Here is a 56496-nt window from a genome sequence, read left to right as displayed (position 1 = left end):
GGCTGTCCACACATTCGATCCAGCGTGGGTATTTCCACTTGCCGATCCGGTCTTTCACATGCGCGCGCAACACGTCCTCAAGGTCATCCGGCGTCTCGCCGTGTACCACCACGAAGGCTTTGGGCTTTTCCAGACCATCGTCGTCGCGCGCCGCAACCACGGCACATTCCAGCACCGCGGGATGGCTGCTGATTGCCTGTTCCACCTCGAATGGGCTGACCCAGATGCCCGACACCTTGAACATGTCGTCTGTCCGACCGCAGTACACAAACCGCCCGTCCGTGCGGCGCTCGTATTTGTCGCCCGTGCGGGTCCAGACACCTTCGAACGTGGCCCGCGTCTTGTCACGCTGGTTCCAATAGCCACCTGCGGCAGACGCGCCGTTGACCAGCAATTCACCGACCTCATCCGTGCCAACGTCGTTGCCAGCCTCGTCCACCAGCCGCACGTCATAGCCCGGAACAGGCGTCCCGGAGGTGCCATAGACCACGTCGCCGGGCGCATTCGACAAAAAGATATGCAGCATCTCCGTCGACCCGACGCCGTCTAGAATTTCGGTTCCCATTACCTGTTGCCACCGCGCGCCGACATCTTCCGGCAGGGCCTCGCCTGCCGAGATGCAAAGACGCAGAGGCACGTCCGGGGCGCCATTTGCCTCGAGTTGCGCAACCAGCGCCGCAAAGAGCGTCGGCACACCGCAAAACAGTGTCGGGCGTTCGGTCGCCAGAATATCAATCACACCGTCCGGGGTCGGGCGGCCTGCAAAAATCACCACGGTCGCGCCGACCGACATGGGAAAGCTCATCGAGTTGCCCAGACCGTAGGCAAAGAAGAACTTGGCCGCAGAATACACAACATCGTCGCTGCGGATGCCGAGCACCTGTGCGCCATATGTGTCCGAGGTGGCACGCAATGCGGCGTGGACGTGATGAACCCCTTTGGGCGCGCCCGTCGAGCCAGAGGAATACAGCCAGAATGCCGTTTCATCGTCATGGGCATCGTGGGCCGGCAAGATCCCGGTTGCCTTGGACATCAACGCCTCAAAGCTGATCGTACCATCCGGCGCGTCGCCGATCACGATCACCGACCTCAGGAACGGTGAGTCGAGCAGCGGGGCCACCAGATCGAACAGTTCTGCCGATACAACCAGTGTCGTGGCCCGACTGTCACGCAGGATCGCGTCGTAGATCGGCGTGGCCAGCAACGTGTTCAAAGGAACAGGGATCACTCCGGCCTTGATCGCGCCCCAGAACAGGACGGGAAATTCGATCTGATCCAGAACCAGCATCGCCACGCGTTCTTCGGGGCGAATGCCATGGTTCAACAGGGCGGATGCCGCCAGGCCGGACATATCCGACAACGCGCCATAAGTGATGCTGCGGCCTTTGCCGACCTCGCGAAAGGCGACCTTGTCCGCGCGTCCTTCGTCCTTGTGGCGGTCCACGAAATATACAGCGGCATTGCTCATGCGCGACCCTCCCAAAGACACGAATGATGCTTTATCCTGCGCCCCAGGACACGCCTCCGCAATGAATTCGCCGGATTTTAGCTTTTTACTGCATATCTAGAGTGCGCAGAAACACCGACTGCGCATCTGCCAAATCTTGTGTCTCGGCCTTTGGGTTAGGGAATGAGGAACAGCGTGATGGCGGGAAACAGCACCAACAGGATCACACGCACGATATCGGACCCGACAAAAAACATGACCGCCTTATACGTCTCGGTCATTGGCGTTGTGCGATCCATGGCGTTGATGATGAACAGGTTCATACCGACTGGCGGCGTGATCAGACCAACCTCGACCACAATTAGCACCAGAATACCAAACCAGATCGCCACGTGTTCCGGCGTCATGCCAAAATCGAGGCCCTGTATAACCGGGAAAAAGATCGGCACGGTCAGCAGGATCATCGACAGGCTGTCCATCACGCAGCCGAACACGAGGTAGAACACCAGGATCACGCTCAGCACCAGCAAGGGCGTAAACCCTTGGTTCAGTACGTAGTCCGCCAGCCATTGCGGTGCGCCGGACAGGGCGAGGAAGTTGTTGTAGAGCGATGCGCCCAGCACGATGAAAAAGATCATGGCCGTGGTTTTTGCCGTACCAATCAGCGCCTCACCCAGAACGGCCCATGTCAAGTTGCCGCCGACCAGTGCCACGAAACCGGTACCAGCCGCACCAATGGCCGCCCCTTCGGTCGGGGTGAACCATCCGGCATAGATCCCGCCAACCACGATGGCAAAGATTGCCAGAACGGGCCACGTGTCGCCCAGTGCTTTCCAACGCTGTGCCATGGGAATTGCCGGGCGCGTCCCTGCGGATCCGGGAAACAGCCGCACATAGATCGAGATCGTGATGACATAGCCGATAGCTGCCAGAATGCCGGGGATGAATGCGGCCAGAAACAGCTTGGCAATGTTCTGTTCGGTGATGATCGCATAGATCACGAGGATCACGGATGGTGGGATCAGGATGCCCAGCGTCCCGCCTGCGGCCAGCGTCGCCGTCGAAAACCCGCCCGAATAGCCATAACGTTTCAGCTCTGGCAGAGCCACGCGGCTCATCGTGGCGGCAGTGGCCAGTGACGACCCACAGATCGCGCCAAAACCGGCACATGCCCCCACGGCCGCCATGGCGACGCCCCCACGACGGTGCCCCAGAAATCCTTCGGCGGCTTTGAACAGCGCGGTGGACATGCCCGAGAGGGTCGCAAATTGCCCCATCAGCAGGAACATCGGGATGATGGTCAGCGAATAGTTGGAAAACGTGCTGTAGGTCTCAGACTTCAGCTTGGCCAGAATCGGGGTCGGATTGCCGTTCATAGCAAATACCCACCCAAGCAATCCACACAGGAACATGGCCAACCCGATGGGCGCGCGAAGGAAAATCAGCCCCAGCAGGATCGGAAAGGACCAGAACCCCAACTCGAGCCGACTGAGCCCGATAAACTGAACGACGTCGCGTATCCAATCCATTGTTCAGCCTTCCGGTAGGATCATGCGCCCGGTCGCCGCCTCAACAAGGCGGGCATAGGCGCAGTACAGGGCCGTCAGACTGGCAATGGCCGCGGCACCCACAGATGCCGCATAGGCCCACCAGACCGGAAATTGCAGGAACAGCGTCGTTTCACCATTGCCCAGATAGCGCAGCATCCCCTCGTAGAGGCGCAGAGAAATGAAGACTATCACAATCGCCAACACGACCTCCCACATGGCGCGCAGCCATCCGAGAGGGCGTGGTCGCATGGCAGAGGTGAACACGTCCACCGTCGCGTGCTGACCGTAGAACTGGCAGACCGGAAAGAACGCAAAAATGGCAAATGCCACGCCTGCCTCGGTCAATTCGTAAGTGCCGTTGATCTCGTCAATGCCTGCGGAGACGATGAAATTGCCCAACAATGCCAGAGCGCCATCGCCCATGGCGTGACCCATCTTGGACAGTTCGCGCCCGACAATCGACAACGTCGTCAAAACGATCAGGATCAGCAAGACACCCCCGCCAACGATCGCTGACGCACGCGCCAACCATTTCACCACCCCGTGCATATCTGCCTCATGTCCCTGGAAAAACAGGGCCGCGGCATCACAGCCGCGGCCCGTTTTCAGTCTCTGTCTACAGGATTACCCTTCGTAGGCATCCATCAGCGCACGCGCTTCGTCGATCAGCGCCTGACCATCGATGCCTTTGCTTTCCATGTCTGCGACCCATTCGTCATAGATCGGCTGCGACACGGCACGCCATGCGTCGAGGTCCGCGCCAGACACGGTCACGATGTTGTTGCCGTTGTCCACGGCACGCACCCGCGCTGGCCCATCGGAGTCAGCCTGTGTGCCACCGGCAAAGATGCTGAACTCGAGGCCCGAGTTGTCGTCGATGACCTTTTGCAGATCAGCAGGCAGACCCTCGTAGCGGTCCTTGTTCATCGCCAGCACAAAGGTCAGCGTATACAGCGCCTCGCCCTCAAACTCGGTGTGGTTGCCCACCAGTTCCGGTATCTTGAGCGCTGCGGTGACTTCCCACGGGATCGTTGTGCCGTCGATCACACCTTTGCTGAGACCCTCAGGCACGGCAGGCACCGGCATACCGACAGGCGTGGCGCCCATCTTTTCCAGCAGGTTGTTGACGGTACGCGAGCCGCCACGGATCTTCAGGCCTTCCATATCCGCGGGCGTTTTCACCTCTTTGTTCACGTGGATCATGCCGGGGCCGTGGACCCATGTGCCAAGGATATGCACGTCCTTGAATTCGGTGTCTTTCATGTGCTTTTCGAACATCTGCCAATAGGCCGACGACATCGCGCGCGCGTTTGTCATCATAAAGGGCAGCTCGAAAACCTCGGTGCTTGGATAGCGGCCAGGGGTGTAACCCACAACGGTCCACACGATGTCGGCCACGCCGTCGATGGCCTGGTCAATCAACTCGGGCGGGCGACCACCCAGTTGCATCGACGGATAGCGATCAATCTTGATACGACCATCAGAGGCCGCTTCGACATTGTCGGCCCAAACATCCAGAACCAGCTTGGGCACGTTCGCCTGCGCGGGCAGGAATTGGTGCAGGTTCAACGTGACCTCCTGGGCCAGCGCCGCGGTCCCTGACCCGATGGCAAACGCTGCGGCGCCCACCATGCTCAGGAATGATTTGCGTGTGAATGACATGGATTTCCTCCCTTTTGCCGGTCCGGCATGAAGCGCCTGACTCGCTGTTCGAGGGGAATTGTTATGCAACGCAACTAAGTCTGTCACCCGCCTTTGTAACTATATGCCCGCTTTATGCCGTGCCCCATCATTGGCGAGGGTGGGTGTTGCCTGGATCGTAGGGACCCGCTGCGATGACCCGTCCGGGGACATGTTCGCCCAGACTATCGACTGTAAATTCAGTGCCTTGCGCTGCATGTGCGGTATCAACAAAGGCATAGGCCAGGTTCATGCCAACCCTATGCCCCCAGTCACCGGATGTAACGGTGCCAACAACTTTGTCATCCTGCAAGACAGATGCACCGGGATGCGCCGGGGCCGTTTTGCTATCGATGACCAGGCTGACCAGCTTGCGTTGTGCACCCTTGGCCTGTCGGGCTTGCAACGCCGTTTTGCCCACGAAATCCTTGTCCATCTTCACGAACCTGTCCAAACCTGTCTCGAACGGATCAAACTCGGTGATCAGGTCGGCCTTCCAATGCAAATAGCCCTTTTCCATCCGCATTGATTCAACTGCCCGCGCCCCGAACAGCTGCAAATCATGCGCTTGGCCTGCCGCGCGCAGCGACAGATAGGCGGAATACAATTGATTGTTCGGCACGTGAATTTCAAAGGCCAGCTCGCCCGAGAAACTGACCGACATCACCACCGCAGGCGCAATCCCGATGAACGCGCGGCGCACCGACAACCAGGGAAAGGCAGCAGCCGACCAATCCTCGCGTGACACCGCGCTCAACACATCCCGCGCCTTGGGTCCGGCAAGTACCAGAATGGTGTGATCATTGGTCAGCGACCGCAGCGAAACGTCAAAGCCGTCAGCATGTGCACGCAGCCAATCCATATCATGCCACTCGGCCGCCGCCGCCGATCCATACCACACTGGCCCATCAGGGATGTTTGCCACTGTCGCCTCGGCCTTGATACAGCCGTGGTCGTTCAACAGGTATCCCAAACCAACCTTGCCGGGTTTGCGCGGCACCCGCCCACATATGACATGATCGAGAAACGCATGCGAATCGGGTCCGTCGATCTCGATCCGGTTGAACCCGTTCACTTCGGCCAGACCAACGCCACTTTGCACGGCTCCCACTTCGCGCGCGACCACATCAAAGGCCTCGTCGAAATGAAACCCATGTGTCACGGCGAAATCCGGCGCGGGTTTGAAATACTCTGCCCGTTCCCATCCATTTACGACAGTAAACTCGGCACCTTCCGCGGCCAGAACCGGCGTCAGCGGCGTTGTTTTGATTGGCCGTCCTGCGGGCCGGTGTTCATGGGGGAAATGGAACCGGAATTCGTTTTGATAGTCTTCGATCGCCTTCAGCGCGGTCAGTTCCACATTGCCATGGTCGGTAAACCGGCGGGGGTCCAAACACCATGTGTCATAGCAGGCCTCGCCATGGACGATTTGCTGGGCCAAGAGCCAGCCATGGCCGCCGCCCTCACCCAAACCTGCGCGCAGACCGATGATGCAAAACGCGTTGCGCTTTCCCGGGATCGGCCCGACCAGAGGGGCCCCGTCGATGGTGTAGGTGATCGGCCCATTGACCACCGTATGCACCCCCGCCTCCATCAACGCGGGCATCCGGGCAAACGCGCCCTCAAGAACATCTGTCACACGGTCCAGATCATCGGGACACAGTGCGTTGGTAAAGTCAGGCGAAATGCCATCCATGCCCCAAGTTTTGCAATCCTGCTCATAAAACCCCAAGAGCAATCCGTTCTTTTCCTGACGGCAGTAATAGTCACTGATCGGACAGCGCAGCAGCGGCATCCGGTGGCCAGCGTCGCGAATGGCCGGTATCTCTTCGGTCAGAAAATATTGGTGTTCCATCGACGCCACCGGGTGATGCACACCCATCATCGCACCAACTTCGTTCACCCTGTAACCACAGGCGTTCACGACGACGTCGCAATCGATATCCCCCTTGGTCGTGTGTACGGTCCAGGTGTCATCACGGTGCTGCGTCAACCCGGTCACGGGCGTGTGGCGATAGACCTCCGCCCCCGCCTTGCGCGCGCGGCGCGCCAACGCCTGACACAGTTGCGCGGGGTCGATGTCGCCGTCCATAGGATCCCACAACCCGCCGATCAGATTGTCGGTGGAAATCAGCGGATGCCGCCGGGCGCATTCATCCGCGTCAATGACTTCGAAGTGCACATCCATGCCGCGCGCCATCGAAGCAAAATGCGCATATCCATCCATTTGCGCCTGCGTGTTGGCCAATCGGATGCCGCCATCACCATGATGGTAATTGATCGGATAGTCGGGATCGTTTGCAAGCTCCTGGTAGAGATTGATGGAATGCGTCTTGAGCCCAACCATCGTCTGGTTCATTCCAAAGTTCGTCACCTGCGCAGCAGAGTGCCACGTCGTGCCACTGGTCAACTCGTCCCGCTCGACCAGTACAACGTCCGTCCAACCTTCCTGTGTGAGGTGATACAGGGTTGAACAGCCTGCGATGCCACCACCGATCACTACGGCACGGGTTTGGGACTTCATGACAACACTCCGGATTTGCATATTTTCAGGAACAATGAAGACAAGCGGCAAAGGGTCAATCGTGACACCCCACTTTCATTGTTCTGAAAATATGCATTTGCTGACGTCGAAATCCGTAGCAAACACTTGCCTAGGGGAAAGGGGTCGGAGCCACGGGTCGTTTACTAACGATCTGCACAACTTCTTGGCCCTCTCCAGCCGCTACGGTATTGATAGCGCAACAACCGCCACATCGCGGTTTGAATGAAAAAGAGATGTAGCAGGATCACCGACACATGACCGTCAAAGACACCAACAGCATGATTGCCGGTATGACGCCGATACTGACGGACGGTCGATGGGTTTATTGCAGCGTTCCGAGTATGGAAACGGCAGGTCCTGTGCTGACGGACGCTTTTGCCATCGTGCAAGAGGCCGAGAGCGTCACTTTGATCCTGCCTGTGGACGTTGCCGCGGCGCGTGGTTTCGACACTTCTGTCCCGATGCGCAAGATCACCCTCAATGTCTTTTCCGACCTCGAAGGGGTTGGTTTGACAGCCGCAGTGGCCCATGCGCTGACCGCATGTGGCATCAGCTGCAACATCGTGGCCGCCTATCACCATGATCACGTGTTTGTACCTGACGCAGACGCGGCAGCCGCACTTGATGCGTTGAAGGACGCGCAAAAGGCAGCGCAGCAATTGAGCGCCTCATGACCTTTGCCGCGCCGGGGCAGGAACAAGGGACATACCGTTTCGGGGTCGAGACGGCCGATAGCGTCCTCAAGGTCAGGCAAGCCAACCTGTGGCCTGAAAGGCCCCTGTCGCACGTGCGCGTTCCCGGCGATGACACCGCCCTGCATCTTGGGGTCCGTCACACTGACGAGCTGGTGGGCGTGGCATCGTTTTTCGTTGATGGGTCCGCCGCGCAGCTGCGCAAACTCGCTGTAGATGCTCGGCATCGAGGCCAAGGTCTGGGGGCGGCGCTGGTGCTGCAAGGGGCCGCACAGATGCGCGACAAAAACCTTGGCACACTCTGGTGCGATGCGCGTGTAACTGCGCTGCCATTTTACCAAAATCTGGGTTTTGACGTGGTGCCTGGCATCTTCTTCAAATCCGGGTTGCCCTACCAGAAAGCAACACTGGCTCTGAGTTGACCCCCAACCCAACTGCGGGGTACGGTCTATACGGTCTTGCCGTCGGATATTTTGAAGGACAGGTCCATCACGCGGTTGCCGTCATCTTTCGAAGACAGGAGCAGTTTGGCGGCTTCCCGACCCATCTCGAAACGCGGGGTTTCGATACTCGACAGCGGGATCGGCGTCGCCTTGCCGATCTCTATCCCGTTAAAGCCCAAAAGACCCAGCTCCCCCGGCACATCAATGCCCGCAGACAGCGCATGAAACAGCCCGCCCAAAGCCAAATCGTCATTGGCAAAGAAAATGCAATCAATGTCCGGATGCTGGCGGCGCAATGTTTCAGTCGCGCGTGCACCAACCATCGCCGACGAACGCTCTTCTGCAATCAGCGATGCAACCAGCAGCGCGCCGCGTTCTTCCAGCCGCGCCTCAAAGGCCAGCCTGCGCGCTCTTGATCGCTCGGGCCGCTCGCTCCAGGCACCAATGTAGCCGATCTTGCGATAGCCCTTGTCGTACAGATGATCCGCCGCCGTGACTGCTGCAGCACTGTGTGAAATCCCGACGGCAGAGCCGATGGGCGCGCCTTCGATATCCATGATTTGCACAACCGGAATATCAAGCTGCGCAATCATGCCGGGGATCGGGTCCCGGTGGTGCAGCCCTGTCAGGATGATACCCATGGGGGACCACGACAAAAGCTCGCGGATGACCCTCAGCTCGCGATCGGCGTCGTATTCGCTCAGGCCCAAAACGGCGTGCAACCCTTGGTCATTCAAGACAGATTCGATGCCGTCGAGGACCGAAGAGAACACTTCGTTGCTCATGGACGGCAGGACAACCGCGACAAGGTTGCTGCTTTGGTTTTTCAACGCACCGGCAACCCGGTTGGGCGTGTAGCTCAGAGCGTTTGCGGCCTCCATGACCTTGTCGCGCAGCTTGTCCGAGATATTTGGAGCGTTACGCATCACACGCGACACAGAGATTTCGGACACGCCCGCAAGCGTGGCGACATCCCGCACGGTTGATCTCGCGCGCTTGTCAGTTTTGACGTCGGATCGGTCATTCATGAGGGTGATATATTTCATTGAAATCGGGCAGACAACGATAACAATTACAATTGACATCGATAACAATTAGAAGACATCGTTACCAATAAACGCTTCAGAGGGAGGAAAACATGAAGCTGAAGTATCTGATTTCCACGTGTATCGCTGCTGTCGTATCGACTTCTGCGGCCATGGCCGACGGCTTTCCCGAGCGCCCGATCAACTTGATTGCCCCGTTCAACGCGGGCGGCGGCACCGATCTTTTGTTGCGTGGCCTTGCACCACATTTCGCAGAGGCCATCGGATCCGATGCCTTTGTCTCAAACATGGCTGGCGGCTCTGGCACGGTTGCGGCATCCGCCCTTCAGGCACAACGCCCGGACGGCTATCAACTGGCCTATATGTCCATCACTGTGTCCACCATCCAGCCGCAGATCAAAGCCGTCCCTTACGGCCTCGACAGTTGGACGCCCATTTGTTCGGTGGCAGCGTCGCCTACTTTGCTTTTTGTGTCAGATGACAGCCCGTTCCAAACGGCCGAGGATGTGGTTGCAGCCGTCAAGGCAGAGCCTGGCAAATACGTCTATGGGTCGTCCGGCCCAGGGGCGATGACCCACCTGACCACTGTTGCCGCCTTTGCCGGACTTGGGATTCTCGATGATCTCAAACACCTGCCATTCCAAGGGTCTGGCCCCGCGATCAAAGAGCTGACGGCAGGCAATATCCAGTTCTTTGGTGACACCGAGGTGCTGATGCAGCGCGGCGATTTCCGCCCTCTCATGGTGTTCAACAGCGAACGGCTGGAAAACTATCCCGACGTCCCAACAGCCACCGAGGTCGGCATCGCGCCGCCGCTGAACGAGCTTTACCTTTGGGGCGGTCTCTTTGCCCCTGCCGGGCTCGAACCCGAGGTTACGGCAAAGCTTGAAATGGCCTGCGAAACCGCTGTCGCCTCTGACGGGTTCAGGGACTTTGCAGCCAACTCCGGCACCGTGATCAACTACCGTGGAGCAGATGAGTTCAACGCCTTTTACCGGGCGCAATACGAATCCAACGCGGCATTGATCGAAGCTGCGGGTCTTTGATCCCACACTGCCCGCGGCGCGATGCTGCGGGCGGCCTTTCATTCACGTAGAGGACCACCTCATGCAACGGTTCGCCAATGAGCGCGTGGTTGTGCAGTTCGGCCTGCTTATTCTGGCCGTGGCGCTTTATGCGTCGACCTTTCAACAGAGCTTTTCCGCCAGCGACCTTGCGCAATCACCAATGTTCTTTCCACGCATCATTCTGACGCTTTGGATCGGGTTGGCCGTGGTGGCGTTGATCCAAACCGTGCGCACGCAGGAAACACAGTCGCCCATCGCCAGTTGGCCGCGCATCGGCGTCGTGATCGTTGCGGCCCTGATCTACACCAACGTGATTGGGTCCGAGGGGTTCTTTCTGCCGTCCGTCGTCTTTGCGCTGATTTGTCTGCCTGCCTTTGGCGTTCGAAATCCGCTGTTGGTTGCTGTCTTTGCCATTCTTGTGCCGGGCGCATTGGTTTTCCTGTTCAACCACACGCTTGGGATGCCGCTGCCGACGTCGCGGTTCACCTACGTCTTCTGAGGGCCGCCAATGCTGTCTGCACTTCCCGAAGCCATTGGCATCCTGCTCAGCCTCGAAGGCCTGTTGGTTTTGGTCATGGGGACGGTTCTCGGGATCGTTCTTGGGGCCATGCCCGGCATTGGCTCAACTGTGGCCGTGGCTATTGTGCTGCCCTTTACGCTGACCATGGGGCAGGCACCCGCCATCCTTTTGTTGTTGGCCGTCTATGCCGGGTCCGTCTATGGCGGATCGATTGCCGCAATCCTGATCAACACGCCCGGAACGCCACAATCGGCGGCCACCTGCCTCGATGGTTATCCCATGGCGCAGCGCGGCGAGGCGGGGTTGGCCCTCGGATGGGCGACGGTCGCATCCGTGGTGGGCGGGCTGGTTTCGGCCGTTGTCCTGATCTTTGCCGCGCCACAGCTTGCGGCCTTTGCGCTTCAGTTCGGCCCGATTGAAACCTTTGCCCTGATCCTGCTTGGAATGACCTGCATCGTATCCGTCTCCACCGGTTCGGTGGTCAAAGGGTTGATGGCCGGGATGATCGGCATTTTTTTATCGACAGTCGGGGGCGATCCGATCCTGGGTGAAATGCGGTTCACCTTTGGCAACTGGCAACTGTTTGCAGGGTTCAACCTGCTTGCCGTGGTCATTGGCGTTTTCGCCCTGTCCGAAGTGTTCATCCGCGCCAGCAAACCAATCAGCAGGGTGTCAAACCTCGTTGCCTTCAGTGGCATCATCCTGCCCACTTGGAAGATGTGGAAAGGCCGGTTACGCAACCTGGCCAAGTCGGTAGCCATCGGCAATGTCATTGGCGTTTTGCCCGGTACGGGTGCAGCAACCGCCGCATTCATTTCCTATGCCGAGGGCAGACGGTCCTCCCCCAACCGCGAGGGTTTTGGCAAGGGAGAGCCCGATGGCATCGTGTCGTCAGAGGCGGCGAACAATGCGGTGACGGGCGGCGCGTTGGTGCCAACCATGGCCCTGGGCATTCCGGGTGACGCCATTACGGCGGTCATGTTGGCCACCCTGACCCTGCACGGGATCACGCCCGGCCCCAAGCTGGTGGACGACAATCCAACCTTGATCGCGGCGATCTTTGCGGGGTTCTTTGTGATCAACATTTTGCTGCTGCCGTTGGGCATGCTGCTGTCGCGGGTGGCAGCGCCCATCCTTCGCATCCGCGAGGCGTTCATGATGACGGCCATTGTCATACTCTGCGCGGTCGGCATCTATTTCGTCCGGGGCAATCCGTTTGACCTGCTTGTGATGGGCGGCGCCGGGTTCGTTGGCTTTTTGCTGCGCAGGCAAGGCGTGCCAATGGCGCCGCTGGTAATCGGTATGGTACTGGGGCCAACGCTAGAACTGACGCTGAGGCAGGGACTGATCCTGACCGATGGGAGCTTTCTCGCGTTCTTTACGGGCCACCCCATCGCGCTGGTTCTCGCGCTTGCCGCTCTTCTCGCCCTCAGCCTGCCACTGCTGCGAAGCCTGTTGTCCAGGACAGCATCGTGAGCGATCCAACCAACTGGCTTCTGATCGCTCCGGTCTTGCTGGTGGTTGGTGCCGTAGCAGGCACGCTGGCCGGTTTATTGGGCGTGGGTGGCGGCATCGTGATTGTGCCTGTGCTCTACTGGTTGACCGAGATCGGGATGCTGGATGTGCCCGGCGATTTGGCCATTCATTTTGCCGTTGCCACGTCGTTGCTCACCATCATCCCCACGTCAATCTCGTCCGCGCGCGCGCATGCGAGGAAAGGGTCCATCGACTTTGAAATGTTCCGGTCCTGGGCGCCCATGATGGTTGCCGGTGCGCTACTTGGTGGTCTCATCGCGGCCAACGTGAACGCATCTATGCTTTCAGCCGTGTTTGGCGTTATCGCCTTGATTGTCGTGGCGAACATGTTGAACCCAAAGCCGCTCACGCTGGCACCTGCGCCGCCCGAATCGCTGGCAGCGCGCGCGGCCATTGCGGGACCAATCGGCGTGCTGTCCGCCATGATGGGGATCGGCGGCGGCACTTTGGCTGTGCCCACGATGACCCTGTTGTCCTTGCCGGTTCACCGCGCTGTTGGGACGGCGGCGCTCTTTGGGTTGATGATCGCAGTGCCGGGCATTGTTGGCTATGCCCTCGCTGGGCAAGACATACCCGGCCTGCTGCCCTATTCGCTGGGTTACATCAACATACCAGCCGCCTTGGTCATTTCCGTCGCCACGTTCATCTTTGCGCCCCAAGGGGTAAAGATTGCCCACCTGCTAAACGCACGCCGCTTACGCGTCGCCTTTGCCGTTTTCCTCGGCATCAGCGGCGTCAAAATGCTGTCAGAGGCTTTTGCATGATTGCGCGTCCCCTGACCGAAGGGCTTTTGGAAACAGGGCGTTTGGCGGTTCACCACATCCACGCGCCACACCCCGACGCGGCGGCCCCACGGGTACTATTTCTGGGTGGATCAAACTTTGACCTGACCCTGAAACGCAGCTTTTTGAACAGCGATCTGGCCCACGGTTTCACCTTTGCGACTTATGAACCACGCGGGATCGGTCGCACAGAACACCCCGACGGGTCATGGGACATACAGGACTATGCCAAGGACGCACTGGCGGTCATGGACGCCCTGGAATGGGACACTGCCGCAATTGTGGGTGAAAGCTTTGGCGGCATGACAGCGCTGCACCTAGCGGGCCTTGCGCCCGACCGTATCAGCGCGCTTGTCGTGGCGTCGGCTACGGCGGGTGGGCCCGTGCACCGGTCCTTTGACATCTCTTCCTTCTTATCGCTATCGCGCCGTGATGCAGCGATTGAGGCGCTGTGCCTGCAAGACACGCGCAACATAGCCCAACAAACGCAGGACCCCGATGGATTTGCACAAAAACTCGCGGCACGGGTGCAGTTCGAAGAGGACTTTGCCCAACCCTCGATCGCAAGCGGTGGTTATGCGCGCCTGCTGAATGCGCGGCGTGGGCATGATTGCACCAGCGACTTGCCGTACATTGAAACACCGACCTGCGTTCTCGCAGGGCGCTTTGATCAACAGGCGCGACCCGAGGCGCAACAGGCGCTTGCCGACGCTTTGCCTCAGGGCCAGTTTCACTTGTTCGACGCAGGGCATGGGGTTCTCTTTGCCACGCCAAGGGCCACAGAAACCGCCGCCGCGTTCATTCGGACCCAATGGGCCAACCGCGCCGCAAAACGCAAGGCGCTGATGTAGCCGGGCGCCTTGGTGCTTGGCCCCGCAGCAAGATCATACCGCGTCGTGCACCAGTCTGAAGACTTCTATGGGTTCCCGCATGCCCGTGAGGTTCAGTTCCCCCCGGCTCTCGATGTCAAAGTCATCCTCGACCGCAATACCCGCCCGCGTGCTCAGCAGGATTTCACCATCATCCGCCGCGTCGCACAGACGCGACGCGAGATTGATTGCCGTCCCGGATGCGGTGTAATCGAACCGCCCCTCTGACCCCACAAGGCCTACCGTCGCATAGCCAAGCGAAACGCCCACCCCAAACCCGAGACGGTGGCCCAGACGTTTCCAACCCGCGCACAGCTCGCCCATCCGCGCGCGCATGGCAATGGCCAGTCGCACGGCGTCGCCCGCCGGATCGTCGCAGGGGATCGGATCATTGAACAGGACCATGATACCGTTCCCCATTCGCAGGTCCACGCCAGCCCCGTGCAGGTTGATCAGTTTGCCCATCTCTTCGTGGTAGGTCTGCAGCACCTCGATTGTCTCTTCCGGCTCCGCTGTCTCGCAAAAGGCGGTAAACCCCTGAATGTCGCAAAACAGAACACCCAACAGCGCGCGGTGGCTTTGCAGCATCGTTTCCGATCCAGAGGACACAACCCGATCCGCCACGGCAGGTGGTAAAAACCGCTTGAGCCGCCCCATCCGTTCGATTTCAACGATCTGTTCGTCAACTTTTGCCTCAAGCGAGGCGTTCAATTCCTGAACTTCACGCGTGCGGGCTTGCAACGCCCGAAACTGGCGGACGTTTTCCAGAGCAATGACCGCCTGTGTGGCAAAGGTTTCCACGAGTGCGATTTGCTCATCGCTATACGGTCTGACTTCGTGCCGGAAAATCACGAAACATCCGATCCCCTCACCATCCCGCACAAGCGGCACAAACAGGTTCGTGCGGATACCTTGGACGTCGCACAGTTCCACGACATTGGGAACACCGGCCCGGTATTGATCCGTGTCCATCATATTGTGCAGATGCACGGGGCGTTTTTCGGTGATCGCACGCGCGGCAAAGGACTTGTCCGGGTCCATCGGCACCCTTCCCTCGGCATAATAGTCTTCGGTGCTTTTCAGCGCGCCATGATGCGCGATCATCGCTTGGATTTCGTCCCCCGGCCGGGCCAGTATCAACGCCGCAAACGGGGCATCACACAGCTTGCGCGCATTGCCCAGGATGGCATCAAAGACCGGCGTTTCATCATCGCTCGTGTTGCTGATCGCCTCCAGAATTTCATGCGTGGCCGCGGCACGGTCCAGCCGCGCCTCCATGTCCTTGATGTGTTGCGAGTTCTTGATCGCGATGGCAGCCTGATCCGCAAAGGCTTGGGCCAGTTCCAGGCTCCGGTCGTTGAACGGATGCACACGGGTCCGGTACACGCTAAAAACCCCGATCAAGCGCCCTCCCGCCGTCATCGGAATCGCAGCCAGTGACCGGGCGCGGCCATAGGTGACGGTGGCAAAACGCAGCGGGTTGTCGTCGTACGCGACGTCTTCGGCGCTCACATCTGCGATGCTGACAGGCTTCAGCGTTCTGGCTGCGCGGCCCACGGCGGTGTCAGCCCCCGGATTGAAGGCGCCCTGCGCCGACAGCCAATCCGAAAACGGCACGCTGATGTTGCTGGACCGCATTTCGGTGAACGTGAAATCCCCATGATGCTCCATCAGGATGCCAAATTCCGCTTCGCAGATTTCAAGCGCCTGTTCCAACACCTCGTCGATCACGTCATCGAGGTTGCCGCTGCTCTCATTCACGATCCGCAAAACACGGGTCATCGCACGCTCGCGGCGCATGGCCTCGTCCAGCTCTAGCGCAAGGTCCGCCAACAGGCCGGACGTATCTGACGCCACATCCGAAGGCGCATGAGGATCAGCCAAGGCCTGCGCCAACGCGATTTTCGATGTGACGTTCAGCTTGCCATACACGGTGCGCAGGTGAGACCGCACAGTTGTTGGCGAAATGCCCAGATCACGTGCAATGACCTTGTAACTGGCACCGTCCGCATAAGCGGCAGCCACCTCCGCCTCTCTTTTGGACAGTGGTTCAACACTGGACGCCGCGTCCGACATAATAACCTCGGGCAAATACAGGTGAACCATACCCTACACGCCTCCTGCATCAACTGGTTCATTTGAACGATACCCCGGCCCCATAGCCATCCGTAGCTTGAACACACAGCACGATGGGGGTTGGCCCCGGTGCCAAATCCAAGGAGACGACAGTATGACGATGACAGACACCGCACATGCGTTTTTCGAAGCCTGCGAAACCGGTCAGGGGTGGGACGCATGCGCCGCGCATTGCACCGCAGACGCCAGCTTTTCCTGCCAGTCAGGCGCGCTTGCAGACACACACACGTTGGCGGCCTACGCCGAATGGATGAAAGGCCTGCTGACACCCGTTCCCGATGGCCGCTATGAGTTGAAAGGCTTCGCAACCGACGAAGACCGGGGCGTCGTTCTGGCATTCGCGGTGTTTCACGGCACGCAAACCGGGCCGGGCGGTCCTGTCCCAGCGACGGGTGCCACGGTGGCATCGGACTATGTCTATGCGATGGAATTCGCGGGCGGAAAAATCGCGCATATGACCAAGATCTGGAACGACGGCCACGCACTTGCACAGCTTGGCTGGGCCTGATCAGAGACGAGACGGGCGGACACTCCGCCCTTCTCGCCACCACGATACGCGATCCACACGGTCAAAGCGCACTGGCAGTGTCTCTAGTCTTCAGGCGAACGCGTCGGGCTATCCGCTCAGCGGGGTAAAGCAAACAGTAAGGAAGGCTATGGTGGCGTGGGGGAGACTTGAACTCCCGACCTATCGATTATGAGTCGATCGCTCTAACCAACTGAGCTACCGCGCCATGGAGGCGTGACCTATGACAGGGCCTGAGAATCGTCAAGGCCGAAATCAGTCTTAGCCGTTCCGAACCGTCTCAATCATCAGCGCCACGTTCTCCGGGTCCGCATCTGGGGTGATTCCGTGACCCAGATTGAAGATATGCGGCCCCTTGGAAAACGCCTGAACAATCGCACGCGCCTCATCGATCAAGGGCTGACCGCCCGTGACCATATGCGATGATGCCAGGTTGCCCTGCACGCAGCCACCTGTCTGAACATGTGACGCCCCCCATTCGGGACTGATCGAGTTGTCGAGGGCCACACAGTCAACGCCGGTCGCAGCATGGAACCCGATATACCCATCGCCTGCCTCGCGCGGAAAACCGATGACCGGGATGTGTGGATACCGTGCCTTGATGGCCGCCGTGATCTCGGCACAAGGGGCGACTGCATATTTCTGGAACGCCGCACCCTTGAGCGACCCTGCCCAACTGTCAAAAATCTTGACCACTTCGGCACCCGCCTCGATCTGTGCCGCGAGATATTCGATGGTGGCGGCAGTGATCTGCGCCAACAACGCCTCGAACGCGGCCACATTGCCCTGCATAAAGGCATGCGCAGGCCCCTGATCCGGTGTGCCACGTCCGGCAATCATATATGTCGCGACAGTCCACGGCGCGCCCGCAAATCCAATCAGGGTTGTCTCTTCGGGCAACTCGCGCCGCAAAATCCGCACCGTCTCGTAAATCGGGTTCAGTGTCTCGTGGATCGCATCGACAGGTTTCAGCGCATCCACACCCGCCTGATCCGTGATCGTCGACAAACGCGGCCCTTCACCGGTCACAAACCACAAATCCGCGCCCAGCGCCTGTGGGACCAGCAAAATGTCGGCAAAGAGAATCGCCGCATCAAACCCGTACCGCCGAATGGGCTGCAACGTGACCTCGGCGGCCAGTTCGGGGTTGTAGCACAACGACAGAAAATCGCCCGCCTGCGCGCGCGTCGCGCGATATTCCGGCAGGTAACGCCCCGCCTGACGCATCATCCAGATCGGAGGCGTCGGCAGCGTCTCACCTGCCAATGCCCGCAAAATCGTCTTGCCGGTTCCGCCATCTTTCATCGCGCTTGCCTTTTGTTTTGCCGTTTCCAGTTGTCAGGATAAGTTGACACACCTAAAAGATAAACCCATGACAGTGCGACTTCCTACCCCTTCCGCACCGCTGCGCATCGGCACACGCGGTTCTCCCCTGGCTCTGGCACAGGCTTACGAAACACGCGCGCGCCTCAGCGCGGCGTTTGACGTGCCCCCCGAAGCGTTTGAAATAGTCGTGATCAAGGTGACCGGCGACGACCGTTCCATGATCGCTGCGGACCGACCGCTCAAAGAGATCGGCAACAAGGGGCTGTTCACACGCGAGATCGAAGATGATCTGCTGAACGCCAAGATCGACATCGCCGTACACTCGATGAAGGATATGCCGACTGTCCAGCCCGACGGCCTGATCCTCGACACGTACCTGCCCCGCGAAGATGTGCGTGACGCCTTTGTCTCGCCCAACCTGACCAGCCTGCATGACCTGCCCTCAGGCGCCACGGTCGGCACATCGTCTCTGCGGCGGCGCGCACAGCTATTGCACAAACGCTCCGATCTGAACGTCGTGGAGTTTCGTGGCAACGTGCAGACACGGCTCAAGAAACTGGGCGACGGCGTGGCCGATTGCACGTTTTTGGCCTGCGCCGGGCTGAACCGTCTGGACATGAACGACGTCCCGGCGACACCCGTTGACCCCAACGATATGCTGCCCGCCATTGCCCAAGGTGCCATCGGCATCGAACGCCGCATTGACGACAGCAACACCGCCGACCTGCTGGCCGCAATTCATCACGACGAAACCGGGCAACGACTGGCCGCCGAAAGGCAGTTTCTCTTTACCCTGGACGGCTCTTGCGAGACGCCTCTTGCCGGGCTTGCGACACTCGACGGCACGACACTGACCTTGACAGGCGAGGTGCTGCGCCCAGACGGGTCACAGGCCCTGAGCGGCGCACGCACCGGCCCCGTTACGGACGGACCAGCCATGGGCGTTGACCTGGCACAAGAGTTGCTGCGCACAGCCGGGTCCGGGTTTTTCGACTGGCATTGACCGCATGGCGCCACCAGAGCGCATGCAACGACACCCTTGACCGGCGCGGCATGCTGCGCCCACGATTGGGGCATGCCTGCACCCCGCTCCAACCTCGAAACCCATAGCGTCGATAACCAACCCGGCCCCTTGGGCGACACAAACCTGTTTGCGACTGATCCGATCCTGCGTGATCTGGACCCAGACAGCCTCTCTTCTTACGGATCGGCATTGGGCTTGGCCGACATGCGCGCGGCAGCGCGGGATGCAAATCGCCACAGGCCCGAATTGCACGCCTTCGACGTGGCGGGCCGTCGCCTGGACGAGGTGCATTTTCACCCGGCCTACCACAGGTTTATGAAACTCAGCCAAAGCGCCGGCTACGCAGCACACCCGTGGGACGGCGGCAGTCATCGCGCACACGCCGCCATGGTCTACATGGCCAGCCAGGTTGAACCGGGGCACTGCTGCCCCCTGACCATGACCTACGCCGCTGTGCCAGTGCTGCGCACGGAACCATCCCTCGCCGAAACCTGGGTCCCCAAGCTGACCACACGCGCATACGATCCCCGCGTGCTGCCAGTCTCACAGAAAACCTCCGCCACGCTTGGCATGGCGATGACCGAGAAACAGGGTGGATCGGATGTGCGCGCCAACACAACCACCGCAGAGCCCGAAGGCGATCACTGGCGCCTGCGCGGCCACAAATGGTTCTGCTCCGCGCCAATGTCCGACGGATTCCTGACCCTTGCGCAAACAGACGAGGGGCTCACCTGCTTTCTGGTGGCGCGTTGGATGGACGACGAACGCAATGCCATCCACCTCATGCGCCTCAAGGACAAACTGGGCAACACCTCAAACGCCTCTGCCGAGATCGAATTCCACAACGCACGTGCCTATCAGGTTGGACAACAGGGCAAGGGCATCCGCACCATCATCGACATGGTCCACCACACCCGGCTCGACACCGCAATGGACCCCGCCGGGCTGATGCGCGGCGCATTAAGCCACGCGATGCACTGGGCCACATCCCGGCGCGCATTCCAGAAAACGCTGATCGACCAACCCCTGATGCGCACCGTGCTGGCCGATCTCATCCTCGACTGGCAGGCGGCAACGCGGCTGGGTCTGTTCGTGGCTGGCCTCTTCGATGACCCAAACGCCCACCCCATGGCACGCATCAGCGTCGCACTGGCCAAGTTTCTCAACAACAAGCTCTGCCCGCGCGTCACCTATGAATGCATGGAAGCCATAGGCGGCATGGGCTACGTCGAAGACACCCCAATGCCCCTCTACTACCGAGAGGCCCCGCTCAACAGCATCTGGGAAGGGTCCGGCAACGTGATCTGCCTCGACATCCTGCGCACCCTCGCACAGCAAAAGGACGCAAGGCAGGCCTTGGACAACCACCTGAATGCCGCCAGAGGTGTGGACCGGATGTACGACAAGGCGCTCGACGACCACCGCGCCCGCTGGCCCGATTTGCCAGACGAGGCCAACGCGCGCGCCTTTGCCGAACGCACCGCACTGCTCCTCACCGCTGCCGTGCTTTTGGACAGCGCACCAGAGGCCGTGACCAACGGCTTTCTCACCACTCGCCTGCCGACACCCACGGGCCAGATCGCAGGCACGGCGACCACGATAGACGCCACCGCATTGATCAACAGCTTCTCGCCCTGAAAAGGGTCGGCGGGTGGGCGCCTTTGCGCTTGCGCAAACAGACCAGCCCGTCGGCCTACTCCATGTCAAAAAGATCGCTACTTAGTGCCACTTCGCCAAGGGTGGCAAGGACATCAGAACCGCATTGGCGTCATGCCCGGTTTCAAGACCAAATTTGGTCCCACGATCATAGACCAGATTGTACTCAGCATAGAGCCCGCGATGCACCAACTGCCGATCCTTGTGATCCGCATCCCACGGCTGCACCCGACGTTTCTCGACCAAAGGCACATAGGCAGGCAAAAATGCACGGCCGATATCCTGCGTCAGGGTAAAATCCTTCTCCCAATCACCGGTGCACAGATCGTCCATGAAAATGCCCCCAACCCCACGGGCGCGATTGCGGTGCGGGATATAGAAATACTCATCCGCCCAGGCCTTCAACTTCGGATAGTGATCCGCACCGTGCGGATCCAGATGTGCCTTTTGCGTGGCGTGGAAATGCGCCGTGTCGTCGGCATACTCGATGCACGGGTTCAGGTCCGACCCGCCCCCAAACCACCACGCATGCGGTGTCCAGAACATCCGCGTGTTCATGTGAACCGCCGGACAATGCGGGTTTTGCATATGCGCCACCAATGAAATGCCCGACGCCCAGAACCGCGGGTCGTCCTTCATGCCGGGGATGCCCTTGCGCGCGGCCATGGCCATCTGCGCCCGCTCACCCAGCGTCCCGTATACGGTCGAAATATTCACCCCGACCTTCTCGAACACCCGGCCGCCGCGCATCACGCTCATCAGCCCACCACCTGCGTCCGATCCGTCCTCTGATGTCCGCTTGGTTTCTGTCACTTCGAACGCACCGGGCTCGTCGTCAGACATCGGACCCGCGACATGTGAGGCCTCCAACGCCTCAAAGGCCGCAACGATGTCATCGCGCAATTGCCGGAACCAACCCGCCGCGCGGGCCTTTTGCGTGTCGAACTGTTCTGTCATGCGAAGTGTCCTGTCTGGTTGACAGTTTTCTAGCGCACCCTTGCCCACGTGGCCAAGCGTTAATGCGCTGGGGCCTCGACCGGATCCAACAGGCTGCGCCCGCCATCCACTGTCATCACGTCCCCGGTCACGAACCCCGACCCATCCGACGCCAGGAACTGCACCGCGTCCACCAATTCCGTTGGACTGGCAATCCGGTGCAGCGGTGTATGGTTTTCGATCTCGTCGCGCCAGTCGGGACGGTCCCCGATGGACGACTTGAGCGACGCGGACATCACAGAGCCAAAGGCGACCGCATTGACCCGGATACGGTGCGGCGCCAGCGCCAGCGCCATGGACCGCGTCATCTGCTCCAAACCCGCCGACGCAATCGAATACCCCAACAGCTCTGGCCGTGTCTGGTGTGCGGCAATCGAGCTAAGATTGACGATGGACCCGATGCTCTCATCCGCCGACCGTCCCTCGCCCTGCTTGATCATCCGCCGCGCCACCTGCTGGCTCAACCGCAGCGCCGTCATCACGTTCTGCTCGAACAGGGTGGCAACGGTATCATCCTCCGGATCAAGGGCCTGCGTTTCGGTCACCTGACGGGACGCGTTCACCAGAATGTCGATCTCGTCAAAGGCATCGATGGTTGCGGACACCAAATTGGCAATGGTCAGACGCTGGCGCAGATCACCTGCAAAATAACGGATATTGCCCTCTTCGGCGACATCCCCCAGCTCGTCCGCGAGCCGTTTCTCATCCATATCAGCGCACATCACATTGGCACCGCGATCGGCAAAATGGCGCGCGATGGCCAGGCCGATCCCGTTCGCTGCGCCGGTCACAATGGCCGTCTTGCCGTTGATCGAAAAGGACATCGCCTATCTCCGTATCCGTTTGGGCCGTTCCGCCCGGACCAGTTTGAAACGTGCATCCCCCTCAAGATCAACCACTTTGGCAAAGTGTGTGGCCAAGGCGTCCTCGTAAGGCAGGTGCCGGTTTGCCACCATCCACAGCGCACCATGGGGGCGCAGGATGCGGGCAGCATTGGCGATAAACGCCCGACCCAATGCCGGTTCGGCGTTGCGCGTCGTGTGAAAGGGCGGGTTCATCACCACCGCATCCACAGGATCCGGCGGCGTCCAGGCCGTCGCATCGGCCCAGTGGAACTGCGCCCGGTTGTCGGTGACATTATGGCGCGCGCATTGCAGCGCCATGTCATGCGCTTCGACGAGGTGAACGGCAGCCACATTGCGGGTCAAAACATGCGCGGACAGATATCCCCACCCGGCGCCCAGATCCGCAACTGTACCTACCATCGCCTCAGGCAACGCTTCGGCCAACAGCGCAGAGGCAGGATCAACACCATCCGCAGAGAAAACCCCGGGCGCGGTCCAGAACCCACCCGGATGCAACGCAGGCCCCGCCTGCCAGTCGGAAAAATCAGAACCGCCCTGCGTCCAATAGATCTTGCCATGCGCCTTGGCGATTGGGCCACCGACCTCGACCCGCTTGCGCAAAGCCTTCAACATCGAATCGGCCCCGTCGGTCTTTTGGCCGTCCACGACTATCAACCCATCTGTTCGCTGCATGGCCGAGGCCATCAACGCCTGCGCCTCCGCGCGGGCGCGGGTCAGACACAGCACAGTCGCGGCAAACCGCTGTGAAACGGGCATCTCCGGCGCGACCTGATAGCCCCGCGCGGCAAAGGCGGCACAGACGGTCGCCATCGGCGACACAACCAGCACCCGGTCGCGTGGCAACGCAGACAGGTCCGCCGCCTCAGCCGGATGCAGCACGGCAATGGGACCATCGCCCCCAAGCTCCACCGCTTCGAGCGCCAAAGGCAGACGATCCCCGATCACGTGCCTATTCTTCTTTTTCCATGGTGCATTGCAGCGGATGCTGATGGCGGCGGGCATAATCCATGACCTGCGCCACCTTGGTTTCCGCAATTTCGTGGCTGAACACGCCCACAACGGCGAGACCCTTTTTGTGGACCGTCAGCATGATCTCGAACGCCTGCGCGTGATTGAGACCGAAAAACCGCTCCAGAACATGTACGACGAATTCCATCGGCGTATAGTCATCGTTCAGCAACATGACTTTGTAGAGCGGCGGGCGCTTGGTCTTGGGCTTGGTTTCGGTGATGACCGACGTATCGCTGTCATCATCGGACGGACCGGCCATCATCGTGGCGATCATATGCATGTCTGTACGCATGAACGTCTTCATCAAACCGGGAATCCTGTGGTCGCCTTGGGCTGCTCTATATAACGTGGAACGGCATTTAGAAAAGAGGGCCGTTGGATATGAGTGAAACCATCCTGCCGTCTGGATTTGATCCAGACCGCCTGGCCTGTGTGGCATTCGATGCTGACGACACGCTGTGGCACAACGAACGGTTCTTCAAACTGACGCAGGAACGGTTTGCCGAACTGCTGGCGCCACATGCCGACATCACGACACTCGACACCCGCCTGATGCAGGCCGAGCGGCGCAACCTCGGGCACTACGGCTTCGGCATCAAAGGGTTCGTGCTGTCCATGATCGAGACCGCCCTTGAGGTCACCGACAACACGGTGCCGGGTCCAGTGATTGCTGACCTGATCGCCGCCGGCCAAGAGATGCTGCGCCATCCCATCGACCTGTTGCCCCATGCAACCGAAGCGGTCACTGCCGCCAAGTCACGCGGCCCGGTCCTCTTGGTCACCAAGGGCGACTTGCTGGACCAGGAACGCAAGCTGGCGCAATCGGGTCTGGGGGATCTATTCGACGGGGTGGAAATCGTGTCCGACAAGCGACCAGACGTCTACACCCGCATCTTTGCGGCCCATGGCGGGGTCGCGCGCGGCATGATGATCGGCAACTCGATGAAATCCGATGTGCGTCCGATGATCGACGCGGGCGGGTTTGGCGCCTTTGTCCCCCACGACCTCGCTTGGGATTTCGAAGCCGCCGAAGCCCCCGACGGGCATGACCGGTATCTGGCGCTGCCTGATTTGGGTGCGTTGCCGGATGTCCTGAACACGCGCGGTTAACCGCCGCCACATTCTCGCCACAATCGCCTCTGTGGGGGCGGCGTGATGCGATCCCCCCATATGTTGAGAAACCGATGGGTGAGAAAACGGAATCGTGAGGTTCATCAACACTTTATCGAAAATCGTCCCTGTGTTAGCCTATGGGCAATCAAAAATATGGCCAGTCGAATAATCGGCGGTCAGAGGCAGTCATAGGCAGGTTTACCGTGAAGGTGCGACATCTCCCGTCGGCCCGTGCAGGGCTTTTTCTCATTGCGGCGCTTTGGATGCTGGTCTTTGTGCCCGTGTCCGTTCTTGCCGCGCCATATGCGGCATTTGTGATGGATGCCCGCACCGGCGAGGTGCTGCATTCGCGCAATGCCGACACCCGGCTGCATCCCGCGTCCCTGACCAAGATGATGACGCTCTACGTTGTCTTTCAGGCGGTCGAACGTGGCGAGATCACGCTGGACACCAAGGTCAAGATTTCCGCCAAAGCCGCCTCCGAACCGCCGTCCAAGCTGGGCCTCAAAGCCGGGTCGCGCATCAAGTTGCGCTATCTGATCCGCGCCTCTGCCGTGAAATCCGCCAATGACGCGGCCACCGCCATGGCCGAGGCGATTTCGGGTTCCGAGGCGGCCTTTGCCCGCCGGATGAACCGCACGGCGGCATCGCTGGGCATGACCCGCACCACGTTCAAGAACGCCCACGGCCTGACCGAAAGCGGGCATATGTCCACCGCCCGCGACATGTCGATCATGGGCCGGCACATGATCTATGACTATCCGCAGTACTATAACCTGTTCTCGCGCACCTCGACCCACGCGGGCATCCGCGACGTGGCCAACACCAACCGCCGCCTGCTGGGCGCCTACAAAGGTGCCGACGGGATCAAGACTGGGTACACCCGTGCTGCGGGCTTCAACCTTGTTGCATCTGCCGAACGTGGCAACGAACGCATCATCGCCACGGTGTTTGGCGGCAAATCCACCGTGTCGCGCAACGCCAAAGTGGCCGAACTGCTGGACCTTGGCTTCCGCCGCGCGCCCAGCCGCGCACCACTGCGCAAGCCGCAAAAACCCAACTACGTCCCCGGCGACGAACCCGTTGTGGTGGCCGGCAATCAAAACGCCCCCAAAGGTGCTGGCAAAATCATCCGTTTGAGCGGCGCAGTCAAAACCTCCTACCGCCCGAAAATGCGCCCCGGCACCCAAGCACCGGTGCTGGTCGCAGAGGCCCCCGTCACATCCAGCGTCTTGCCGGATGACATCCAGACGGCGCTGGTCGCGGCCCAAACCACCGAAACCACTGCTGTCGCAGCCGCCGCAGCCGTGTCCAACGCGCTTGTGCCGACAATGCGGCCCGAAGCCCGACCGCAAAACGTGGTGTTGGCCAAGGCCGAACCCGAGGTGGTCACGCGCATCTCCACTTCCGGCGGCCGCCATTGGGGCGTGAATGTCGGGCGCTACACCAGCCGGTACAAGGCCGAAAAGGTGTTGTTGCAAACCGCTCTGACCGAGATGTCCACGCTCGATGGATCGCTGCGCAAGGTGGTACGCAAACCCACAGGCTTTGACGCGAATTTCATGGGCATGACCCGTGACAGCGCCGATCTCGCCTGCCGCCGTTTGCAGGCCCGCAACGTCACCTGCTTTATGATCGGCCCAAAATCCTGACGCATCAGCCCCAGGTGACGGGGTCCAGCCGGAACAGCAGTTTCAGTTGTGCATACACATCGGGTTCGTCGTCTTTCAGATCGCCGGGCCGCTCAAAGAACATCTCCACCGCCACGGCAAAGAACTCTTCGTGGTTGTGCGCACCATAAGGGTCGATCACCGTCGCTTGTCCCCGTTCCACCTTGGCCGCATGGCGGGCGTGGGCGTCGACAAACACCTGTTCCCAAACCCGCAGGCTTTGACCCGACTGCATCACCGGCGCACCATCGGTGTAACCTGACAGATCATCAAGCTGATGCGCAAACTCGTGCAGAACCACGTTGTGCCCATCATCCTCGTCCTGCGCGCCCTGCTGACTGTGATGCCACGACAGAATGACCGGTCCGCGGCTCCAGCTTTCTCCGGTGCGCACAACCTCTGCTTCTGTCTCGACGTAACCGTCATGGATGGTTTGCCGCGACTTGAACGCGCCGGGATAAATCAGGATTGTCGTCAGATGGTCGTACCAACTGTCCGTGTTGACCACGAGCAGACAGGCCTGCGCGGCAATCGACAGCTCCATCTCTTCGGTCACGTCCAACCCGTTGCATCCCACCATGTCGACCTGTGCGCGAAACCGGTTGATCTTGCCTTCCAGCGCCGGGCGCAGCGACGCAGGCAGTCGCGCCAACAAAGGCACATGGCGCGCCACGATCCGCCGCGCGTCATCCGTCAATGGCATCGCCAACAGCCGCGCCTGCGCCTGCTTGCGGCGGTGACGGACATAGATAAAGGCACCCAATCCGGCCAGTATCAGCAACAGAAACAAAGGCATGGCTACTCCCGCTTGGACCTCTTGCGCACTCTCACGGATGCAGGCCCGGTGATCAAGCGCGCGCCGCCTTGCGGATCCAGCGTAAAAACGCCCGCAGCTGCGGCCTGTGCACGCCGGGACGCGTGACAAGGTGGTACCCCGCCCCTTTCGTCAAATCCTCGTGCAGCACCACGAGGCGACCGGCCTGAATGTCCGCCTCGACAAATGTGCGCACCGTCACGGCGGCCCCCTGCCCGTCCCGCGCGCCGTCCAGCATCAGGTTGCCCGGCACCTGCGTCAGCGGCCCCCGCATCCCACCCGGCACGCCGTGTGACAGCAACCAGCGGGTGCTCTCGCTGGTCCCGACCTCTTCCAGCCAGGGCAATTCGCCAATGTGGGTCAGGTCCGTCAAATCATACCCAGCCAACAGATCAGGGGCGGCAACCACAACCATCGATGTCTCGACCAGCAGCTCGTCTTCCAAACCGTCCCATCCGCCCAACCCATACCGGATCGACACATCCACACCACCCGGCGCCAGCCGCACCAATTCCGCGGTGGGATCCAGCACCAGGTTGATCCCCGGATGCAGCGCACGAAACTCCGACAGGCGCGGCATGAGCCACGCGGCCGCAAAGCTCGGGGTCGGCGAAATGTGCAACGGACGGGCGGCCTCGGCTCCGGTGACAAGGGCAACAGAGCGCTTGATCGCGGCAAACCCTTCGGCACAACCCTGCGCCAAAATCTCGCCATTCGGTGTCAGCCGCATCGCCCGCCCCGAACGATCCAACAACGACACCCCCAAATGCGTCTCGAGACTGCGCAACTGCTGGCTGACAGCCGCATGACTGACGGACAACGCATCCCCCGCCGCAACCACACTGCCGGTTTCGGCAAAGGCCACAAAGGCGCGCAAAGCGGCCAAGGGGGGAATATCGCGCCACTCCATATGTTAGCTCAGCTTAAATATGACCATTCCAATTGACTCGCATAATACCGGTGAAAACGCAATAAAAAGGCACAAACGCAGAGCATTGGAGGATACACGATGTTGGATATCTACGCTCAAACTTTCATGACCGCCACGCGCAACCGTCGTTGCACGTCAGTCCGAGTGCCGCGCAAACGCTGGTGGCAGACCAAGCGCACCACGTGCATCGACCTGGACCGCCTGTGATCCGGGCGCTGCGGTGGTCCACCGGAACGGACACGATCAAATGGGTGGCATCCGTGGCGCAAATCCTCGGATACGGTGCAACCGCGATGCAGGCGACGCCGCTTAACCTCTATTTCTTCATGGTGGGCATCGCGGGATGGTTCATCGTCGGATGGCGCTGGAACGACAACGCCATCATGCTGATCCACATCGTTGCCGTCGCCGCAATGATCTTTGGCATGACAGCGCGCTAAGGGACGGCGGGCGGGGTGTCGTTGACCCGAACAGGGTCAACGCACGTCGTCCCCGGCCCTAATGCGTCGCCTGCAACAGCAACCGGGTATATTCGGTCTGTGGCCGCTCAAACAGATCATCAGCCGTGCCCTGTTCGACCACATCCCCCTGTTTCATCACCAAAACCTTGTGCGACATCGCCCGCACCACTTTCAGGTCGTGGCTGATGAACAGGAAGGCCAACCCGTATTTCTGCTGCAACCCACGCAGCAGCTCCACGATCTGAACCTGCACCGTCATGTCCAGCGCGGATGTCGGCTCGTCCAGCACCACCAGCTTGGGCCGCAGCACCATCGCCCGCGCAATCGCGATCCGCTGCCGTTGCCCACCCGAAAACTCGTGCGGATACCGATCCATCGTGGCCGGATCGAGGCCCACCTCGGCCATGACCTCCGCAACAACCTCGCGCGGGCTGCGCCCATCCTCAATCCCGTGCACACCCAAGCCCTCGGCAATGATCTGCATACAGGTCATACGCGGGCTGAGTGATCCAAACGGGTCCTGAAACACAATCTGCATGTCCTTACGCAACCGGCGCAACTCGCGCACCGACCACGCCCGAATGTCCTGCCCCATATAGACGATGCCGCCTTCGGACGAAATCAACCGCATGATCGCCAAGGCCAGCGTGGTCTTGCCCGACCCGCTCTCGCCCACAATGCCAACGGTTTCGCCCGCATGGACCTGCAAGGTCGCGTCGTTCACCGCCTTCACATGGCCCACAGTCTTGCGCAGCAAGCCCGCCGTGATCGGAAACCACACCTTCAGATGCGATGTCTCCGCGATCAGCGGCGCATCGGCAGGCACCGGCGCAGGCTGCCCCTTGGGCTCCGCGCTCAACAGCTTTTGCGTATAGGGATGCTGGGGCGCGTCGAAAATCTCTGCCGTGGGGCCGGTCTCCACGATCTCGCCGTTCTGCATCACGCACACACGATCCGCGATCCGCCGCACGATCCCCAGATCATGGGTGATGAACAACAGCCCCATCTGTTCGGTCTTTTTCAACTCGGCCAGCAGGTCGAGGATCTGCGCCTGGATCGTCACGTCCAGCGCCGTCGTCGGCTCGTCTGCAATCAAAACGTCGGGCTTGTTGGCCAGCGCCATGGCGATCATCACCCGCTGCCGCTGCCCGCCCGACAACTGGTGCGGATAGGCCGACAAACGGCTTTCCGCATCACGGATGCCCACCTTGTCCAACAGTTCCAGAATGCGCCCCCGCGCGCTCTCCCCCACGATCCCCTGATGCAGGGCAAGGCTTTCGCCCAGCTGTTTCTCAATCGTATGCAGCGGGTTCAGCGACGTCATCGGCTCCTGAAAAATGAACGAGATGTCATTGCCGCGCACCTTGCGCAGCAACCGCTCATCCGCGCCAATCATCTCCTGCCCGTCATAGGTCACCGACCCCGACACCTCCGCGCTGTCGCCCAGCAAGGACACGGTCGACAGGGCCGACACCGACTTGCCCGACCCGGATTCGCCCACCAAGGCCACCGTCTCGCCCCGGTCCACATGGAACGACACGCCCCGGACCGCCTGCGTCAACTGGCCGTCCTGACGAAACCCGACCTTCAGGTTCTCCACATTCAACAGCGCCATCAGGAAAACGTCTTTCGCGGGTCAAAGGCATCGCGGATGCCCTCGAAAATGAAAATCAGCAGGCTCAGCATGACCGCAAACACCGTGAACGCGGTGAACGCCAGCCACGGCGCTTGCAGGTTCTGCTTGGCTTGCAAGGTCAGCTCCCCCAACGACGGCGCCGAGGACGGCAAACCAAAGCCCAGGAAATCCAGCACCGCCAACGACGAAATCGTGCCCGTGATGATGAACGGCAGCATCGTCAGCGTCGCCACCATCGCGTTGGGCAGCATGTGGCGGAACATGATCGTCACGTTGCCCACGCCCAGCGCCCGCGCCGCACGCACATATTCAAGGTTCCGCGCACGCAGGAATTCGGCCCGCACCACACCCACAAGGCCCGTCCAGCCGAACAGCACCAGCAGGAACACCAGCAACCAAAAACTTCGCCCAAGAATGGCGAACATGATGATGATCACGTAGAGACTGGGCGTCGACGACCAAATCTCAATGATCCGTTGAAAGATCAGGTCCGTGCGCCCGCCGAAATAGCCCTGTACTGCACCGGCGATAATGCCGATCACCGCGCTGGCCCCCGTCACGATCAGGGTGAACAGAACCGACAAGCGGAAACCGTGTATCACCCGCGCCAGCACGTCGCGTTTGGTCCCATCCGTGCCCAGCAGGTTCTCACCATTGGGCGCCAGCGGCGCCGCACCGGGCCGGTCCACGGCCGTGTCATAGCTGTAGGGAATGAGCGGCCAAATCGTCCAACCTTTGGTGATCGCCTCACCGTCAACTTCGCCATCCTGCGCGTCTTCGATCACGCCTTCGGGGTCGTCAAAACACGCGTCCAACCCGCCCGACACGATCAGGCATTCGACCTCCGGATCGCGGTAACTTGCCTCGGTCTGGAAATCGCCGCCGAAGTCGGTTTCCGCATAGAAATTCCAGATCGGCGTATAGAACTGGCCCTGATACCGCACGAGGATCGGCTTGTCATAGGCGATGAACTCGGCACAGAGCGACAGGCCAAAGAGCACCGCAAAGATCCACAGCGACCAATAGGCCCGGCGGTTTTTCTTGAAATTCCGCCAGCGCCGCTGGTTCAGCGGGGACAAGGTGAACAGCCCGCGCCGTGGCGCAGGGACAGTCACGGGGGTCGTGCTGGTCTCTGGCATCGCCATCAGCCCTCCCTCCGCTCAAAGTCGATGCGCGGATCCACCAGGACGTACATCAGGTCCGACAAGATCCCCACCAAAAGACCCATAAGGCCAAAGATATAGAGCGTGCCAAACACAATCGGATAGTCACGCGCAACCGCCGCCTCGAACCCCAGACGCCCCAACCCATCAAGACTAAAGATCGTCTCGATGATCAATGAGCCGCCAAAGAACACGCCGATGAACACTGCTGGAAAGCCCGCGATCACGATCAGCATCGCATTGCGGAACACATGGCCGTACAGAACGCGGCGCTCGGACAAACCCTTGGCCCGCGCGGTCATCACATAGAGCTTCTTGATCTCGTCGAGAAAACTGTTCTTGGTCAACAGCGTCAGCGTCGCAAATGCCCCAATGGTCCCCGCCAAAACTGGCAGGGTGATGTGCCAGAAATAGTCAGCCACCTTGCCCAACGCGCTCAACTCGTCAAAGTTGTCCGACGTCAGGCCGCGCAGCGGGAAAATCTGGAAATAACTGCCACCCGCAAACAGAACCAGCAGCAGAATGGCAAAGAGAAAGCCGGGGATCGCATAGGCCGCAATGATCGCCCCTGATGTCCATGTATCGAACGGCGTACCGTCGCGCACCGCCTTGCGGATGCCCAGCGGGATCGACACCAGATAGGCAATCAATGTGGACCAAAGCCCCAAGGTGATCGAAACCGGCAGCTTTTCCTTCACCAGATCGATGACCCCGATACTTCGGAAATAACTCTCGCCAAAATCGAACCGGGCATAGTTCCACACCATCAGCAGGAACCGCTGCACCGGCGGCTTGTCGAACCCGAACTCGGCCTTCAGCTCTTCGATAAACTCGGGCGGCAGGCCCCGCGCACCGACATAGTTACTGTCCGAGGCCGTGTTCAAATCCTCGTTGCCCAGCTCTTGGGCACCGCCATCATTGCTGCCACCGGCAAAGCCACCAAACACATCACCACCGCCCTGGGCGCGGGCAATGGCCTGTTCCACAGGACCACCCGGCACAAATTGTGTGAGCGTGAAATTGACCAGCAAAATGCCAAGCAGTGTCGGAATGACCAACAACAGTCGGCGCAGGATATACGGGCCCATCGGCTTACCTCAGGGCGCCAGAGGCGCGCAGTTCCGCTTCTTTCTCGGCATTGTGCCACCAGAAATCCAGGCGTCCCAAGGCAAAGGGCGGCAAGGGGTCCGGGTACTCGAACATGTCGTAGTAGGCGACCCAGTGGTTTGGATTGTACCACACAGGGATCATGATCAGCTCGTGACGCAGCGCACGGTCCAACGCCATGACCGACGCCACTTCCTCTTCGCGGGTTTCCACCAACAAGGATGCCTCGATGATCGCGTCCACCAGCGGGCTGGCGAGACCGGCGGGGTTGAACAACGAGAACGCGGATGTCTCGGACCCGTAATACTGGGCAAGACCCGTACCCGTGCCCTGGAACGCGGCATATTGGAAAAAGATCATGTCATAGTCGCGGTCCCGGCGACGCGCTGTGTATTGCGAGCTGTCGACCTCTTCGATCCGCAGATCCACGCCCAGCTTTCTCACATTTGAGGCAAAATTCTCGATCACGCCGGTCAAAGTGTCCGAAGATGTCGACGCCGTCAGAAACTTGACCGTCAGCACTTGGCCATCTGCATTGCGGCGCATCCCGTCGTCGCCCACGGTCCAACCCGCTTCGTCAAGCAGCGCCATCGCCTTGCGCGCATTGCGCCGGTCAAACAACCGCGCCTCGTTCGACGTGTGCGGCACACGCACATCCTCATTGAACAGCGCGTCCGGTACAATATCACCAAGCCCCTTCAGGAACGCCAGTTCGGCGCCTTCGGGTGTCCCGGTTGCCATAACCTCGGTCCCCTCGGAAAACGACTTGCGCTGTGAAAACAGCCCGAATTGCAGCGATGCGTTGGTCCACTCGAAATTGTACCCCAAGGCAATCGCCTCGCGCACACGGCGGTCGGCAAAGACGGGCGAGCTGAGGTTATAGACCATACCCGTTGGCACAGGCGGGTTGCCGTCAGGCAATTCCTTGGTGACGATCGACCCGTTCTGGACCTTTGGCGCGTTGTAGCCTGTCGACCACTTCTTTGAATCGCCTTCCGAGCGGATCGTGTATGCACCCGCCAGAAAACCCTGGAACAGGGCCTCGGCATCGCCAAAATACTCCAACCGGATCTTGTCGAAATTTGCGCGCCCCTTGTTGACCGGCAAATCCTTGCCCCAGTAGTCGGGGTTACGCTTGTAAACAATGCGTCGGTTCACATCGATGCTGTCGATCATATAGGGTCCCGAACCGGGCGAGGTTGTCAGACGCTGCTCATCAAGGCGGGCATCGTTTTCCTCGTACCACTTTTTGGACCAGGCCGGGACATTGCCCACCTGGCTGATCAGTGACCGACGCGAAATGCCGGGCGTAAAGTAGAATTTGACCCGGTAGTCATCCAGCACCTCAACATTGGGAATCCGTTTGCGCACCGCATCTGCGTAGGATTTCAAACCCTGATCCAAAAGCAGGTTGTGCGAAAACGCGATGTCATGCGCCGTCACTGGCGACCCGTCGGAAAACCGTGCTTCGGGGCGCATGTGAAAGATGACCCAGTTCTTGCCTTCGTCATACTCCAAGCGCTCACAGAGCAGGCAGTAATATTCGGCATAAGTATCAGCAGGCAGGGCCGCCGCGTTGATTCCCTCGGCAAACAGGTTCTCATACATGATCGACGACAGCCCCGCCGCCCGACCTTTGCGAGAGTATGGGTTTACGCTGTCAAACGTGCCAACCGTGCCCAGCGCGATTTCTCCGCCCTTGGGCGCATCCGGGTTCACATAGTCGAAATGCGGATAATCCTCGGGATACGTCAGTTCCCCGTAAAAGGAATAGCCATGCGAGGTGATGATGTTCTCATGTTCGGCCGCGCGCGCGATGGTCGACAGGGCCAGCGTCACGATCAAACCCAACACCCCCAGGGCCGCCCAGGTCATGTACCTGTTTCGCGCTGCGATAACGCGGGCTTCGGCTTGGTCTTTGCTGCGGGTCGGGCGCATGGCTGATCCTCCTGTCTGTGGCGTTCGGGGCCGTCTTGTCATTGAAAGGTAAGCTAATGCCGGGGCGCGCCAATAGGCAACTTGAGAATATGTGATCAAGCGCCTTGCTACGTGACCGAACTGTAACATCCAGCATAGAAAAAGGCCGCCAGCAGAGCGCCAGCGGCCTTAAAAACAGGTCAGGTCTGTAACAATCAGTCGTCGAGGCTGTCCAGGTAGGCGATGACATTCGCCCGATCTTCGATTTTGCCCAGACCGTTGAACGCCATTGTGGTCCCGGATGCCCAGGATTTGGGGTTCTCAAGGAAACCGTTCAGCTGCTCAGGCGTCCAGTCGCCTTCCAGACCGGTCAATGTGCCGGAATACGATCCGTAATCAGCGACCGACGCAATCTCACGGCCAACAACACCATAGAGGTGCGGGCCAGTGCCGTTCGCACCGTCTTCCACCTTGTGACAGGCCGAGCATTTGCGGAACACCTTGGCACCATCGGCAACGTCCGCAGACGCCAGCACGACAGAGAAATCGACTTCGGGTTCATCCGCAGGTGCATCCTCTACACCGGTGTCGATCACATAGGACTGTTCACCGCCACCGTGACCGCCGGAATGGTAAATCTCTTCGGCGGCCCATTTGCCGAGCAAAAGCACCAGCAACGCCCCGCACAGGCTGCTGGCGATCTTGGTAAAGGTCATCGTGTCGAACATGTGGATACGGTTCCCGTGACGTGAATGTTGTTCTTTCCGGCGGGTATCTATTGCTTCCCCTTGTCACTGGCAAGGTATAGATACCGCGACCAATCGCCCTGCCTCGCGCGCAGTGACGAAAAAGACGTATGACAAGGCAGGCACAGACATGGCAGACCGCATCGCATTTCAGGGGGATTTGGGCGCCTACGGCCACGAGGCCGTGCTCAAGGCCCGCCCGAACGCCGAACCCATCCCCTGCCACGCCTTTGAAAACGTCATCGAGGCCGTGCGCAACGGCGATGCCGATATGGCCATGCTGCCGGTCGAAAACACGACCTATGGGCGTGTGGCCGATATCCACCGCCTCCTGCCCCAAAGTGGGCTGCACATTGTCGGCGAGGCATTTGTCCGCGTGCGCATCGCGATGATGGCCCTGCCCGAACAATCATTGCAAGACATCCAACTGGTCCGCGCGCACCCCGTGCTGATCCCGCAGGCGCGCGCCTTTCTCGACGCAAATGGAATCACCGCCGAAGCCGCCCCGGACAGCGCAGGCGCTGCCGCAGCCATCGCCCAATCCGGCGAACGTGGCGTGGGCGCGCTGGCCTCAGCCGTCGCTGCGGACATCTACGGGCTGACCGTTCTGGCCACCGACATCGAAGACGAAGGACACAACACAACCCGCTTCCTGCTGATGTCACCAGACGCCGACACTAGTCGACGCGGGGACAAGATGATCACCACTTTCGTCTTTGAAGTCCGCAACATCCCCGCAGCACTCTACAAGGCCATGGGCGGCTTTGCCACCAATGGCGTGAACATGACAAAACTGGAAAGCTATATGGTTGGCGGCGCCTTCACAGCCACCCAATTCTACGCCGACGTCGAAGGTCACCCCGATGACCCCCATGTCGCCCGCGCGCTCGAGGAACTGGACTACTTCACCAACCGTTTGGACATTCTCGGCGTCTACCCCGCCGCAACCGGGCGCGACTAAGGGTCGGCGGGTGGGCGCCTTTGTCCCGGTCACGGGACAAACAGAGCACCCGGCGGCCTAGGCGCTGCGCTGCAGCCGGTCCTCCAGACCTTTCGCATATTCCGCAACCCGCAGCTTGAACCGCTTGTTGAGGTTGTTCTTCGCCAGCTTCAGCGACTGCACCAGCAAACGCGCCGACAGGTTCAATGGCGTGATATCCAGCGCAATCGCCATACGTGTCCGATTGCGCGACAACGCCAACAATTCGACCGAAAAATCGCCATCAATCCCGGTCGATTTCACGTCAAACACCAGCTCATTGGGCACATCGAAACGCACCAGCTCGATGCTGACATCGCGCTTCCGGCCACGCATCGAAAAGGCAACCTGCCACTTCATCCCGGCCCCGGCCTGCGTCAGCGGATCCACCCGCTGCACATCTGCACCGCGGCGCATCGCCTGACGCTCAAACCCCTCGAAATCGCACAAGGCCGCAAACACCTGGTCGATAGGGGCTGCGATATCTTCCCGTGCGGAGAATTTCATGTGATCTGCCTGCTTGTCCCAACTGTCGGCAGTGTCGTCTTAATCCAGCGTGTCCGCAAGCCAGTTCTCCAGCAAAAAATGCGCAATTGCACCTTTGCGCGCTGGCAGGATCGACGGATGATCACCTGCAAAAACATTCATCATCTCTTCGCGCGTCACCCACAGCGCATCCTCGATCTCGGCGGGATCAATGGTGATCGCATCACTGGTTGCCACACCGCGGCACCCGAACATCAACGATGCCGGAAACGGCCAGGGCTGGCTCGACAGGTAATCCACATGCCCTACCCGAACGCCCGCCTCTTCGAACACCTCGCGCCGCACCGCGGCCTCCAGCGTCTCTCCGGGTTCGACAAAACCCGCGAGCAGGGAATACATCCCCTCCGGCCAACCCGGTGACCGCCCCATCAAAACGCTGTTGCCATGGGTGATCAACATGATGACCACCGGGTCGGTGCGCGGAAAATGATGTGCGCCACAGTCCGGGCAGGTGCGCTGCCACCCGGCCATTGTGACCTCTGATGCTGCTCCGCATCTGGCGCAGAAACCGTGGCTCGCATGCCAGCCAAACACCGCCTTGGCCGTTGCCGCCAATTCCGCATCGCGCGGCGTCAGCCAGGTCATCACCCGCCGCAATTCTGCAAAAACCTCATCCGTGCCACAGGCCGGATGATGCTGCTCCGTAGGATCCAGAAACCCACCCAGCGCCGCCGCGTCCAGCACCGCCGGAGCCCACCGCGACACATCAAACGCAAAGCGTGGCGCGCCGTCCTCCCGGCCCAGAAACACAGGCGGCTCAGTCGCATCCTCGAGAATCGGGTGATCCATCGCCAGACGCAGAACATGGGCCGGGCGCGTGCTGCAAATCAGCGGCTTGCCACGCCACAGGACCAACGCGCGGGCAGAGGCGTCCTCCCGCGCCGCAGCCAGCGCCGCATCATCCCCACGCAGCTCGGCCGCACGGTCCAGACCCGACCCTCCAAACGTCACCGTCTCCGCATGTTTCATGGCCTGCCCTCCCTGCGCCTCACGCGGCAAGGCTTGGCACGGACCCAGACCGGGCGCAATGTTTTCAACCTCGGCAAATGCGCCGCACCTGCCCGAATGATTAACAGGCCAGCCCCCGCGAGGGCTTGCATTTACTCTACTTTAAGGTGCAATTGAGTGTATGGGCTCAACCAAGATACATGCAGATCTGCGCATTCTGGCGACGTCAGACATCCATATGCATGTGACCGGCTGGGACGCGCTTCGCAACACCGTGACAGCCGGACGTGGCATGGATGTGCTGACCCACAGCATCGCAGCCGCCCGCCGGGCTGCACCGGGAACCTGTTTGCTGCTCGACAATGGCGACACGCTTCAGGGGACGCCCATGGGCGACATCTGCGCCCGCCCGCGCTCTGGCGTCCCGCACCCCTGGCCCGGCGTGGCCAATGCGCTTGACTATGATGCACTGGGCCTCGGGAACCACGACTTCGACTTTGGCTTGCCCTTTCTGGAACGCATCATTGGCCAACTGGACGCCCCCGTCCTGTGCGCCAGCCTGATCAAGGGGACCGTCCACGGCGCGCAATCCGGTGTGATCCTCAACCGCCAGGTCGCCTGCTCGGATGGGCAGAGCCGCCCACTCGCCATCGGCATCACCTCGGTCCTGCCACCGCAAACAGCTATCTGGAACCACCGGCACCTGATCGGGCGCGTGGCCTTTGACGACGGGGTGTCGGCGGCACAACGCGCCGTGCGCCTGTTGCGGCGCGACGGCGCGGACATCGTCATCATGCTGTGCCACAGCGGTCTTGTCGCCGTGCCGGACCCCGAGGGCGAGAACTTTGCCACCGCGATGGCGGCGCGCGTCCGGGGGATCGACGCGATGATCCTCGGCCACACGCACAAGATGTTCCCCGCCCCCGACCATGACGGCGATGACCGCACGGACCCCGATAAATCCACCGTACACGGCATTCCGGCCGTGATGCCCGGATTTGCCGCACAGACGCTTGGTGTGATCGACTTGGGCCTGCGCTGGGAAAAGGACAAATGGCGCGCCGCCAGCCACGTGACGGCCTTGCACAACCCGGACATCCGGCACCTGCCGGACCGGTCCGTCACCGCCATCGCCGCCCCCGCCGTATCTGCAACCCGTGCTGCACTCGATGCTCCGATCATCAAAGTCGATCGCGGCTTTCACAGCTATTTCGACATGCTTCAATCCGGCACAGCCAACGCGCTGGTAGCGGGTGCGATGCGCAACGCCATCGCGGACAAGGTGGTCGACACATCGCTCTCTGCCTTGCCGCTGCTGTCGGCAGTGGCACCCATGGCGGTCGGCGGACTCTCCGGGCCAGACCACTATGTCAACGTGCCAGAGGGTGTAATCCGCGAACGGCACGTCGCGATGATGGTGCCCTATCCCAATGCCGTTTGGGCCGCCGTGATGACAGGCGCCGAATTGCAGGAATGGGCCGAACGCGCCGCAGCCTATTTCGCACCGGACCACACACCCGACACGCTGCTTGTGAACGCCCTCGCGCCCTCGTTTAACTTCGACAGCTTGCACGGGCTGGACACGGTGATCGACCCGTTCCAACCCGCACGCTATGACGCCGCTGGCCGGTGCATCGACCCCGACGCGCAACGCATCGTGTCCTTGTCCTATGATGGCATTGCGCTGGAACCAACGCATACCTTTCTCGTGGCGATGACCAGCTATAGGGGTGCAGGTGGCGGCGTGTTTCCCGGACTGACCCACGACACGAACATCGTGCGCACCGACATTGATCTGGCACAGGCCGTGCGCGCGGAACTCGCCAATGGCGCGGGATCGAACGGGCCTGACGGATCGGTCTGGCGGTTCGCACCGGACCTTGGCCAAACGGTGGTGATCCAGACCTCGCCCGACGCCGAGGCGCACCTGGATGACATCGCCCCCCTCGCACCAGAGCCCATCGGCCTCTCGGACAAAGGGTTTCTGAACGTCCGCGTGACCCTCTGAGCGACCCTTGCATCACGGCCATCGCCCGACTATATCACCCGTCGAGAGGTTGGCGCGGGCGAGCGCCTCGCCAACCCGGTCAGATCCGGAAGGAAGCAGCCGTAACGAGCCCCGCTTGGGTCGTTGTCAATCTCTCACCAAACGCATGCAGGCGCGCGACGTGGTCGCCGCCGCACGCGCCACCCGCCCCTAGTTTTCCAGCAACGTGCTCCAAATCGCCTTGTTGCGCCGCGAAAACGCACTGATGTGTCCAATCTGTTTCAAACCATGTGCGCGCGGATCGATGGTCACGTGCTGGGCCGTCGGGCCGTACACATCCGCCAAACGCTGAACACAATGCGGGGGAATCAGATCGTCATCCGCAAAAGAATGCAGCCGCACCGCCGCGTCCGACCGCCAGTCCGGCCCAGGCATATCCGGGCCAATATCCGCGTCATAAAAGCTGCGACTGGTGCACCACTTGCGCCACTGCCAATACACCCCTGCCGGCAAATCCTCTCCGAGGCGCAGCGCCTTACCGGGAAAGTAACCGGCCAACACGGTCGCCAATGGCCCAAAGGTGAACCAGAAATTCAACGCCACAGCGCGGTAGGGCCAGGGATGATCGGAATGATGCACCATGCCTGATGCCACACCAATCACGCGCACCACATCATCCATCTCGGGCTGATTGGGCAGCACCATCGCCCCAAGCGAATGACCAATCACCCACAGCGGCGTGCCGGGCAATGCACGGCGTACAGCCCGCCGCGCGGCCACCTGATCGCGGATGCCCCAATCCGCCATATCCGCCTGCACCCTGCGCAATGGCCCGGCCTCGGACCGCCCCATTCCGCGATAGTCATAGGTCAAACACGCCATACCACGCTCCGCGGCCAGCCACCGCGCGAAATGGCTGTAGAACGTCTGTGGCACCCCGGTTGCGCTGTTCAACACAACGGCGGCAAAGGGACGTTGGTCCGGCAAATACATACGGCCCACCAACTCCGCGCCGTCCTGGGTCTTGAACATCAGTGACCGCTCGGAAACGGACCGCTGCACCGGGCAAGTATCAAACATCACGGGCTCCATGGATGCCAAAGGAACTAGACCACTTGGTCTAATTGCCACGCTGGACCAATCGGTCTATTCCTGTCAAGATCAAAGAATGACCAAACCAGACACCCCGCGCCCGACCAAAGACCGCCTGATCCTTGCGGCGGCCAACCTGTTTCGGACCCGTGGGTATCATGGCGTCGGCATGGCAGACATTCTGGCAACGGCACGCGCACCCAAGGGGTCGCTGTATCACCACTTTCCCAACGGAAAATCGGACCTCGCCCTCGCGTCGGCCACCTGGGCATCAGACGAAATGCTGCGCCTGATCGCGGCCAGCTTTGATGGCGCCGACACCTTCAAGGACGGTGCCACCACGCTGTGCTACAAGTTGGCCAAACTCTTCGACATCACCGGGTGGGACACCTGCCCCATCGCCGCGACCCTGTTCGAAGGGCCGGACAACGACAGCTTTCGCGACCATGCCGGGCATATCTACGAAGGGTGGATCGCCGAAGTTCACGACCACGCCGAACGGCTTGGCCTGTCCGATACCGAGGCACAGGCCAAGTCCGAACACCTGTTCATGCTGATCCAGGGGGGCTGGGCCCTCGCAAGGGCCCGACGCAATTCAGATGTGATTCGGCAGATGACAGACCGGATTTAGGCCGTCTGCAAAAAGATGTCCTGCGGTGTCAGACCCGTGCCACCAACCACACGCACGACCTCGACACCATTGACGAGCACAGTCACCCCGCCGTCAAACGGCTCGACCGTGACGCCCGCGCCGGTGCCATTCAACAGGCTGTCCTCGCCCTCAAGCTCCAATCGATCATTGGCAGGGTCGAAATCCTCGATCGTCACCAGTTGGTAACCCTCTTCGACACCATTGGTCACATCAACGGTGACAAAATCCTGTCCAACGCCGGTGTTGACGGTGTCACCCTGATCCACGACCAGCGCGTCAGACCCCGTGCCACCACGGACAACGTCAGGCGTCACCCCATCGCTGTCGACGGCCACGATGAAATCATCGCCGTTCTCGCCGCGCAATTCGTTCGACCCATAGGCATCAGCAATATCATCCGCACCGCCACCACCGCGAATGGTGTCATTGCCTGCTTCCAAAACGGCCGCTGTAGCAACACCTGCGTCCGATTGAACAAACGGGCGATTGTCATCCGGGAACGACCCCGTCCGATCCGATTCGCCCGACACATCCGCCCCGGCACCCAGTTCGATCAGGTCATCGCCTTCGCCACCGGCAGCGCCGTCATCGCCGCCACCCACGGAAATGGTGTCATTCTGATCGCCGCCCAAAATACCGTCTTCGCCATCGCCTGTGACGATGTTCAACGGCCCTGAGGCGCTGGCCGTATTGTCAAACAGCGCATCCGCCTGCGCCTGCGTCAGCTCACCCTCAGACACCAGGTCATCCAACCCGGCCTGAAAGTCATCGACATAGGCATCACCGACAAACTGAAGCGGGTCATCTCCTTCGGATGCGACCTGCGTGGGCTCAACGCCGTCGTCCACAGGCTCTGCAACGGGGTCATCATCGCCCCCCAATCCGCTCAAACCACCAACCAGCAGGCCGAAGCCCAACAACGCAAGAATACCAACCATTTCAAACTCTTTTGGCCTAGGCCCCCGCACGAACATACACGCGCCACGCGTTTTCAGGCAAGCCAGGCGGAACCAAATCCAGCGGCCTGTGATCCACGAGGCACAGTCGCTTTGACCGATCGGGTCATCCCAGCGGTGGACGCGGTCGGCCCTGCCCCTTAGTGTCGTCTGGTCACTCCGAATCCCGTGCCGAGGCCCATGACAGACGAGACCCCCACATATCAGGTTCTGGCCCGCAAATACCGGCCCGAGACCTTTGCCGATCTGGTCGGCCAGGACGCCATGGTGCGGACGCTGAAAAACGCGTTCGAGGCCGACAGGATTGCCCAGGCGTTCGTGATGACCGGCATCCGCGGCACCGGCAAGACGACCACGGCCCGGATCATCGCCAAGGGGATGAACTGCATCGGCCCCGACGGGACAGGCGGCCCCACAACCGAACCCTGCGGGCAGTGCGAACACTGTGTCGCGATCATGGAAGGTCGGCACGTCGACGTGCTCGAGATGGACGCGGCCTCCAACACCTCCGTCAATGACATCCGCGAAATCATCGACAGCGTGCACTATCGCGCGGCGTCAGCCCGCTACAAGATCTACATCATCGACGAAGTGCACATGCTGTCCACCAGTGCCTTCAACGCGCTGCTGAAAACGCTCGAAGAGCCACCTGCCCACGTCAAATTCATCTTTGCCACAACCGAAATCCGCAAGGTCCCCGTGACCGTGCTGTCGCGCTGCCAACGGTTTGACCTGCGCCGGATCGAGCCCGAGGTGATGATCGCGCTGATGCGCAAGATCGCCAACGCCGAGGGCGCAGAGATTGCAGATGACGCGCTGGCGTTGATCACACGTGCCGCCGAAGGGTCTGCGCGGGATGCGACGTCGCTGCTGGACCAGGCGATTTCCCATGGCGCAGGTGAGACAACCGCCGATCAAGTGCGCGCGATGCTGGGTCTGGCCGACCGGGGTCGTGTGCTCGACCTCTTTGACATGATTCTCAAGGGCAACGCGGGCGGTGCGCTGACGGAACTGGGCGCACAATATGCCGATGGTGCCGACCCGATGGCTGTGCTGCGCGATCTGGCCGAGATCACGCATTGGGTGTCCGTGGTGAAAATCACCCCAGAGGCCGCCGACGATCCCACGATTTCTCCTGACGAGCGCGCGCGCGGGCTCGCCATGTCCGAGACATTGCCCATGCGGGTGCTGACACGGCTGTGGCAAATGCTGCTCAAGGCGCTGGACGAGGTCGCCGCCGCCCCCAACGCCATGATGGCCGCCGAGATGGCGATCATCCGTCTGACACATGTGGCCGACCTGCCGTCTCCGGACGAGTTGGTGCGCAAGTTGCAGAACGCGACCCCGCCGCCCGCCGCCGCCCCTGGCCCCGGTGGTGGTGCCTCAACCAATGGTGTGCAGGCCGTGCAACAGGCGCAGACGCGTATGGCCGCGCAGCCCAACGCCTCTGGCCAGACCACTGCGTTGGCGCGCGATGTCGACGCAGCGCTGGCGCGCTTTCCCACATTTGAACATGTGCTGGAACTGATCCGCTCCAACCGCGACGTCAAACTCTTGGTCGAGGTCGAGACCACGCTGCGCCTCGCCGCCTATCAACCGGGCCGCATCGAATTTGAACCCACGGAAAACGCGCCACGCGATCTGGCGCAACGACTGGGCCAGCGGCTGCAACTGTGGACGGGCAACCGTTGGGGCGTGTCGATCGTCAATGATGGCGGCGGCAAAACCATCGCCGAAGTGCGCGATGCCGAAGAGCTGGCGCTGAAGTCCAAGGCCGAGGCGCACCCGCTGGTGCAGGCCGTCATGGCGCAATTTCCCAAGGCCAAGATCATCGCGATCCGAACCGCCGAAGAGATCGCCCAAGAAGCCCATATCGAGGCACTGCCGGAGGTAGATGACGAGTGGGACCCGTTCGAAGAAGACTGACAATCGGCAATCTGTCCCCGCGGGGACAGCTCTATGCTCTTGTAACAGCTATATCTTTTTTTCCGCGTGCGGCCTGGGCCGAGGTTTGTGACAAGCCTTATCCCGATTGGGACGGCACGCCGGTCACTGCGGTGGGCGAGGCGCTCAACCTGTTTTTGTCGCCCGCCGGGATTGCCCTGCTGCTCATGTCGCTGGTGGCCTTGCGGTTTCGCCAGCAATGGGTCGGACTGGCCGCAGTGATCCTGTGGACCGTGTTCATCACGGTGGTCACCATGGCCGACCCCACCGGTCTGCGCGCCGACATGTTGGCCGAGGGCTGTGTTGGATCGCCCACCTTGTTCATCGTGGCCGTGGCTGCGATATGTGTGGGGATTGTTTTATGGACCAAGCCGCGCAGCAGCGGCGCAGATGGATCGGAGACCTGAATGCTCAAGGGACTTGGCGGGCTCGGCGATATGGCCGGGATGATGAAAAAAGCGCAGGAAATGCAGACCAAAATGGCCGAGATGCAGGACGAGCTGCACAACGTCATGGTCACAGGTGAAAGCGGCGCCGGGTTGGTCAAGGCGACAGCCACAGCCAAGGGCGAGTTGACCGCGCTGGACATCGATCCGTCGATCTTTAACGGCGACGACAAGGAAGTGGTCGAGGATCTGATCCTTGCCGCGATCAAGGACGCGCAGGTCAAAGCGAACGAAAAAGCGCAGGAAGAAATGGGCAAGCTGACCGAAGGTCTGGGCTTGCCTGCGGGAATGAAGCTGCCGTTCTAGGCCAAGGGTTCTGGTTCGTCCGGCCCGGCAACGGGTGGGGCGACACCGTCCTGTTGCGCGCGCGCGCGTTGGTGCACATGCCGACGTATGCCCAGCAGCGCCGCCAGAAACACCAGATAGATGGTGAATGTCAGGCTCAGACGTGCGACGCCCTCACGAAAGGTGAGCGCGCGGCCACCAACCGTGACGTCGCGGCGGTCGCCATGTTCGGCCCCGGCGGCTGCGTCCGTGCCGCTTGCGACCTGACTGGTGCCCGAACACTGTGATTGGATGGACGCGCCAAGACGGGACACCGGGTCCCGCAGGCCCGGATCAACAACCATCCCGCGCCCCGCCGCCAATGCGGTTGCGGTGTCGATGACCTGACCAGCCGCGCGGGCGTCACCGCGCGCCACCTCTTGTGCAATCGTGCGTTTCAGCGCCTCACCCTCAAGCCCCGCGATGGCACGGACCAGACGGTTGCGGTGGTGGATCGACACGGTGCCACCTGCATCCAGAACCGCCAGCAGTGTCGCATTCACACTGCGCAACGGTGCCGGATAGGCACAGGCCGCAGCCAGCGTAGGCAGAGCGCCCAGCAAAAAAGTCAAAAGAAAAGCACCCAAAACTGGACGTTTCACGCAGACACCCCCGATTGCGGCATAGCCCAAGGCTAGCCCGAGAGAGTTGAAAACTGGTGAACCTGCATCGGCTCTTTCTGTTGCGGCACAAACGCAATAGGATTCAAAGCCATGAGCAGCACGCGCGACATCGACGCCCTGATTGAGATGATGGCCAAATTGCCCGGACTGGGGCCACGTTCGGCACGCCGTGCAGTGTTGCACCTGATCCGCAAACGGGCGCTGCAACTGACGCCACTGGCAGACCTGATGCAGACGGTCGCGGCCACGGCGCGCGAATGTCTGAACTGCGGCAACGTGGGCACCACCGACATCTGCGACATCTGCACCTCGGAAAAGCGGGCAAATGGTGAGCTGTGCGTGGTCGAGGACGTGGCCGATTTGTGGGCGATGGAGCGGTCGGGCGTGTTCAAGGGGCGCTATCACGTGCTGGGCGGCACCTTGTCCGCGCTGGACGCGATTGGACCGGACGAGTTGCGCATCCCGCGCCTGATCGACCGGGTTGAAACGGAAGGCGTGACCGAGGTCATCCTTGCCCTGAATGCCACCATCGACGGGCAGACCACGGCGCATTACATCGTTGATCAGCTTGAGGGCCGGGTCACACTCACCTCATTGGCGCAGGGCGTGCCGATTGGCGGCGAACTTGATTATCTTGATGATGGCACGATCACAGCGGCCTTGCGGGCGCGCAAGACGCTGTAACACACCGCATCACCCACCAAAAAAGCGGCGGAACCCGTCAACGGCGGCGTTGAGCCCCTCGTCCGAAACGTCCTTGTGCAGCACAAGGCGCGTTGTGCCGGTGGCCCCACTGAGTGTCACGCCCCGTTCGGCCATATGCTGTTGCAAGGCCGGGGTCACGCCGCCGTCGGGTTTGAAAAAGATCATGTTTGTCGCCTGCTCGACCTGACCGTATTGCGACAGCGATTGGCCCAGACGTTCGGCGCGGGCGCGGTCCTCGGACAGACGCGCCACGTTGTTATCCAGCGCATGCAGACCGGCCGCAGCGAGCACGCCAGATTGCCGCGTCCCGCCGCCCAACATCTTGCGCCAGCGCCGGGCGCGGTCGATGATGTCACGCGGACCGACCAGCACAGAGCCGACCGGCGCGCCGAGCCCTTTGGACAAACAAATAGACACAGTGTCGAACAGGCCCGCCAGATCCTGTTCCGCACATCCCAACGCCTCGACAGCGTTGAAAAACCGCGCGCCGTCCAGATGCACGGACAGACCAGCCGCACGTGCGGCATCGGCGGCATCCTGACAGCGCGAGAGGGGAACGGCGTGGCCATTATGGGTGTTTTCCAGACACAAGAGCCGCGTGATTGCGTGATGCGAATCGTCCTCTTTGATCGACGCGGTAACAGCGTCCGCATCCAGCCCGCCGTCGGCTGCAACAGGCAGCGGATCAAGGGCAATCCCGCCCAGAACAGACGCGCCCGCCGCTTCGTATTTGTAGATGTGATAGCCGCGTCCGACGAGGATCTCTTCGCCCCGTGCGCAGTGGCTGAGCAGGCCAACCAGATTGCTTTGTGTGCCAGAGGTCAGGAACAGGCCCGCCTCTTTGCCCAGCCTTTCAGCGAGCGTGTTTTCAAGCCGCGTGACAGTCGGGTCCTCGCCGTAGACATCATCGCCGACTTCGGCCTGCGCCATGAGCGTCCGCATCTGGGCATCCGGGGCGGTTACGGTATCGCTGCGCAAATCGCACAGCACAGGCGAAGACGGACGGGAGGAAACGGCGGTATATTGGTTCATGGCGGACCTCTTGGGGGTGTGCCGCGATCCTAGGCGGGGGCGCGCGAAACGGCAATTGCCAGCGGACTGGACCCTGTCGGTTTCGACCACAAAAAAGGGCCGCGCGGCATCACTGCTGCGCGGCCCTTTGACAGTCTGGGGTGCCTATCAGGGCTGTTCGTCTTCGTCGTCGCCGCCACCTTTGGGCAGGTTGAACAGGCTTTCGGCGTCCACCAGCGTGGATGTGTCGTCGTCCTCGTCATCATCGACATCCATGGAGAGCGAGAATGTCTCGAGCCCTTCGATGGCGGTCGGGATCTTGGGCTCTGCTTCCATGCCGAGGCTCTGTTCGGTGCTGACCAGTTTGCGGCGCTCGTCGTCGGACATGACGGCACCGTCGGCGGCCTTTTTCGCGGCGGCTTTTTGCACGGCGGCGTCCAGCTCGGACTGCTTGGTCAGGCCCAGCGCCACGGGATCAACCGGCTGAATGTTCGAGATGTTCCAGTGCGTGCGCTCGCGAATCGACTGGATCGTCGGTTTGGTTGTACCCACCAGCTTCGAGATCTGACCGTCGGTCAGTTCGGGGTGGAATTTGACCAGCCAGTAGATCGCCGCAGGACGGTCCTGACGTTTGGACAGGGGGGTATAACGCGGGCCGCGGCGCTTTTCCTCGCCCACAGCAGCGGCGTTGAACTTGAGCGACAGCTTGTGCAGCGGGTTCTTTTCCGCCTCGTCGATTTCGTTCTGCGTGAGCTGATTGTTGGCAATGGGATCAAAGCCTTTGACGCCTGCCGCCACATCGCCGTCTGCAATGCCCTGCACCTCAAGTTCGTGCATTCCGACAAAGTCCGCAATCTGTTTGAAGCTGATCGTCGTGTTGTCCACCAGCCAGACGGCGGTGGCCTTGGCCATGATCGGTTTTGCCATTGTCATGCTCCTTCGCGCATATCTTTCCCGTCGCCTGAAATAGGCGGCCTTGGCGTCCAAGGCGGGTTTCCGTTGTGGGGGAACTTGGACGCGATATAGTCCCGACAGCGGAAAAAGGAAAGCCTTATGCGTTTCATGTTGATCTGGTTGATGATGGCCGTGCCCGTGTGGGCCGAAGGCGAGCGGGCGGGCGCATTCGAATATTACGTCCTGTCGCTCAGCTGGTCGCCAAACTGGTGCGCCTATGAGGGCGATGCGCGCGGGTCGGATCAGTGCGATGCGCGGCACGACCATGGTTGGATCATGCACGGGCTTTGGCCGCAGTTTCACCGGGGATTTCCATCCTATTGCCGCACCGCCGAACGCCCGCCCAGCCGCGCGATGACGCGCGACATGGCTGACATCATGGGCACATCCGGGCTGGCCTGGCACCAGTGGAAGAAACATGGCGTCTGCACCGGCCTGTCGGCCCCGGCCTATTTCGCCCTGTCGCGCGAGGCCTATGACCGGGTTGTGCGCCCGCCGGTGTTCCGCAAACTGGACAAGACGGTGCGGTTGCCCGCCGCCGTCGTGCAAGAGGCGTTTTTGCAATCCAATCCCGCGATGGAGGCCGATGGCGTGACCATCACATGCCGCGATGGCCACATCCAAGAGGCGCGCATCTGCCTGTCCCGCGACCTTGACCCGGTGCCGTGCGGCCAGGACGTGGTGCGCGACTGTTCCGCGCGGGACGCGCTATTCACGCCCATCCGCTGAGGGGCTCCAACCGGGGCGCCGCACCATGTAGCGCCATGCCTCAGCCCATGTGCGTGCCGTCACCATGTCGCGCCACAGGCCCGGCACCTCGGAGAACCACACAACAAGGGGATTGCGGCTGTCGAAGTCGCGCTTGAGACCATAACGCGGCGTTTCCTCTTCGGCCTGGTAGGTGCCAAAGAGCTGATCCCAGACCACGGTGATGCCGCCATAGTTGCGGTCGATGTATTTGTCGTCGGACCCATGGTGCACACGGTGATTGGCGGGAGAGTTCATCACCGCGTCGAACCAACCCATTTTGCCAATGACTTCGGTGTGGATCCACGTCTGGTAAGCGAGCACCACGATGATCCCGAAAAAGATCATGTCAGGCGAAAAACCAAGAAAGACCAGAGGGATATGCGCAAGCAGGCTCCACACACCTTCGAGCGGACCAAAGCGGATGCCGGTAATTATATTGTAGTCGCGCGACGAATGGTGCACCGCGTGCTGTGTCCACAAAATGCGCACCTGATGCGCGATGCGGTGTTCCCAGTAATAGGTGAAATCCGCCGCAATCACGGCAAGGGCGATGCCCCACCATGTCAGCGGGATTTGCCAGGACACGAACATGTCCGCGAGGATGTAGTAGACGCCATATGCGGCGGTCAGCAGGAACACCTCGATCAGGATGGACGGGATTTGCGTTGAGGCACTGACCAGCATTTCGGCCAGTGTTCGGCCCTTGTGACTGCCTTTGAACAGCACCTCGGCAAGTTCGATCAACAGGATTGCGATGCCGATGAAAAAGAAAACCTCGTCGATCTGGGTCCCGAGGACGTCGAGCGCATCAAGTGTCATGGTGTTTTTCCGTAGGTTTGAGGCCAGTTGTCAGAGTGCGCCAGGCGAGGTCGGCGGCCTGGTTTGGTGTCGCTTCTTCGGCGGCGACCATGGCCCAACTGGCGTAGAGCAGGTTTTCGTAGGCTTGTGCGATCCAGGCGGTCGGGACGTCCGTGTCGAACGCCCCTTCGGCTTTGGCCGCGTCGATGTCACTGTAGAGTTCGGCGGTTTCCGCCGCATAGGTCGCGGCCACGCGCGGGTCCTGTTCCACAGGTTCGGTGCCGAGGAACATGTACCGTTGGGCCAGCGGCAACATGGCCCGAAACGCAACGCGCAACCCTTCGGCATAGGTGGGCGCATCCTGAACCGCGGCATCGACCGCCGTGTTCAGCTCTGACGATGCGACCAGCGCCATTTCGGCGACCAGATCCGCCCGCCCGGTGAAGTGCCGGTGCAGGGTTGCACGTCCGACACCCGCATGGGCGGCAATCTCTGCCAGAGACGCACCGGGATTGCGGCTGAGCAGGTCAAAGCCTGCCTCAAGGATGGTTGATTTGGATGATACAGTTTTGCCTCGCATGAGACATATGTGTATCACCCCGTTGCGGATATCAAGTGAGGATCAGACGCGGCTATGCGATCCCCGCATTTCAGCAAGGATCAAAAGCCCGTTAAGCATCTGATTTCAAAAGGTACTAGCCGCCCGCAACTTCGAGAACGATCTTGCCGATGTGACCGGAACCTTCCATGCGGGCATGGGCGGCGGAGGCGTCATCGAGGGGGTAGTCCGAATCCATGACCGGACCAATCCGCCCTGCCTCGAGCAGCGGCCACACCGCCTCGCGCAGGTCCTGGGCAATTCGCGCCTTGGCCAGATCGCTCTGCGGGCGCAGCGTGCTGCCTGTCATGGTCAGGCGCCGCGTCATCACCTGAACCATGTTCAGTTCCACCTTGGGTCCCTGCAAAAACGCGATTTGCACCAGCCGCCCGTCATCTGCGAGCGCGGACAGGTTGCGTTGGATGTACGGCCCGCCCACCATATCAAGGATCAGATCCGCGCCGCCTTCGGCCTTCATCACGTCGACGAAATCAGCGTCGCGGTAGTTGATCGCCACCTCGGCCCCAAGGGCGCGGCAAGCATCGCATTTGTCCTCGGACCCGGCCGTCGCAAACACGCGTGCACCAAACTGGTGCGCAAGCTGGATGGCGGTTGTTCCGATGCCAGACGAGCCGCCGTGCACCAGAAACCGTTCGCCGCCCTTGAGACCGCCACGGGAAAAGACGTTGGACCAGACGGTAAAATATGTCTCGGGCAGGCAGGCCGCCTGTTTCAGCGTCATGCCGGACGGCACCGGCAAACAGTGTGCCGCGGGTGTTGCGACATACTCCGCATAGCCCCCACCCGGAAGCAGCGCGCAGACAGCGTCACCCACCGCCCAGCCGGACACGCCTGCGCCGATCTCGACGATCGTGCCGGATGCCTCAAGCCCCGGTAGATCGCTGGCACCCGCTGGCGGGTTATAGAGCCCCGCACGTTGCAGCGCGTCGGGCCGGTTCACGCCTGCCCACGCCACGGCAATGACCACTTGTCCATGCCCGGCAACCGGTCGGGGCCGCGAGACCGGTTGCAGAACCTCTGGGCCACCCGGTGTCGTGATTTCGATTGCGCGCATTTGCTCTGACATGATCATCCCCTTCGTTTGCGACACCGTATCCCGATTCAAATCGGGAAAGGAACCCGAATGCGCAATGCCGCCGGGTTCGGACGATACCGTGTCAGTGGAAAGGCCGCGTGTCTTGCAGTGCTGCTTGTGAGCAAGTCTCGGACCGCAGGCGCAGGATCAATCGCGGGTTGACGACCACATGCCCGGCAAGTCGGGGTTTGGCATACGCGGCGGTGCCTTGATCTGATCCAACAGCCAGTTCGGCCCGGTCAACAAAGTGCTCAGCAGTTTGTTGTCGCGCACCTGCGCCTTGACCTTTTCGATCTGCATGACGTCGTCAATGCGCCGATCGAGAAAGGCCCAGGTCGCCTGGTTGTCGGTGCTGTCATCGCCCAGCCAATAAAGAACCGTCGCGCTGTAGACCCCGGCAAGCGTTGCCCGCTTGGTGTACCAGTTCACATCGGTCGACGTGTCGCCCAGCGTGTCCCAGATTTTGTCGGCAGTGCCCCAGATGGCCTTGGCCCCGTCAGCCGCATGCATCGGAAGCGCAAAGAGGGTGGTGCCGCGCCGCACCGCTTCTTTGTCAGACACCGCCTCGATCCGAAACCGCACGGCGGCGGCAATCTTGTCGCGGAACCGGTCCGGCAGCGCCTCGGATTTGAGCCGGGCCACCATCGCGGCGTCCCCGCGCGCGTGATAGGCCAAGGCAAGGTCCACAGCGCCGCGGGGACACATGGCGCGCGCCATGGCGGCATCCACATCTGCGTCTCGGGCGGCGGCATTCAGCGTCGCATCGGACCATCCGTCAAAGGGCACATGCATCAAAGCCGCGTCCAGCAGCCGGTCGATCAGGTTTTGAGGTGTCTCTGTCATACCTCAAAACCTAGAGCCCCCAACCTGCCCGGGCAAGTGTACGCGCCGTCGCATCCCCCGACGCCAGTCTCTCGGCGAACACCTGCCGCCTGTGCCAGACCAACAGCAACGGCACGCCCACGTCGCCAGACGGGCGCGGATATCTGCCATGAAAATGCCCCACTTTCCGCGCCGATTCGCTGAAATCCCAAGGCATTGCATCACGACTTGCTGCCCGCGCAGTGCCCGCCGACACAGGCGACCGCCACGCACAACTCAAAGGATGACACCATGTCTGTTGCCAGCACTTTCGAACGGCAAATGCTTGACCTGATCAACGAGGAACGCACCTCGCGCGGGTTGAACCCGCTGACCCTCGAACTGCGCCTGAACGACGCGAGCGAAGATCACACCATCTGGATGGATCAGACGGGCAATTTCAGCCACACCGGCATTGCCGGGTCAAATCCGGGCGAGCGCATGGACGACGCGGGCTTTGTCTTTTCCGGCAATTGGACGTGGGGCGAAAACATCGCCTTTCAGTCAGAGCGCGGCGCGCCGGGCATCGCGGACGATGTGGTCGATCTGCACAATGCGCTGATGAACAGCCCCGGCCACCGTGCCAACATCCTCAATCCTAACTTTGAACTGATCGGGATCGGGATCGAATTGGGGGACGGGCGCGGCTATGACGCCGTTTATGTCACACAGAATTTCGCGCGCACCTCTGCGGATGTGCAGTTGGACACGGGCGGCACCCCTGCACCTGCCCCCGTACCGGTGGCCCCCGAACCGGTGAGCGAAGACGACGTTCTGACGGGAACCGCAGGCAACGACCGGCTGGACGGTGGCGCGGGCGACGACCTTGTGCGCGGTCAGGCGGGCGACGACGCGCTGCTGGGCCGGGTTGGGAATGACACGCTAGAAGGCGGCGACGGGCGTGACCGTATTGCCGCGGGCGATGGCGACGACATCGTGCGGGGTGGAAATGAGAACGACACGCTGGATGGCGGGGCGGGCAATGACCGCCTGAGCGGCGGAGCGGGCAACGACCGCGTCAAAGGCGGGGACGGGTCGGATGCGGTTTACGGTGCGGATGGCGCCGATCTGTTGACGGGGAACGCAGGCAACGACACCCTGAATGGCGGCAATGGACGCGACACGCTGGATGGCGGGTCGGGCCGGGATCGGCTGATCGGTGGTGCGGAGAATGACCGTTTGTCCGGGCAAGCCGAACGCGACGTGTTGGACGGTGGGTCGGGTCGGGACATCCTCAGCGGGGGGACCGGCGACGATGTGTTTGTGTTCTCCGCCGGGCGCGATGTGGTCACCGATTTCGACGTCGATGCACGGATGGAAGTGGTCGACCTGCGCGGAGTGGCGGCCATTACGTCCTTTGCGGATATGCTGGCTGATGGGCATCTCAGGCAGTCTGGATCCCATGCCGTTGTCGATGATTTGGCCGGGAACGTGATGATCCTGATGAACGTGGATATGAATGACCTGGAGGCCAGCGACTTTCTGTTCTGAGGGCGGCCACGCGGTCTGGACAAAGAGGGTTCGGTTTGCTATGCGCACGTCTCCTGCAAATCCTTGCAACTCTTTTCTAGAAAGGTGGTGACAACCACATGCAGGTTAGTGTTCGCGACAACAACGTCGATCAGGCGCTCCGTGCCCTGAAAAAGAAGCTGCAGCGCGAAGGCGTTTTCCGCGAAATGAAGCTCAAGCAACATTTCGAGAAACCGTCTGAGAAAAAAGCGCGCGAGAAAGCTGAAGCGATCCGCCGTGCCCGCAAGCTGGCACGCAAAAAAGCGCAGCGCGAAGGGCTGATGTAAGCCGTTTACACGCGCATTTTTAAGAATCACAATCCCCGTGGCAGTGCCGCGGGGATTTGTTTTTGGGACTAGGTTAAGTCGTGACGCCTACGCAGTGCGCGACATCTGAGCTGGCTCTGTGTCTGCGCCTTCATCATCGGTCAGTGGCACCGACGTGTTGTCATGTTGCAGTTCAAAGCCGCGCAATCTATCCGAGATATGTTCCATTCCGGCGGTGAGAGCGTGGCACGCCGCCGTGGTTTCTTCGAACATGGTTGCATTGCTATGGGCCACGGCATCCAGATCGTTGACCGTATCGTTGACCGCCCGCAGACCGTCTGATTGATTTTCCGCCGCCTGCGCAATCCGTTCGACCGCAGCGGTCATGTTGGCAATCGAATCGACAATTCCATCCAGTGCTTTTCCTGCCTGCCCGACCAAGGCGACCCCGTCCTGTACCTGCCGTCCGCTGCGTTCCGTCAAATCGTTGATGCCGCGTGCCGCTTCGGTTGCGCGCTGGGACAAGGCCCGCACCTCGGACGCAACCACGGAAAAGCCACGGCCAGCCTCGCCTGCCCGCGCCGCTTCGACGCCGGCATTGAGCGCCAAGAGGTTTGTCTGAAAGGCGATGCCGTCCATGACCGCGTTGATTTTTGCGATCTCCTGGGATGAGGATTCGATATCGCTCATGGCGGCGATGACCCGGCGCACCACGTCGCCGCCTGCAACCGCGTCGGTTTTGACAGCGATGGCGGCAGACGCCGTGGCACGGGCATTCTCTGTCGATGCCTGAACGGTCTTGTGCAGGTTCTCGATCGCTACGCCTGTGGCGTCAAGCGACGCAACCTGTTTGTCGGTGCGTTCGGACAGATCGTTGGCAGAGGCGCTGACACCTGCGACCTGTTCCATCAATGTGCCCGTATTGGCCGCCACATCTGACAGCGCGGACGCAAGGTTTTGGATCGCAGCGTTGTAGTCCGACCGCAGCACCTCGTAGGCGTCCGGGAATGGTTCGGTGATCGGTGACGCCAGATCGCCACGCGCCACGCGCGACAGCCCATCGCGCAGCGCCGTTACGACACGCGATTGATCGTCCAGAACGGTTTGGCGCACCTCGGCGGCATGCGCTTCGGTTGCGCGCGCGGCGCTGTCGGCCTTTTCCCTGGCGGTCTGTTCCTCTTTCAACTGCGTGAGCAGTGCCTCGGCTTTACTTTGCGCCTCTTGCGCGCGCGCGGTTTCGCTTTGCGCCGCTGCATGGGCGGTTTCGGCAAGCGCGCCAGATTGTTCGGCGCGCACAGTTGCCGCCTTGGCATCCGTCAGCGCGCGTTGCACCTGCTTGGTCAGGCTGATCCGGATGCGGACGGCCCATGCCAGCACAACCACCTGAAGACCGACAATTGCACCATGAAACAGCACCCGTTCCACGTTTTCGAGGAAATCCACAGTCGGGAACACCAAGTGCGGCAGAAATATCCCCAAACTCAGATGGTGCAATACGGTCGTGATCGCCGCAAAGACGATGGCGCGGATGTCGACCAGCCCAACCAGAGCGGACAGGGCGACAAAGAAGAGCATATGCGCGTCCATTTGCCAGGTCGAACCAGACATCGCGACCAAAAGTGCAATGGGTTGTGCCACGGCGACCTGTCCGACGATGAGGCGGTACTGCGGGTATTCAACCCGCACAGACCAATAGCCGACGGCAGTTGCACCCAAGGCGATGAGCGCAGGCACAAATGAGTTTGCTGGCATCAGCAGCCCGGTCATTGCGATACACACACCCAGAACGAGACACCCGTTCAACAGCCAGCGCGCCGCGCGCAAACGTGACGCATCCAGCGCGCTCATGACATCTTGGGTCTGGGTCATCGGTACACTCCGCAAATGGCGGCAAGCGGCCCGGCCGGAATAATCCACCAAGCCCCTGCGTCATAACCGGCGGCAATCCGGTCGGGATGGTCGGTTTGCAACAAAACACCCAGTCGCGCACGTTCTGGCCCAACCTGATGCCCCAGCAACGCCTCGGACACCAATTCAGGATCCTGCCAAGGGGGAAGAATGACCACAAAAAGGTCTGTTTCATCCTCAGGCGTGACGCCAAGGGCCGCCAAAGGCCCCGCCACCACCAAAAGGGTCATCAAAATCCACACGCGCATTGCCATACCGCCTACTCAA

Annotated in this window: 55 protein-coding genes, 1 tRNA gene and 1 other RNA gene (1 of these 57 running past the window's edge); 24 read left to right on the top strand and 33 right to left on the bottom strand. The window is 60.9% G+C overall.

Annotation, left to right across the window (positions count from 1 at the left end):
* The 5 genes from Q0936_RS02800 to Q0936_RS02780 all read right to left on the bottom strand — a co-directional run.
* Positions 1-1468: the 5' portion of a benzoate-CoA ligase family protein gene (locus Q0936_RS02800; RefSeq protein ID WP_299295885.1), read on the bottom strand. Its footprint begins 56 nt before the window's first position; the window shows 1468 of its 1524 coding nt (coding positions 1-1468); its start codon is at positions 1466-1468; the stop codon falls past the left edge of the window.
* A 155-nt stretch (positions 1469-1623) separates the two neighbouring features.
* On the bottom strand, positions 1624-2976 hold the full coding sequence (locus Q0936_RS02795) for a TRAP transporter large permease (protein WP_299295883.1): 1353 nt from the start codon (positions 2974-2976) through the stop codon (positions 1624-1626).
* A gap of 3 nt (positions 2977-2979) precedes the next feature.
* Positions 2980-3546 (bottom strand): TRAP transporter small permease subunit, encoded by a 567-nt coding sequence (locus Q0936_RS02790; RefSeq protein WP_299377844.1) that lies wholly within the window; start codon positions 3544-3546, stop codon positions 2980-2982.
* A gap of 75 nt (positions 3547-3621) precedes the next feature.
* Entirely contained in the window at positions 3622-4629 is a 1008-nt protein-coding gene (locus tag Q0936_RS02785) for a TRAP transporter substrate-binding protein (protein WP_299140108.1), read from the bottom strand.
* Positions 4630-4786: 157 nt separating this feature from the next.
* On the bottom strand, positions 4787-7201 hold the full coding sequence (locus Q0936_RS02780; RefSeq protein WP_299295879.1) for an FAD-dependent oxidoreductase: 2415 nt from the start codon (positions 7199-7201) through the stop codon (positions 4787-4789).
* A gap of 275 nt (positions 7202-7476) precedes the next feature.
* Here Q0936_RS02780 and Q0936_RS02775 point away from each other — a divergent pair, with 275 nt between their 5' ends.
* Both Q0936_RS02775 and Q0936_RS02770 read left to right on the top strand, forming a co-directional pair.
* Positions 7477-7896, top strand: coding sequence for an ACT domain-containing protein (locus Q0936_RS02775; RefSeq protein WP_299295876.1), 420 nt, complete (start codon positions 7477-7479; stop codon positions 7894-7896).
* On the top strand, positions 7893-8336 hold the full coding sequence (locus tag Q0936_RS02770) for a GNAT family N-acetyltransferase (protein ID WP_299295874.1): 444 nt from the start codon (positions 7893-7895) through the stop codon (positions 8334-8336). The genes Q0936_RS02775 and Q0936_RS02770 overlap by 4 nt, the downstream gene beginning before the upstream one ends.
* A gap of 26 nt (positions 8337-8362) precedes the next feature.
* Here Q0936_RS02770 and Q0936_RS02765 read toward each other — a convergent pair whose 3' ends face one another.
* A complete protein-coding gene (locus Q0936_RS02765; RefSeq protein WP_299295872.1) occupies positions 8363-9403 on the bottom strand; it encodes a LacI family DNA-binding transcriptional regulator in 1041 nt (346 codons plus the stop codon).
* A gap of 92 nt (positions 9404-9495) precedes the next feature.
* On the opposite strand from Q0936_RS02765, the gene Q0936_RS02760 reads away from it, so the two are divergent.
* From Q0936_RS02760 to Q0936_RS02740, 5 genes are all read left to right on the top strand, one after another.
* Positions 9496-10449: a tripartite tricarboxylate transporter substrate binding protein gene (locus Q0936_RS02760; RefSeq protein WP_299295869.1), complete on the top strand. Its 954-nt coding sequence runs from the start codon at positions 9496-9498 to the stop codon at positions 10447-10449.
* Positions 10450-10510: 61 nt separating this feature from the next.
* Positions 10511-10969 carry a tripartite tricarboxylate transporter TctB family protein gene (locus tag Q0936_RS02755; protein ID WP_299295867.1) on the top strand — a complete coding sequence of 153 codons (459 nt, stop codon included), beginning with the start codon at positions 10511-10513 and terminating at the stop codon, positions 10967-10969.
* A 9-nt stretch (positions 10970-10978) separates the two neighbouring features.
* A complete protein-coding gene (locus tag Q0936_RS02750) occupies positions 10979-12466 on the top strand; it encodes a tripartite tricarboxylate transporter permease (RefSeq protein ID WP_299295865.1) in 1488 nt (495 codons plus the stop codon).
* Entirely contained in the window at positions 12463-13290 is an 828-nt protein-coding gene (locus Q0936_RS02745; protein ID WP_299295863.1) for a sulfite exporter TauE/SafE family protein, read from the top strand. The genes Q0936_RS02750 and Q0936_RS02745 overlap by 4 nt, the downstream gene beginning before the upstream one ends.
* Positions 13287-14159: an alpha/beta hydrolase gene (locus Q0936_RS02740; RefSeq protein WP_299295860.1), complete on the top strand. Its 873-nt coding sequence runs from the start codon at positions 13287-13289 to the stop codon at positions 14157-14159. Before Q0936_RS02745 ends, Q0936_RS02740 begins: the two co-directional genes overlap by 4 nt.
* Before the next feature lie 33 nt (positions 14160-14192).
* Here the strand turns inward: Q0936_RS02740 and Q0936_RS02735 are convergent, their stop codons facing one another.
* Positions 14193-16283, bottom strand: coding sequence for a GAF domain-containing protein (locus Q0936_RS02735; RefSeq protein ID WP_299295858.1), 2091 nt, complete (start codon positions 16281-16283; stop codon positions 14193-14195).
* Positions 16284-16407: 124 nt separating this feature from the next.
* Between Q0936_RS02735 and Q0936_RS02730 the strand changes: the two genes are divergently transcribed.
* A complete protein-coding gene (locus Q0936_RS02730) occupies positions 16408-16821 on the top strand; it encodes a nuclear transport factor 2 family protein (RefSeq protein WP_299295856.1) in 414 nt (137 codons plus the stop codon).
* 149 nt (positions 16822-16970) lie between these two features.
* Here the strand turns inward: Q0936_RS02730 and Q0936_RS02725 are convergent.
* Both Q0936_RS02725 and hemE read right to left on the bottom strand, forming a co-directional pair.
* A tRNA-Met gene (locus Q0936_RS02725) sits at positions 16971-17047 on the bottom strand.
* Between the two features lie 53 nt (positions 17048-17100).
* Positions 17101-18144 (bottom strand): uroporphyrinogen decarboxylase, encoded by a 1044-nt coding sequence (gene hemE, locus Q0936_RS02720; protein WP_299295854.1) that lies wholly within the window; start codon positions 18142-18144, stop codon positions 17101-17103.
* A 67-nt stretch (positions 18145-18211) separates the two neighbouring features.
* On the opposite strand from hemE, the gene hemC reads away from it, so the two are divergent.
* Entirely contained in the window at positions 18212-19168 is a 957-nt protein-coding gene (gene hemC, locus Q0936_RS02715) for a hydroxymethylbilane synthase (RefSeq protein WP_299295851.1), read from the top strand.
* A gap of 72 nt (positions 19169-19240) precedes the next feature.
* Positions 19241-20827, top strand: a complete 1587-nt coding sequence (locus tag Q0936_RS02710) for an acyl-CoA dehydrogenase family protein (protein ID WP_299295849.1) — start codon at positions 19241-19243, stop codon at positions 20825-20827.
* 81 nt (positions 20828-20908) lie between these two features.
* Here the strand turns inward: Q0936_RS02710 and hemF are convergent, their stop codons facing one another.
* Genes hemF through clpS form a run of 4 tightly spaced genes read right to left on the bottom strand, consistent with a single transcriptional unit; the run spans position 20909 to position 24010 of the window.
* Entirely contained in the window at positions 20909-21802 is an 894-nt protein-coding gene (gene hemF, locus Q0936_RS02705; RefSeq protein WP_299295847.1) for an oxygen-dependent coproporphyrinogen oxidase, read from the bottom strand.
* 59 nt (positions 21803-21861) lie between these two features.
* A complete protein-coding gene (locus Q0936_RS02700) occupies positions 21862-22665 on the bottom strand; it encodes an SDR family oxidoreductase (protein WP_299295845.1) in 804 nt (267 codons plus the stop codon).
* 3 nt (positions 22666-22668) lie between these two features.
* Entirely contained in the window at positions 22669-23652 is a 984-nt protein-coding gene (locus Q0936_RS02695; protein WP_299295843.1) for a methyltransferase, read from the bottom strand.
* A 4-nt stretch (positions 23653-23656) separates the two neighbouring features.
* Positions 23657-24010 (bottom strand): ATP-dependent Clp protease adapter ClpS, encoded by a 354-nt coding sequence (clpS, locus tag Q0936_RS02690; protein WP_299138654.1) that lies wholly within the window; start codon positions 24008-24010, stop codon positions 23657-23659.
* Positions 24011-24099: 89 nt separating this feature from the next.
* Here clpS and Q0936_RS02685 point away from each other — a divergent pair, with 89 nt between their 5' ends.
* Together Q0936_RS02685 and Q0936_RS02680 are read left to right on the top strand one after the other, a co-directional pair.
* The gene (locus Q0936_RS02685) at positions 24100-24828 is read left to right on the top strand and encodes an HAD family hydrolase (protein ID WP_299295841.1); all 729 of its coding nucleotides are present in this window, start codon (positions 24100-24102) and stop codon (positions 24826-24828) included.
* Between the two features lie 266 nt (positions 24829-25094).
* Positions 25095-26483, top strand: a complete 1389-nt coding sequence (locus tag Q0936_RS02680) for a D-alanyl-D-alanine carboxypeptidase family protein (protein ID WP_299138658.1) — start codon at positions 25095-25097, stop codon at positions 26481-26483.
* Positions 26484-26487: 4 nt separating this feature from the next.
* Here Q0936_RS02680 and Q0936_RS02675 read toward each other — a convergent pair whose 3' ends face one another.
* Together Q0936_RS02675 and Q0936_RS02670 are read right to left on the bottom strand one after the other, a co-directional pair.
* Complete coding sequence (locus Q0936_RS02675) at positions 26488-27297, bottom strand: M90 family metallopeptidase (RefSeq protein WP_299295839.1); 810 nt, start codon at positions 27295-27297, stop codon at positions 26488-26490.
* Positions 27298-27349: 52 nt separating this feature from the next.
* Positions 27350-28225 carry a LysR family transcriptional regulator gene (locus Q0936_RS02670; protein WP_299377841.1) on the bottom strand — a complete coding sequence of 292 codons (876 nt, stop codon included), beginning with the start codon at positions 28223-28225 and terminating at the stop codon, positions 27350-27352.
* A 224-nt stretch (positions 28226-28449) separates the two neighbouring features.
* On the opposite strand from Q0936_RS02670, the gene Q0936_RS02665 reads away from it, so the two are divergent.
* Entirely contained in the window at positions 28450-28686 is a 237-nt protein-coding gene (locus tag Q0936_RS02665) for a DUF6552 family protein (RefSeq protein ID WP_299138663.1), read from the top strand.
* Between the two features lie 58 nt (positions 28687-28744).
* Here Q0936_RS02665 and Q0936_RS02660 read toward each other — a convergent pair whose 3' ends face one another.
* The 5 genes from Q0936_RS02660 to Q0936_RS02640 form a co-directional block, all read right to left on the bottom strand.
* Entirely contained in the window at positions 28745-30322 is a 1578-nt protein-coding gene (locus tag Q0936_RS02660; protein ID WP_299138665.1) for an ABC transporter ATP-binding protein, read from the bottom strand.
* The gene (locus tag Q0936_RS02655) at positions 30322-31482 is read right to left on the bottom strand and encodes an ABC transporter permease (protein WP_299297547.1); all 1161 of its coding nucleotides are present in this window, start codon (positions 31480-31482) and stop codon (positions 30322-30324) included. Before Q0936_RS02655 ends, Q0936_RS02660 begins: the two co-directional genes overlap by 1 nt.
* Positions 31483-31487: 5 nt before the next feature.
* Positions 31488-32594 carry a microcin C ABC transporter permease YejB gene (locus Q0936_RS02650; protein WP_299297545.1) on the bottom strand — a complete coding sequence of 369 codons (1107 nt, stop codon included), beginning with the start codon at positions 32592-32594 and terminating at the stop codon, positions 31488-31490.
* 4 nt (positions 32595-32598) lie between these two features.
* A complete protein-coding gene (locus tag Q0936_RS02645; protein ID WP_299297544.1) occupies positions 32599-34551 on the bottom strand; it encodes an extracellular solute-binding protein in 1953 nt (650 codons plus the stop codon).
* Positions 34552-34745: 194 nt separating this feature from the next.
* The gene (locus Q0936_RS02640) at positions 34746-35258 is read right to left on the bottom strand and encodes a cytochrome c family protein (RefSeq protein ID WP_299138671.1); all 513 of its coding nucleotides are present in this window, start codon (positions 35256-35258) and stop codon (positions 34746-34748) included.
* A gap of 148 nt (positions 35259-35406) precedes the next feature.
* Here Q0936_RS02640 and Q0936_RS02635 point away from each other — a divergent pair, with 148 nt between their 5' ends.
* Entirely contained in the window at positions 35407-36237 is an 831-nt protein-coding gene (locus tag Q0936_RS02635) for a prephenate dehydratase (RefSeq protein WP_299297543.1), read from the top strand.
* Positions 36238-36294: 57 nt separating this feature from the next.
* Here Q0936_RS02635 and Q0936_RS02630 read toward each other — a convergent pair whose 3' ends face one another.
* Together Q0936_RS02630 and nudC are read right to left on the bottom strand one after the other, a co-directional pair.
* Positions 36295-36762, bottom strand: coding sequence for an SRPBCC family protein (locus Q0936_RS02630; RefSeq protein ID WP_299138675.1), 468 nt, complete (start codon positions 36760-36762; stop codon positions 36295-36297).
* Positions 36763-36801: 39 nt separating this feature from the next.
* A complete protein-coding gene (gene nudC, locus Q0936_RS02625; RefSeq protein WP_299297542.1) occupies positions 36802-37770 on the bottom strand; it encodes an NAD(+) diphosphatase in 969 nt (322 codons plus the stop codon).
* 160 nt (positions 37771-37930) lie between these two features.
* Here nudC and Q0936_RS02620 point away from each other — a divergent pair, with 160 nt between their 5' ends.
* On the top strand, positions 37931-39757 hold the full coding sequence (locus Q0936_RS02620; RefSeq protein ID WP_299297541.1) for a 5'-nucleotidase C-terminal domain-containing protein: 1827 nt from the start codon (positions 37931-37933) through the stop codon (positions 39755-39757).
* A 42-nt stretch (positions 39758-39799) separates the two neighbouring features.
* Positions 39800-39897, top strand: an RNA gene (ffs, locus tag Q0936_RS02615) — signal recognition particle sRNA small type.
* A gap of 49 nt (positions 39898-39946) precedes the next feature.
* On the opposite strand, the gene Q0936_RS02610 is transcribed toward ffs, so the two are convergent.
* A complete protein-coding gene (locus Q0936_RS02610; protein ID WP_299297540.1) occupies positions 39947-40816 on the bottom strand; it encodes an alpha/beta fold hydrolase in 870 nt (289 codons plus the stop codon).
* An 88-nt stretch (positions 40817-40904) separates the two neighbouring features.
* On the opposite strand from Q0936_RS02610, the gene Q0936_RS02605 reads away from it, so the two are divergent.
* Complete coding sequence (locus Q0936_RS02605; protein WP_299138682.1) at positions 40905-41459, top strand: TetR/AcrR family transcriptional regulator; 555 nt, start codon at positions 40905-40907, stop codon at positions 41457-41459.
* Here the strand turns inward: Q0936_RS02605 and Q0936_RS02600 are convergent.
* A complete protein-coding gene (locus tag Q0936_RS02600) occupies positions 41456-42418 on the bottom strand; it encodes a hypothetical protein (RefSeq protein ID WP_299297539.1) in 963 nt (320 codons plus the stop codon). The genes Q0936_RS02605 and Q0936_RS02600 overlap by 4 nt on opposite strands.
* A gap of 198 nt (positions 42419-42616) precedes the next feature.
* On the opposite strand from Q0936_RS02600, the gene Q0936_RS02595 reads away from it, so the two are divergent.
* The 3 genes from Q0936_RS02595 (at position 42617) to Q0936_RS02585 (ending at position 45132) form a co-directional block, all read left to right on the top strand.
* Positions 42617-44362: a DNA polymerase III subunit gamma/tau gene (locus tag Q0936_RS02595; protein WP_299297538.1), complete on the top strand. Its 1746-nt coding sequence runs from the start codon at positions 42617-42619 to the stop codon at positions 44360-44362.
* A 131-nt stretch (positions 44363-44493) separates the two neighbouring features.
* Complete coding sequence (locus Q0936_RS02590) at positions 44494-44787, top strand: hypothetical protein (protein WP_299297537.1); 294 nt, start codon at positions 44494-44496, stop codon at positions 44785-44787.
* Entirely contained in the window at positions 44788-45132 is a 345-nt protein-coding gene (locus tag Q0936_RS02585) for a YbaB/EbfC family nucleoid-associated protein (RefSeq protein WP_299138686.1), read from the top strand.
* On the opposite strand, the gene Q0936_RS02580 is transcribed toward Q0936_RS02585, so the two are convergent.
* A complete protein-coding gene (locus tag Q0936_RS02580) occupies positions 45129-45722 on the bottom strand; it encodes a hypothetical protein (RefSeq protein WP_299297536.1) in 594 nt (197 codons plus the stop codon). The genes Q0936_RS02585 and Q0936_RS02580 overlap by 4 nt on opposite strands.
* Before the next feature lie 141 nt (positions 45723-45863).
* On the opposite strand from Q0936_RS02580, the gene recR reads away from it, so the two are divergent.
* Positions 45864-46457, top strand: a complete 594-nt coding sequence (recR, locus tag Q0936_RS02575) for a recombination mediator RecR (protein ID WP_299297535.1) — start codon at positions 45864-45866, stop codon at positions 46455-46457.
* A gap of 9 nt (positions 46458-46466) precedes the next feature.
* Here recR and ltaE read toward each other — a convergent pair whose 3' ends face one another.
* A complete protein-coding gene (gene ltaE / locus Q0936_RS02570; protein WP_299297534.1) occupies positions 46467-47510 on the bottom strand; it encodes a low-specificity L-threonine aldolase in 1044 nt (347 codons plus the stop codon).
* Between the two features lie 147 nt (positions 47511-47657).
* Positions 47658-48416: a cell cycle transcriptional regulator TrcR gene (locus Q0936_RS02565; protein WP_299297533.1), complete on the bottom strand. Its 759-nt coding sequence runs from the start codon at positions 48414-48416 to the stop codon at positions 47658-47660.
* Positions 48417-48542: 126 nt separating this feature from the next.
* Between Q0936_RS02565 and Q0936_RS02560 the strand changes: the two genes are divergently transcribed.
* A complete protein-coding gene (locus tag Q0936_RS02560; protein ID WP_299297532.1) occupies positions 48543-49172 on the top strand; it encodes a ribonuclease T2 in 630 nt (209 codons plus the stop codon).
* On the opposite strand, the gene Q0936_RS02555 is transcribed toward Q0936_RS02560, so the two are convergent.
* From Q0936_RS02555 to Q0936_RS02540, 4 genes are all read right to left on the bottom strand, one after another.
* On the bottom strand, positions 49152-50012 hold the full coding sequence (locus tag Q0936_RS02555) for a sterol desaturase family protein (protein WP_299297531.1): 861 nt from the start codon (positions 50010-50012) through the stop codon (positions 49152-49154). The genes Q0936_RS02560 and Q0936_RS02555 overlap by 21 nt on opposite strands.
* Positions 50002-50571, bottom strand: a complete 570-nt coding sequence (locus tag Q0936_RS02550; RefSeq protein WP_299297530.1) for a TetR/AcrR family transcriptional regulator — start codon at positions 50569-50571, stop codon at positions 50002-50004. The genes Q0936_RS02555 and Q0936_RS02550 overlap by 11 nt, the downstream gene beginning before the upstream one ends.
* Positions 50572-50686: 115 nt before the next feature.
* Positions 50687-51676: an NAD(P)H-quinone oxidoreductase gene (locus Q0936_RS02545; RefSeq protein ID WP_299297529.1), complete on the bottom strand. Its 990-nt coding sequence runs from the start codon at positions 51674-51676 to the stop codon at positions 50687-50689.
* Between the two features lie 156 nt (positions 51677-51832).
* A complete protein-coding gene (locus Q0936_RS02540; RefSeq protein ID WP_299138703.1) occupies positions 51833-52528 on the bottom strand; it encodes a COQ9 family protein in 696 nt (231 codons plus the stop codon).
* A gap of 270 nt (positions 52529-52798) precedes the next feature.
* Between Q0936_RS02540 and Q0936_RS02535 the strand changes: the two genes are divergently transcribed.
* Together Q0936_RS02535 and rpsU are read left to right on the top strand one after the other, a co-directional pair.
* Complete coding sequence (locus Q0936_RS02535) at positions 52799-54037, top strand: CAP domain-containing protein (RefSeq protein WP_299297528.1); 1239 nt, start codon at positions 52799-52801, stop codon at positions 54035-54037.
* 98 nt (positions 54038-54135) lie between these two features.
* Entirely contained in the window at positions 54136-54342 is a 207-nt protein-coding gene (gene rpsU, locus Q0936_RS02530; RefSeq protein WP_155428094.1) for a 30S ribosomal protein S21, read from the top strand.
* An 87-nt stretch (positions 54343-54429) separates the two neighbouring features.
* Here rpsU and Q0936_RS02525 read toward each other — a convergent pair whose 3' ends face one another.
* Together Q0936_RS02525 and Q0936_RS02520 are read right to left on the bottom strand one after the other, a co-directional pair.
* Positions 54430-56190: a methyl-accepting chemotaxis protein gene (locus Q0936_RS02525; RefSeq protein WP_299297527.1), complete on the bottom strand. Its 1761-nt coding sequence runs from the start codon at positions 56188-56190 to the stop codon at positions 54430-54432.
* Positions 56187-56477: a hypothetical protein gene (locus Q0936_RS02520; RefSeq protein ID WP_299377837.1), complete on the bottom strand. Its 291-nt coding sequence runs from the start codon at positions 56475-56477 to the stop codon at positions 56187-56189. The genes Q0936_RS02525 and Q0936_RS02520 overlap by 4 nt, the downstream gene beginning before the upstream one ends.
* Positions 56478-56496: the final 19 nt, after the last annotated feature.

Source organism: uncultured Tateyamaria sp., from assembly GCF_947488715.1.
Lineage (GTDB): Bacteria > Pseudomonadota > Alphaproteobacteria > Rhodobacterales > Rhodobacteraceae > Tateyamaria.
This window is presented reverse-complemented; position numbering and strand designations above follow the sequence as displayed.

Excerpts from the sequence above, each read along its gene's own strand:
- Q0936_RS02795 (WP_299295883.1), bottom strand. The coding sequence starts at position 2,976 with ATGGATTGGATACGCGACGTCGTTCAGTTTATCGGGCTCAGTCGGCTC.
- Q0936_RS02790 (WP_299377844.1), bottom strand. The coding sequence starts at position 3,546 with ATGCACGGGGTGGTGAAATGGTTGGCGCGTGCGTCAGCGATCGTTGGC.
- Q0936_RS02785 (WP_299140108.1), bottom strand. The coding sequence starts at position 4,629 with ATGGTGGGCGCCGCAGCGTTTGCCATCGGGTCAGGGACCGCGGCGCTG.
- Q0936_RS02780 (WP_299295879.1), bottom strand. The coding sequence starts at position 7,201 with ATGAAGTCCCAAACCCGTGCCGTAGTGATCGGTGGTGGCATCGCAGGC.
- Q0936_RS02775 (WP_299295876.1), top strand. The coding sequence starts at position 7,477 with ATGACCGTCAAAGACACCAACAGCATGATTGCCGGTATGACGCCGATA.
- Q0936_RS02770 (WP_299295874.1), top strand. The coding sequence starts at position 7,893 with ATGACCTTTGCCGCGCCGGGGCAGGAACAAGGGACATACCGTTTCGGG.
- Q0936_RS02765 (WP_299295872.1), bottom strand. The coding sequence starts at position 9,403 with ATGAAATATATCACCCTCATGAATGACCGATCCGACGTCAAAACTGAC.
- Q0936_RS02760 (WP_299295869.1), top strand. The coding sequence starts at position 9,496 with ATGAAGCTGAAGTATCTGATTTCCACGTGTATCGCTGCTGTCGTATCG.
- Q0936_RS02755 (WP_299295867.1), top strand. The coding sequence starts at position 10,511 with ATGCAACGGTTCGCCAATGAGCGCGTGGTTGTGCAGTTCGGCCTGCTT.
- Q0936_RS02750 (WP_299295865.1), top strand. The coding sequence starts at position 10,979 with ATGCTGTCTGCACTTCCCGAAGCCATTGGCATCCTGCTCAGCCTCGAA.
- Q0936_RS02740 (WP_299295860.1), top strand. The coding sequence starts at position 13,287 with ATGATTGCGCGTCCCCTGACCGAAGGGCTTTTGGAAACAGGGCGTTTG.
- Q0936_RS02735 (WP_299295858.1), bottom strand. The coding sequence starts at position 16,283 with ATGGTTCACCTGTATTTGCCCGAGGTTATTATGTCGGACGCGGCGTCC.
- Q0936_RS02730 (WP_299295856.1), top strand. The coding sequence starts at position 16,408 with ATGACGATGACAGACACCGCACATGCGTTTTTCGAAGCCTGCGAAACC.
- hemE (WP_299295854.1), bottom strand. The coding sequence starts at position 18,144 with ATGAAAGATGGCGGAACCGGCAAGACGATTTTGCGGGCATTGGCAGGT.
- hemC (WP_299295851.1), top strand. The coding sequence starts at position 18,212 with ATGACAGTGCGACTTCCTACCCCTTCCGCACCGCTGCGCATCGGCACA.
- Q0936_RS02710 (WP_299295849.1), top strand. The coding sequence starts at position 19,241 with ATGCCTGCACCCCGCTCCAACCTCGAAACCCATAGCGTCGATAACCAA.
- hemF (WP_299295847.1), bottom strand. The coding sequence starts at position 21,802 with ATGACAGAACAGTTCGACACGCAAAAGGCCCGCGCGGCGGGTTGGTTC.
- Q0936_RS02700 (WP_299295845.1), bottom strand. The coding sequence starts at position 22,665 with ATGTCCTTTTCGATCAACGGCAAGACGGCCATTGTGACCGGCGCAGCG.
- clpS (WP_299138654.1), bottom strand. The coding sequence starts at position 24,010 with ATGCGTACAGACATGCATATGATCGCCACGATGATGGCCGGTCCGTCC.
- Q0936_RS02685 (WP_299295841.1), top strand. The coding sequence starts at position 24,100 with ATGAGTGAAACCATCCTGCCGTCTGGATTTGATCCAGACCGCCTGGCC.
- Q0936_RS02680 (WP_299138658.1), top strand. The coding sequence starts at position 25,095 with ATGCTGGTCTTTGTGCCCGTGTCCGTTCTTGCCGCGCCATATGCGGCA.
- Q0936_RS02675 (WP_299295839.1), bottom strand. The coding sequence starts at position 27,297 with ATGCCTTTGTTTCTGTTGCTGATACTGGCCGGATTGGGTGCCTTTATC.
- Q0936_RS02670 (WP_299377841.1), bottom strand. The coding sequence starts at position 28,225 with ATGGAGTGGCGCGATATTCCCCCCTTGGCCGCTTTGCGCGCCTTTGTG.
- Q0936_RS02660 (WP_299138665.1), bottom strand. The coding sequence starts at position 30,322 with ATGGCGCTGTTGAATGTGGAGAACCTGAAGGTCGGGTTTCGTCAGGAC.
- Q0936_RS02655 (WP_299297547.1), bottom strand. The coding sequence starts at position 31,482 with ATGCCAGAGACCAGCACGACCCCCGTGACTGTCCCTGCGCCACGGCGC.
- Q0936_RS02650 (WP_299297545.1), bottom strand. The coding sequence starts at position 32,594 with ATGGGCCCGTATATCCTGCGCCGACTGTTGTTGGTCATTCCGACACTG.
- Q0936_RS02645 (WP_299297544.1), bottom strand. The coding sequence starts at position 34,551 with ATGCGCCCGACCCGCAGCAAAGACCAAGCCGAAGCCCGCGTTATCGCA.
- Q0936_RS02640 (WP_299138671.1), bottom strand. The coding sequence starts at position 35,258 with ATGTTCGACACGATGACCTTTACCAAGATCGCCAGCAGCCTGTGCGGG.
- Q0936_RS02635 (WP_299297543.1), top strand. The coding sequence starts at position 35,407 with ATGGCAGACCGCATCGCATTTCAGGGGGATTTGGGCGCCTACGGCCAC.
- Q0936_RS02630 (WP_299138675.1), bottom strand. The coding sequence starts at position 36,762 with ATGAAATTCTCCGCACGGGAAGATATCGCAGCCCCTATCGACCAGGTG.
- nudC (WP_299297542.1), bottom strand. The coding sequence starts at position 37,770 with ATGAAACATGCGGAGACGGTGACGTTTGGAGGGTCGGGTCTGGACCGT.
- Q0936_RS02620 (WP_299297541.1), top strand. The coding sequence starts at position 37,931 with ATGGGCTCAACCAAGATACATGCAGATCTGCGCATTCTGGCGACGTCA.
- Q0936_RS02610 (WP_299297540.1), bottom strand. The coding sequence starts at position 40,816 with ATGTTTGATACTTGCCCGGTGCAGCGGTCCGTTTCCGAGCGGTCACTG.
- Q0936_RS02605 (WP_299138682.1), top strand. The coding sequence starts at position 40,905 with ATGACCAAACCAGACACCCCGCGCCCGACCAAAGACCGCCTGATCCTT.
- Q0936_RS02600 (WP_299297539.1), bottom strand. The coding sequence starts at position 42,418 with ATGGTTGGTATTCTTGCGTTGTTGGGCTTCGGCCTGCTGGTTGGTGGT.
- Q0936_RS02595 (WP_299297538.1), top strand. The coding sequence starts at position 42,617 with ATGACAGACGAGACCCCCACATATCAGGTTCTGGCCCGCAAATACCGG.
- Q0936_RS02585 (WP_299138686.1), top strand. The coding sequence starts at position 44,788 with ATGCTCAAGGGACTTGGCGGGCTCGGCGATATGGCCGGGATGATGAAA.
- recR (WP_299297535.1), top strand. The coding sequence starts at position 45,864 with ATGAGCAGCACGCGCGACATCGACGCCCTGATTGAGATGATGGCCAAA.
- ltaE (WP_299297534.1), bottom strand. The coding sequence starts at position 47,510 with ATGAACCAATATACCGCCGTTTCCTCCCGTCCGTCTTCGCCTGTGCTG.
- Q0936_RS02565 (WP_299297533.1), bottom strand. The coding sequence starts at position 48,416 with ATGGCAAAACCGATCATGGCCAAGGCCACCGCCGTCTGGCTGGTGGAC.
- Q0936_RS02560 (WP_299297532.1), top strand. The coding sequence starts at position 48,543 with ATGCGTTTCATGTTGATCTGGTTGATGATGGCCGTGCCCGTGTGGGCC.
- Q0936_RS02555 (WP_299297531.1), bottom strand. The coding sequence starts at position 50,012 with ATGACACTTGATGCGCTCGACGTCCTCGGGACCCAGATCGACGAGGTT.
- Q0936_RS02550 (WP_299297530.1), bottom strand. The coding sequence starts at position 50,571 with ATGCGAGGCAAAACTGTATCATCCAAATCAACCATCCTTGAGGCAGGC.
- Q0936_RS02545 (WP_299297529.1), bottom strand. The coding sequence starts at position 51,676 with ATGTCAGAGCAAATGCGCGCAATCGAAATCACGACACCGGGTGGCCCA.
- Q0936_RS02540 (WP_299138703.1), bottom strand. The coding sequence starts at position 52,528 with ATGACAGAGACACCTCAAAACCTGATCGACCGGCTGCTGGACGCGGCT.
- Q0936_RS02535 (WP_299297528.1), top strand. The coding sequence starts at position 52,799 with ATGTCTGTTGCCAGCACTTTCGAACGGCAAATGCTTGACCTGATCAAC.
- rpsU (WP_155428094.1), top strand. The coding sequence starts at position 54,136 with ATGCAGGTTAGTGTTCGCGACAACAACGTCGATCAGGCGCTCCGTGCC.
- Q0936_RS02525 (WP_299297527.1), bottom strand. The coding sequence starts at position 56,190 with ATGACCCAGACCCAAGATGTCATGAGCGCGCTGGATGCGTCACGTTTG.
- Q0936_RS02520 (WP_299377837.1), bottom strand. The coding sequence starts at position 56,477 with ATGCGCGTGTGGATTTTGATGACCCTTTTGGTGGTGGCGGGGCCTTTG.